Raw genomic sequence first — 57,671 nt, 5'->3', positions numbered from 1 at the left:
ACGCAGTCGTACCAGACTGACCAGGTCGGCTTAACATGGGCGGGGACCTCATACAGTTCGAACATGCGCTTATCCCAACTGATGACGTCGGGTTGCAGTTCCCATTCCCAGATCCCAATGCCGCCAGCTTCGTTTGCCAGCGTGATGCGTTCCATCAGCCGCTTGTTAACCCATTCGGTATGTTTGAGATCGTTGATGTCTTCAATTTGCGCGATAAAGTAAAGCGGTGTGCCATCAGGATGGCGGACCAGCGAGACGGCCAGCAGCGCCCAGACGACCTCGCCCGCCCGGGTGTAATAGCGTTTCTCCATTGAATAACTATTAATGTCGCCGCTCACCAGCATGGCGAGTTGTTCCAGATCGTTATTCAGGTCCTCTGGCCAGGTGAGTTGCTGAAAGGTCAGCGCGCGTAACTCATCCTGGTTATAGCCGAGAAACTGGCATAACGCTTTGTTGGCCTGCAGCCATTGTCCTTCTGTACCGACCAGCGCCATGCCGATCGCCGAATACTCCATCGCGTTGCGAAAACGCTCTTCGCTTTCTGTAATGTGCTTACGTTCGGCGCGAAAAGCATACATCACCATGGTCATGATGTTTGCGGGTAAGAGAATCATTAAAAACGGTAGCCACGGCAGGTTGTTCATCACATGCACTTTGGGGGTGACCAGCAGTAACGGGTCGGCCGCCATCATCAGTGATACCATCATGACAGTAGCGAGGAAGATGAGAAAGGCCTCCATCCGTGGCAACCGCACGGCGCTCCACATCAGCAATACGATCACTAACGTAAAGGGCCACGGAACATACTTCATGGCGAACCAGCTCAGAACCAGGGTGACGATTAGCGTCAGCAATGTTTCAAGGAGCAGGCGTGGGTTACGGTGGCGCAACAAGTAGTGTGGTTTGAACAATAATCCCAACGGTACCAGCGCCAGAGCGCCGATGGACTCCGACAGCACCCAAATCAGAAACGCTTTCAACGGCGTTTCATGCGGCGACATAATCCACACCAGAATACCGCCCAACAGCGGCGGGATAACCGCACTGCCAAAGGCGAGACGTATCCAGTCATTGAGATTCTGCAACGGATTGTACCAGGGTAACAGCTTACGCAGCAGCATTGCGCCGACCGCGGCTTCAATGATGTTGATCGCCGTGTAGGTAAAATTCAGCGCGCTGGGCGGAAACAGGACCAGCGATGCGCCAATGCTCCCTAACGAACAGGCGAGCGCAATTCCCGGCCACATCCGTCCGGCGTGACGGTAAAAGGCCACCATCATGATCGACGTCGGGAACCAGAGCGGGGCGAGCTGGGTACCAAACTGGGATAATTCCAGTGAGAAAAGGGTAAAAATAAAAGCCGTCAGTCCTAAACTGACGAAGCGCAGCAGAGGATGCGGCAAGGTAACTAAAACATGTTGGGATGGTTTACTCATTACCCTGTATCCGAGTGGCCGGAACGTCGCGGAACGCCCGGACGCATCGTAGTATTCTCTGTTTATGCTAGTACAAACAATTTACAATTTATATCCCGGTTGCGCATAATTTGACATTATAGGGCGATTAATTACTGCGAAATCGGGTTAATTCCGCGGGTTGCTCCAAATCTGAACAAATAAATTTGCGACAGGGAAACATTGGGCGCTAAATACACTCCCTGCTATCTCGACTGGTATCGCACGCGCGAAATCCCTATAATTGCCGCGTTTGACGCCCATGCGGCGTCGTCCTTCCTAACCAGGTTATTCAGGTCGCTAAATTTATGACTGATCAGTCCCATCAGTGCGTCATTATCGGTATTGCTGGCGCATCGGCTTCCGGCAAGAGTCTTATTGCCAGTACCCTTTATCGCGAGTTGCGTGAACAAGTCGGTGACGAACATATCGGCGTTATTCCCGAAGACAGCTATTACAAAGATCAAAGCCATCTGTCGATGGAAGAACGCGTTAAAACCAACTACGACCATCCGAATGCGATGGATCACAGCCTCCTGTTTCAGCACCTGCAGGCCCTCAAACGGGGTTCGGCGATTGAGTTGCCGGTTTATAGCTACGTTGAACATACCCGCATGAAAGAGACGGTTCGCGTTGAGCCGAAAAAAGTCATCATTCTTGAAGGGATTTTGTTGCTGACCGACGCGCGTTTGCGCGAAGAGATGAACTTCTCTATTTTTGTCGATACCCCGCTGGATATCTGCCTGATGCGCCGTATCAAGCGTGATGTTAACGAACGCGGTCGTTCGATGGATTCCGTCATGGCGCAGTATCAGAAGACCGTGCGTCCGATGTTCCTGCAATTTATTGAACCGTCTAAACAGTACGCCGATATTATCGTGCCGCGCGGTGGGAAAAATCGCATCGCCATTGATATTCTGAAAGCGAAAATCAGTCAGTTCTTTGAATAAGCCCGGCGAATTGTGTACCGTTCAGTGATAACCTGGTTTGCCCTTAATGCACAATGCGTTAAGCGCCCGATGCACGAAAGGAGAAAGTGCCATGCGTCTGTGTGACCGAGATATTGAAGCCTGGCTTGATGAAGGCCGTTTGTCGATCAACCCGCGTCCGCCCGTTGAGCGCATTAATGGCGCAACCGTGGATGTGCGCCTGGGCAATAAATTTCGTACATTTAGTGGACATACCGCTGCCTTTATCGATTTAAGCGGACCGAAAGCGGAAGTAAGCGCTGCGCTGGATCGCGTAATGAGCGATGAGATCGTCCTGGCGGAAGGGGATGCATTTTACTTGCATCCGGGCGAACTGGCGCTGGCAGTGACTTATGAGTCGGTAACCCTGCCGGCGGACCTGGTGGGGTGGCTGGACGGGCGCTCTTCGCTGGCGCGCCTTGGTCTGATGGTTCACGTGACCGCGCACCGTATCGATCCGGGCTGGTCTGGCTGTATCGTGCTGGAATTCTATAATTCCGGTAAATTACCGCTGGCTCTGCGCCCGGGGATGCTGATCGGCGCGTTGAGTTTCGAGCCGCTATCGGGGCCTGCGCTTCGACCTTACAACCGTCGTGAAGATGCGAAGTATCGCGATCAGCAGGGCGCTGTCGCCAGCCGGATTGATAAAGACTGAGTCTAATCCATTGAGGATAGCATGAGACGATTTCTGACGACGCTGATGATTTTGCTGGTCGTGTTGGTGGCCGGCTTCTCCGCGTTAGTATTGTTAGTCAATCCGAATGATTTCCGCGCCTATATGGTGCAACAGGTGGCTGCGCGAAGCGGTTATCAACTGCAACTGGACGGCCCACTGCGCTGGCACGTCTGGCCGCAGCTCAGCATCCTCTCCGGGCGCATGGTGTTAACCGCGGAAGGGGCCAGTGAACCGCTGGTTCGTGCGGATAATATGCGCCTGGATGTCGCACTGTGGCCGCTGCTGAGTCATCAGCTCAGTGTCAAACAGGTGATGCTCAAAGGCGCGGTGATTCAGCTAACGCCGCAAACGGAAGCGGTACGCCGCGAAAACGCCCCGGTGGCCCCGAAAGACAACACGTTGCCGGATGTTGCCGAAGATCGCGGTTGGTCGTTTGATGTCGCCAGTCTGCGTGTGGCGGACAGCGTACTGGTCTTTCAGCATGAAGATGATGAACAGGTAACCGTTCGCGATATTCGTCTACAGATGGAACAGGATGCGCAGCATCGCGGCTCCTTCGAATTTTCAGGCCGCGTGAATCGCGACCAGCGCGACCTTACCCTTGCTTTCAACGGCACCGTTGACGCGTCCGATTATCCGCATAACTTAACCGTGGGCATTCAACAGTTAAGCTGGCAGTTGCAGGGCGCCGATCTGCCGAAACAGGGCATCCAGGGTCAGGGACAACTGCAGGCGCAGTGGCAGGAAGAGAAGAAAGCGCTCACCTTCAGCCAACTCAACGTGACGGCGAACGACAGCGCCCTGACCGGAAACGTGCAGGTGACGCTGAAGGAACAACCCGCGTGGCTCGTCAATCTGCAATTTGCCCGCCTGAATCTGGATAACCTGTTAGCGCCGCCCGAAAATGCCAGCAGCGCCAACGGTGCGGCGACGCAGGGGGGAAGTCAGCCGCCGCTGGCGCGTCCGGTGATTTCAAGTCGTGTGGATGAACCCGCCTATCAGGGCCTGAAAGGCTTTAGTGCCGATATCGCGCTGAAAGCGGATACCGTGACCTGGCGGGGGATGAATTTTACCGACGTCAGCAGCCGTATGACCAATCAGTCCGACGTGCTGACGATCGCCGAACTGCAAGGCAAACTCGATGGCGGGATGATATCGCTGCCGGGGACGCTGGATACGCGTGCGCAAACCCCGCAAATGGTGTTCCAGCCGCGTCTGGACGACGTCGAAATCGGTACGATCCTCAAGGCATTCAACTACCCGATTGCCCTGACCGGCAAGATGTCGCTGGCGGGGGATTTCTCCGGTGCGGATATCGATGCTCAGTCATTCCGCCACAGCTGGCAGGGGAAAGCTCATGTTGACATGCGCGACACGCGGATGGACGGCATGAACTTCCAGCAGTTGATTCAGCAGGCCGTGGAACGCAGCGGCGGCGATGTACAGTCGATGCAAAGCGTTGATAACGCAACGCGTCTGGCCCGCTTTGTAACGGACCTGACGCTGGATCACGGTAAACTGACGCTGGATAACATGGAAGGCGAGTCCGCGATGCTGTCCCTGACGGGGCAGGGAACGCTCGACCTGGTCGGGCAAACCTGCGACACGCAGTTTAACGTGCGGGTGCTGGACGGCTGGAAAGGTGAAAGCAAGCTGATCGATTTCCTGAAGGCGACTCCGGTTCCGCTGCGGGTTTACGGCAACTGGCAGGCGCTGAATTACAATCTGCAGGTGGATCAGTTACTGCGTAAGCATATGCAGGATGAAGCGAAGCGTCGTCTGAATGACTGGGCGGAACGCAATAAAGATTCCCGCAACGGCAAAGATGTGAAGAAGCTGCTGGATAAACTCTGATTCGGCAGGGTGTGTGTGCCGGATGGCGACGCTCCGTGTCCTATCCGGCCTGGAAGCTGATAATGATCATATGCCGGGCGGCGCGTTCGTCACCCGGCATCGTTTCATGTTAAACCTCGTAATCCATCTCGTCTTCATTGCGTAACGGCACAATTTGAACCTTCTGTACGCGATGGCTTTCCACCTGCAACGTTTTGAGCAGGAAATCGCCCACCTGAACTTCTTCTCCCGGCTTTGGCACGCGCTGCAATTCTTCCATCAGCAGACCCGCAATGGTGTGATACTCCCGTTTTTCATCGAGCGGCAGCGGGACATATTGCACCAGATCTTCCAGCGGCATGTGGCCGTTAACGGTCCATGAGCCGTCCGGATTTTTCTGGATGTCATGGCGGGCATCAATCTCTTCCGCCTCGTTCGGCAGATTACCAGCGATGGTTTCCGTGACGTCACTGAGCGTCACAATCCCTTCTACCGAACCAAATTCATCCACAACAAAGGCGAAGTGCGTCCGCGCATTGCGGAACTGCTCCAGCGCCGGAAGCAGCGGCAGCGTCTCCGGGAACACCAGCGGCTGACGAATCAATACCCGCAGGTTGAGCGGTTCACCGCGCAGCGACTGCTGCAGCAGGTCAATGACGTGCACCACGCCCAGCAGATCTTCTTCATCGTGACCACCGGTCACCACCAGGCGCGTATGCTGATTTTTTTCCAGCAGCGAGCGAATTTCTTCTTCCGGCGCGGTGAGGTCAATATGCTCGATGTCGTGGCGCGAGGTCATAATGCTGCTGACCGTACGCTGATTGAGATTGAGCACCCGCTCAATCATCCGACGCTCTTGCGGGTTGAAAATCTGGCTGTCGTCATGGTCAACCAGCAGCGAGGCGGTTTCCGCATCCAGTTCGGCCTCTTCTTTCTGTCCGCTCAGCAGACGCATGACCGCCTCGGTCGTCCGTTGGCGCAGGGTATGATTGGCCGACAGGAAACGACGACGATTAAAGATAGCCAACTGGTTCAGCGCTTCGATCATCACCGAGAAGCCAATGGCGGCGTACAGATACCCTTTCGGGATCCGGAAGCCGAAGCCTTCCGCCACCAGGCTGAAGCCGATCATCAGCAGGAAGCTGAGACAGAGGATGACAATGGTTGGGTGACTGTTCACAAAGCGGGTGAGTGACTTACTCGCCAGGAGCATCAGGCTGATGGCAATAATCACCGCCGCCATCATCACCGCCAGGTGATCCACCATACCGACGGCGGTGATCACGGAGTCGAGCGAGAAGATGGCATCCAGCACCACAATTTGCGCCACCACGCCCCAGAATTTCGCCCCTTTACGCTGAGTGGGGTTGTCGCTGTCTTTCCCTTCGAGCCGTTCGTTCAGCTCCATTGTGGCTTTAAACAGCAGGAAGAAGCCTCCAAACAGCATGATCAAATCGCGGGCGCTAAAGCTCAGCCCCTGCACGCTAAACAGCGGTTTGGTCAGCGTGACCAGCCACGAGATCGATGCCAGCAGCAGCAGGCGCATCAGCATTGCCAGGATAAGCCCGGTCACGCGCGCACGGTCGCGCTGCGCAGGCGGCAGTTTTTCTGCGAGGATGGCAATAAAGACTAAGTTATCAATGCCGAGGACTAATTCGATCACGACCAGCGTGACCAGTCCGGCCCAGATTGACGGATCGGCGATCCATTCCATAGTAAACGTAATACCTTTCGTTATATGACAATTGTCACAATTCGATCATGGATAAAGCGGGCGGAAAATGCAATGGCGAGAAGGGGTTTCTCTCGTCTTCACCTTGCTGATTGCGCTGAAAATAACCATAAAGTTTCTGCCGGGAATAATTAAATATGGCACAAAGCTATTTAGGAAATATCGCAGGATGAATGGAGGAAATAGATTCTGTCAACATCAAGTAATTCCTAAAAACAGGCCAATATATCGCTTAATATTAATCTTAAAAACAGAGAATAGCAGGCTTGTTACCTTGCCTGCAATTACGTTAGCTGTAACAATTCTTCCAGCGTTAATGATGGAAGCGAAAATATATTACGTGGGATCCCGGTTCATTAATGGCTGACATTCAGAATGCCTTAACGCTTTCTCAGTTACGACAAAAGCGCGAAATGACAAGGCTTACAAAAACATAATCTAATCAGTGTATTGGTAGCTAAAAAGCCAGGGGCGGTAGCGTGCCTGAATGCCTGATGACGAGTCTGCATTATTCTGTCAATAGCTTACGGATGAATTCAATTTTTTTAGGACTGATGCCAGTTAAATTTCTTTTCAATTAACTGCAATGTAAATGTGTACGGCGAAGTTGCTATTTAAATTGCACAGGATAATTACTCTGCCAAAGTGATAAATAATCAATGATGAAATCCAAAATGAAATTGATGCCATTATTGGTGTCGGTAACCTTGATAAGCGGTTGCACAGTACTTCCGGGCAGCAATATGTCTACGATGGGCAAAGACGTGATTAAACAGCAAGACGCTGATTTTGATCTCGACCGGATGGTTAACGTGTATCCACTCACGCCGCGACTGGTAGAACAATTACGCCCGCGCCCGAATGTTGCCCAGCCGAATATGTCGCTGGACCAGGAGCTCGCCAGCTATCAGTACCGCGTTGGCGCGGGGGACGTGCTGAGCGTGACCGTCTGGGATCACCCGGAACTCACCACGCCAGCGGGGCAATACCGTAGCTCCAGCGATACCGGCAACTGGGTTCAGCCCGATGGCACGATGTTTTATCCCTACATCGGCAAGGTCAGCGTGGTCGGAAAAACGTTGGCAGAGATCCGCAGTGATATTACCGGGCGCTTAGCGAAGTACATTGCTGACCCGCAGGTGGACGTTAATATCGCCGCTTTCCGTTCGCAAAAAGCCTACATCTCCGGGCAGGTGAATAAATCCGGGCAGCAGGCGATCACCAACGTGCCGTTGACCGTACTGGACGCCATTAACGCCGCCGGCGGCCTGACGGAAGTGGCTGACTGGCGCAACGTGGTGCTGACACACGAGGGCAAAGAACAACGTATTTCGCTGCAGGCGCTGATGCAAAACGGCGATCTCAGCCAGAACCGTCTGCTCTATCCGGGCGATATTCTCTATGTGCCGCGCAATGACGACCTGAAAGTGTTCGTGATGGGGGAAGTGAAAAAACAGAGCACCCTCAAAATGGACTTCAGCGGCATGACGCTGACCGAAGCACTGGGTAACGCCGAAGGTATCGATCTGACCACCTCCAACGCCAGCGGCATCTTCGTGATCCGTCCGCTGAAAGGCAAAGGCCCGGGCGGCAAGATTGCCAACATCTATCAGCTCGATATGTCTGATGCGACCTCTCTGGTCATGGCGACGGAATTCCGTCTGCAACCGTATGACGTGGTGTATGTCACCACTGCACCGGTCGCGCGCTGGAACCGTCTGATCAATCAGTTGCTGCCGACCATCAGCGGTGTCCGTTACATGACGGATACGGCCAGCGACCTTCATAACTGGTAATCGTCATGTTTAACAAAATATTAGTGGTTTGCGTGGGGAACATTTGCCGTTCCCCGACGGCAGAACGCCTGCTTAAACAGTATCACCCGCAGATAACGGTGGAATCCGCCGGTCTGGGCGCGTTGGTGGGAAAAGGCGCTGACGCCTCGGCGATGAGTGTCGCAGCCGGCCATGCACTTTCTCTCGAAGGACACTGCGCACGGCAGGTCACCGGACGACTGTGCCGTGGCTATGACCTGATCCTGGCGATGGAAAAAAGACATATCGCCTCTCTGCACGAACTGGCGCCCGAGATGCGTGGCAAGGTCATGCTTTTCGGTCACTGGGACGATGAGCGCGAAATTCCCGACCCGTATCGCAAAAGCCGTGAGGCGTTTGAAGCGGTGTATGCATTACTTGAACGGTCTGCTCGCCAGTGGGCGCAGGCATTGAACGCAGAGCAGGTAAAATAATGACAGAAAAAGTAAAACAGTCTGCCGCTCCGGTAACGGGCAATGATGAGATCGATATCGGTCGTCTGGTGGGAACCGTCATTGAAGCGCGCTGGTGGGTGCTGGGCATTACGGCGGTTTTTGCGCTGTGCGCGGTGATTTATACGCTCTTCGCTACGCCTATCTACAGTGCGGATGCGCTGGTACAGATTGAACAAAACACCGGCAACTCGCTGGTGCAGGATATCGGCTCTGCGTTATCCAACAAGCCGCCCGCCTCGGAAGCGGAAATTCAGCTAATCCAGTCGCGTCTGGTTTTAGGCAAAACGGTGGACGATCTGGATCTGGATATTTCGGTCACCAAAAACACCTTCCCGCTGTTTGGCGCGGGCTGGGAACGGCTGATGGGGCGGCAGAATGAATCGGCAAAAGTCACCACCTTTACCCTGCCGAAAGGGATGAACGAGCAGATCTTCACCCTCAAGGTGCTGAACGATAAAAGCTATGAGCTCAGCAGCGACGGTGGTTTCAGCGCGCGTGGCCAACTCGGTCAAACCCTGAGTAAGGATGGCGTTACGCTGATGGTCAGTGAAATTCATGCCCGCCCGGATACTGAGTTTACCGTCACCAAATTCTCCACGCTGGGGATGATCAATAACCTGCAAAACAACCTGACGGTGGCGGAAAACGGTAAAGATACCGGTGTGCTCAGCCTGAGCTTTACCGGTGAGGATCGCGAACAGATCCGCGACATCCTCAACAGTATTACCCGCAACTACCTGGAACAGAACGTTGAGCGTAAATCAGAAGAGGCGGCGAAGAGTCTGGCCTTCCTGGCGAAACAGTTGCCGGAGGTGCGAAATCGTCTGGACGTGGCGGAAAATAAACTGAATGCCTTCCGTCAGGATAAAGATTCCGTCGATTTACCGCTGGAAGCCAAAGCGGTACTGGACTCGATGGTTAACATCGATGCGCAGCTCAACGAACTGACCTTTAAAGAAGCGGAAATTTCTAAGCTCTTCACCAAAGCGCACCCGGCGTACCGCACGCTGCTGGAAAAACGTCAGGCGCTGGAGGATGAAAAAGCCAAACTGAACGGACGCGTGACGGCGATGCCGAAAACGCAGCAGGAGATTGTGCGCCTGACGCGTGACGTTGAGTCGGGTCAGCAGGTCTACATGCAGCTGCTGAACAAACAGCAGGAGCTGAAGATCACCGAGGCCAGCACCGTGGGTGACGTACGTATCGTTGACCCGGCGATTGCTCAGCCCGGCGTGCTGAAGCCGAAGAAAGCGCTGATCATTCTCGGCAGCATCATTCTGGGCCTGATGCTCTCCATCGTTGGCGTGCTGTTGCGTTCACTGCTCAACCGCGGTATCGAAAGCCCGCAGGTGCTGGAAGAGAATGGCATCAGCGTGTACGCCAGCATCCCGCTGTCGGAATGGCAGAAAGCGCGGGATAGCGTCAAGACCATTAAGGGCGTTAAGCGTTACAAGCAGAGTCAACTGCTCGCAGTAGGCAACCCGACCGATCTGGCGATTGAAGCCGTGCGCAGCCTGCGCACCAGCCTCCACTTCGCCATGATGCAGGCGCAAAACAATGTCCTGATGCTTACCGGGGTGAGTCCGTCTATCGGGAAGACCTTTGTCTGCGCCAACCTTGCGGCGGTGATCAGCCAGACCAACAAGCGTGTGCTGCTGATCGACTGCGATATGCGTAAAGGCTATACCCACGAACTGCTCGGCACCAACAACGTCAACGGTCTGTCCGAGATTCTGGTCGGCAAAGGGGATATCGCCTCCTGTGCGAAACCGACGTCCATTCCTAATTTTGATCTCGTACCGCGCGGGCAGGTACCGCCAAACCCGTCTGAACTGCTAATGAGCGAGCGCTTTGGTGAGCTGTTGCGTTGGGCGAGTAGCCACTATGACCTGGTGCTGATCGATACGCCGCCAATCCTGGCTGTCACCGACGCCGCGATTGTCGGACGTCACGCAGGCACGACCCTGATGGTCGCCCGCTATGCCGTCAACACCCTGAAAGAGGTGGAAACCAGCCTGGGCCGCTTTGAGCAAAACGGCATTCAGGTGAAAGGGGTGATCCTCAACTCCATCTTCCGTCGCGCCACCGGGTATCAGGATTACGGGTACTACGAGTACGAATACAAGTCAGACACAAAATAAAAAATCGTGAGTGGCCTGCTAATTCAGCAGGCCTGATAAGCGAAGCGCCATCAGGCATAGCTGCCGGATGGCGGCGTAAACGCCTTATCTGGCTTACACGTTGGGCCATCCGGCAAGACTTCCTGGGAAATGAAGATGAAAACAGACAAGCCATTGATTTCCATTTATATGCCAACCTGGAACCGGCAGCAGCTCGCCATTCGGGCGATTAAATCGGTGTTGCGCCAGGACTATCCCCATTGGGAGATGATCATTGTTGATGATTGCTCTTCCTCTTATGAACAGCTACAGCAGTTTGTTGAGGGATTAAACGACCCGCGCGTACGTTATACCCATAATGCGATCAACTCTGGCGCCTGCGCGGTGCGTAATCAAGCCATCGTCCAGGCGCAAGGACATTACATCACCGGCATTGATGATGATGATGAGTGGACGCCCAACCGTCTGAGCGTGTTCCTTGCACATAAACATCAACTGGTGACGCACGCATTTTTGTACGCCAACGATTATGTCTGCGAAGGCGAAGTTTACTCGCAGCCGGCGAGCCTGCCGCTGTATCCGAAATCTCCTTACTCGCGGCACCTGTTCTATAAACGCAACATCATTGGCAATCAGGTCTTTACCTGGGCGTGGCGGTTTAAAGAGTGCCTGTTCGATACCGAACTGAAAGCCGCGCAGGATTACGACATCTTTCTGCGGATGGTGGTGGAGTATGGCGAACCGTGGAAGGTGGAGGAGGCGACGCAGATCCTGCACATTAATCATGGCGAAATGCAGATCACCTCATCGCCGAAGAAATTCTCTGGTTACTTCCATTTTTACCGCAAGCACAAAGATAAATTTGACCGCGCCAGCAAGAAATATCAGCTGTTTACGCTCTATCAGATCCGCAACAAACGCATGACCTGGCGCACGCTGCTGACGCTGTTTTCACTGCGCAACGGCAAGCGTCTGGCTGACGGACTGCGAGGACGTTAAGCATGCTGGAAGATATCCGCGCGAACAGCTGGAGCCTGCGCCCGTGCTGCATGGTGCTGGCTTACCGGGTCGCCCATTTCTGCTCCGTCTGGCGCAAAAAAAACGTGCTGAACAATGTGTGGGCTGCGCCGGTGCTGGTGCTGTATCGGCTGGTAACCGAATGTCTGTTCGGCTATGAAATTCAGGCGGCGGCTACCATCGGACGACGCTTCACCATTCATCACGGTTATGCCGTAGTGATCAACAAAAACGTGGTAGCCGGTGACGATTTCACGGTTCGTCATGGTGTCACTCTCGGCAATCGCGGGGCGGAGAGCCTGGCCTGTCCGGTGATTGGCAACGGCGTGGAACTGGGTGCCAACGTGATCGTGCTGGGTGACATCCGCATCGGAAATAACGTGACGATTGGCGCAGGCAGCGTGGTGCTCGACAGCATCCCGGACAATGCGCTGGTGGTGGGCGAGAAGGCCCGGGTTAAGGTAATTAAATGAATATTCTGCAATTTAATGTGCGACTGGCGGAAGGCGGTGCGGCTGGGGTGGCATTAGATCTGCATCAGCGCGCGCTGCAAAAAGGGCTGGCTTCGCAATTTATATACGGCTATGGCAAAGGCGGGAAAAAGAGCGTCAGCCATAGCCACTATTCCCATGTCATCAAACAGACGCCGCGTCTGACGTCAGTGGCTAATATCGCCCTGTTTCGTCTGTTCAATCGCGATCTGTTTGGCAATCTGAACAATCTCTACCGTACCGTGACCCGCACGTCAGGCCCGCTGGTGCTGCATTTTCACGTCCTGCACAGCTACTGGCTGAATCTGGCTGACGTCGTGGCGTTCTGCGAAAAGGTGAAAAACCACAAGCCGGACGTCACGCTGGTCTGGACGCTACACGATCACTGGAGCGTCACCGGGCGCTGCGCCTTTACCGACGGCTGCGAGGGGTGGAAAACCGGCTGCCAGAAATGCCCGACGCTTAATAATTACCCGCCGGTGAAAGTTGACCGCGCGCATAACCTGGTCGACGGAAAACGCCAGCTATTCCGCCAGATGCTGGCGCTGGGCTGCCAGTTTATCTCTCCAAGCCAACACGTTGCCGATGCGTTTAACAGCCTGTACGGCGCAGGGCGCTGCCGCATTATCAACAATGGTATTGATGTGGCGACTGAAGCGATTCTGGCGGAGTTGTCTCCGGTCAATGAGACGCAGGGGAAACCGAAAATTGCGATTGTGGCTCATGACCTGCGCTACGACGGGAAAACCAATCAGCGTCTGGTACGCGACATGATGGCGTTGGGCGATAAGGTTGAACTGCATACCTTTGGCAAATTCTCGCCGTTTGACGGGGCAAACGTGGTAAATCACGGCTTTGAAACCGACAAACGCAAGCTGATGAGCGCGCTCAACCAAATGGACGCGCTGGTGTTCAGCTCCCGCGTGGACAACTACCCGCTGATTTTATGTGAAGCGTTGTCAATCGGCGTGCCGGTGATCGCCACCCACAGCGACGCGGCGCAAGAGGTGCTGCACAAGTCGGGCGGAAAAACGTTTGCCGCTGAAGAGGTGCTGCAACTGGTGCAGATGGGCAAAACCCGGATCGCCCAAACCGTTTTTGGCACGTCGCTCAGTGAATTTCGCGATCGCAGCCGTGCGGCATACAGTGGTCAACAGATGCTGGAGGAATATGTCTCGTTCTATCAGAATCTGTAGCTATCTGCTGCTACCGCTGATCTACCTGCTGGTCAACGTCAAAATTGCCCAACTGGGCGAAAGTTTCCCTATCACCATCGTCACTTTTTTACCCGTTTTGTTGCTGCTGTTCGTTGAGCGAATCAGCATTAAGAAGCTGATGATTGCGTTAGGAATTGGGGCAGGGCTTACGGCATTTAACTATCTGTTCGGTCAGTCGCTGGACGCCAGCAAGTACGTCACCTCGACGATGCTGTTTGTCTATATCGTGATCATTATCGGCATGGTCTGGAGCATTCGCTTCAAAACCATTTCACCGCATAACTACCGTAAGATCTTGCGCTTTTTCTATCTGGTGGTGGCGCTGGTGGTGATGCTGGCGGCGGCGGAAATGGCGCAAATTATCCTGACCGGTGGCAGCAGCCTGATGGAAGGAATTTCGAAGTATCTTATTTACAGTAATAGCTATGTACTGAACTTTATTAAATTTGGCGGCAAGCGAACCACCGCGCTCTATTTCGAACCGGCATTTTTTGCTCTGGCGTTAATCTCAATTTGGCTCAGCATCAAACAGTTTGGTATCAAAACGCCTAAAACCGATGCTATGATTCTGGCAGGGATAATATTATCAGGATCGTTTTCAGGGGTAATGACATTTATCCTGTTTTACCTGCTGGAATGGGCGTTTCAGTATCTGAATAAGGATGCGATAAAGAAAAAACTACCGCTGGCGATAATCTCATTAGCCGTGTTTTTAGTAGGGGTGATATTCGCATTTCCCTATATCTCCACGCGTCTGGGTGATTTAGGTACGGAAGGGTCGTCTTCTTATTATCGCATTGTCGGTCCGTTAGTGATGGTCGGTTATTCTTTAACCCATATTGATGGCGTAGTCAGATTTGGCTCACTTTATGAATATGTCGCATCATTCGGAATCTTTAACGGTGCAGATGTCGGGAAAACAATAGACAATGGTTTGTATCTGCTGATTATTTATTTTTCCTGGTTCGCCGTGTTAATGACGCTGTGGTACATGTGGAAAATCTTAAAAATGACGTTAAACGCATTTGGCGATAATCGGAATTTTCGGGTGCAACTTTATCTTTTTACACCGGTGTCACTGTTTTTTACCGGCTCGATATTTAGCCCGGAATATGCATTTTTAATTGTGTGTCCGTTTATTTTGCGCAAGGCGCTGAATATTACAAAAGTATGATGAGGCTAATCCTATGCTGCTCAGTATTATCACCGTCGCGTTTCGCAATCTGGACGGCATCGCCAAAACCCATGCGTCTCTGGCGCATCTGGCAAAGGCGAACGACATCAGCTTTGAGTGGATCGTGGTGGATGGCGGCTCAAATGACGGTACGCAAGAATTTCTGGAAAACCTCTGCGGTAACTATCAGTTACGCTTTGTCAGTGAGCCGGACAACGGCATCTATGATGCGATGAACAAGGGCATTGAAATGGCGCGTGGCAAGTTCGCGCTGTTTCTCAACTCCGGCGATATTTTCCATCCAGATGTCGCCCACGTTGTGCGTCAGTTACAGACACAAAAAGATGACGTGATGATTACCGGTGATGCGCTGCTCGATTTTGGCGATGGCCATAAAACAAAACGTAGCGCGAAACCCGGCTGGTATATCTACCACAGTCTGCCGGCAAGCCATCAGGCCATCTTTTTCCCACTGGCGGGACTAAAAATCTGGCACTACGACCTGCAATATAAAGTGTCATCCGATTATGCGCTGGCCGCCAGATTGTATAAAGAAGGCTATGACTTTAAAAAACTGGACGGTCTGGTGTCTGAATTTTCAATGGGTGGCGTGTCAACGACGAATAATCTGGAATTATGCGAAGACGCCAAAAAAGTGCAGCGTCAGATATTACGCGTGCCGGGTTTTTGGGCTGAATTATCGAAGCTATTACGCTTACGTACAACGGGTAAAACGAAAGCCTTATATAACAAAGTCTGAAATATAAGGATTAATGATGCAGGACTTACGAGGTTTCTCCGTACCGAAAGGATTTCGCGGCGGAAATGTCATTAAAGTGCAATTGTGGTGGGCGATACAGGCAACATTATTTTCCTGGTCGCCGCAGGTGTTGTATCGCTGGCGCGCTTTTTTGCTCCGTCTGTTTGGCGCAAAAATAGGAAAAAACGTAGTGATTCGACCGTCGGTAAAAATTACCTATCCATGGAAATTAACCATTGGCGATTATGCCTGGGTGGGGGATGACGTCAATTTATATACGCTCGGCGATATTACGATTGGTGCCCATGCGGTGGTTTCGCAGAAAAGTTATTTGTGTACCGGCAGTCACGATCATACCAGTGCGCATTTTGATATTAACGCCATCCCGATTGTGATTGGTGATAAATGCTGGCTGGCAACGGATGTGTTCGTGGCGCCAGGCGTAACGATAGGCGATGGCACTGTCGTCGGTGCGCGCAGCAGTGTTTTTAAATCGCTACCGGCAAACACGGTTTGCCGTGGTAATCCCGCAGTTGTGATACGCGAACGCGTTGAAAAGTAATCCGTTTCCCCGTCATGTCTCGGGCTGTAGCGGTGTTGGCTTTCCTCGCTTACTCAGTCACTTACTTCAGTAAGCGTCTGGACAAGCTGCGTCGCCGCCTTGCTACAACCCGAACGGGTTAGGGGATAATAAAGAGGTAATAAAATGTCTAAAGTCGCTCTCATTACCGGTGTAACCGGGCAGGATGGTTCTTACCTGGCAGAACTTCTGCTGGAAAAAGGTTATGAAGTTCACGGTATTAAGCGTCGTGCGTCTTCATTTAACACCGAGCGCGTGGATCACATCTATCAGGATCCTCATGCGAGCAACCCGAAATTCCATCTGCACTACGGTGACCTGACGGACTCCTCAAACCTGACGCGCATCCTGCAGGAAGTGCAGCCGGATGAGGTCTACAACCTGGGCGCCATGAGCCACGTGGCGGTCTCCTTCGAATCGCCGGAATACACCGCCGATGTTGATGCGATGGGAACGCTGCGCCTGCTGGAAGCCATCCGCTTCCTTGGTCTGGAAAAGAAAACCCGTTTCTATCAGGCATCGACCTCTGAGCTGTACGGTCTGGTGCAGGAAATCCCGCAAAAAGAGACCACACCGTTCTACCCACGCTCGCCGTATGCGGTCGCCAAACTGTATGCCTACTGGATCACCGTCAACTACCGTGAATCCTATGGTATCTATGCCTGTAACGGCATTCTGTTTAACCACGAATCGCCGCGTCGTGGCGAAACCTTCGTCACCCGTAAAATCACCCGCGCGATTGCCAACATCGCTCAGGGTCTGGAGTCCTGCCTGTACCTCGGCAACATGGATTCCCTGCGTGACTGGGGCCATGCGAAAGACTACGTCAAAATGCAGTGGATGATGCTGCAACAGGAACAGCCGGAAGACTTTGTGATCGCCACCGGCGTGCAGTACTCCGTGCGTCAGTTCGTCGAAATGGCGGCGGCTCAACTGGGGATCAAACTGCGCTTTGAAGGCGAAGGCGTGGAAGAGAAAGGGATTGTGGTTTCTGTCACCGGTCATGACGCGCCAGGCGTGAAACCGGGTGATGTGATGGTGGCCGTTGATCCGCGCTACTTCCGTCCGGCGGAAGTGGAAACCCTGCTGGGCGACCCGACCAAAGCGCATGAGAAGCTGGGCTGGAAACCGGAAATTACGTTGCAGGAGATGGTCTCCGAGATGGTCGCCAAAGACCTGGAAGCGGCGAAGAAACACTCCCTGCTGAAATCTCACGGCTACGAGGTCGCCATCGCGCTGGAGTCCTGAGAATGAGCAAACAACGTATCTTTATTGCCGGTCATCGCGGAATGGTGGGTTCCGCGATTGCCCGACAGCTTGAACAGCGCGGCGATGTGGAACTGGTGCTGCGTACGCGCGATGAGCTGAACCTGCTGGACAGCAAAGCGGTGCTGGATTTCTTTGCCACTGAGCGGATCGATCAGGTTTATCTGGCGGCGGCGAAGGTAGGCGGCATTGTCGCGAATAACACGTATCCGGCAGATTTCATCTTTGAGAACATGATGATGGAAAGCAACATCATTCACGCCGCGCATCTGCACAACGTGAATAAGCTGCTGTTCCTTGGTTCATCCTGTATCTATCCCAAACTGGCAAAACAGCCGATGGCGGAGAGTGAACTGCTGCAGGGCACGCTGGAACCAACCAACGAGCCGTACGCCATTGCCAAGATTGCCGGCATCAAATTGTGCGAGTCATACAACCGCCAGTACGGGCGCGACTATCGTTCCGTGATGCCGACCAACCTGTATGGTCCGCATGACAACTTCCATCCGAGCAATTCGCACGTGATCCCGGCGCTGCTGCGTCGTTTCCACGACGCGACCGTGCAGAGTACGCCGGACGTGGTGGTGTGGGGAAGCGGGACGCCGATGCGTGAGTTCCTGCACGTTGATGATATGGCCGCCGCCAGCATCCACGTGATGGAACTGGACCGCGAAGTCTGGCAGGAGAACACCCAGCCGATGTTGTCGCACATTAACGTCGGTACGGGCGTGGATTGCACCATTCGCGAACTGGCGCAGACCGTCGCTCAGGTTGTGGGCTACAAAGGCCGCGTGGTGTTTGACGCCACGAAGCCGGACGGTACGCCGCGAAAACTGCTGGATGTGACCCGTTTGCATCAGTTGGGCTGGTATCACGAGATCTCACTGGACGCTGGCCTTGCCAGCACATACCAGTGGTTCCTTGAGAATCAGCATCGGTTCCGGGGGTAAACATGTTTTTACGTCAGGAAGATTTTGCCACCGTTGTGCGTTCCACGCCGCTTGTCTCCATCGATTTGATCGTGGAAAACGCGCAGGGGGAATTTCTGCTGGGTAAACGACTGAACCGACCCGCGCAGGGCTTTTGGTTCGTGCCCGGCGGCCGGGTGCAAAAAGATGAGCCGCTGAGCGCGGCCTTCGAACGCCTGACCGAAGCCGAACTGGGGCAACGTTTGCCGCTATCCGCCGGGGAATTTTATGGCGTCTGGCAGCATTTCTATGACGACAACTTTTCCGGTGAAGACTTCTCAACGCATTACATCGTGCTCGGTTTCCGTCTGCGGGTGCAGACGCGCGATTTGGCTCTGCCTGACGCGCAGCACGACGCTTACCGCTGGCTGACGCCCGAGGCGTTGCTGGCGAGCAACAACGTCCACGATAACAGTCGGGCGTATTTTTTGCCGGAATGTCAGGCTAAGGCGCCGGGATTATGAGGATCCTCGTTTATGGCATCAACTACTCACCGGAGTTAACCGGCATCGGTAAATACACCGGTGAAATGGTGGAGTGGATGGCGCGTGAAGGCCATGACGTGCGGGTTATCACCGCGCCGCCGTATTACCCGCAGTGGAAAGTGGGCGAGCGTTATTCAGCCTGGCGCTATCGCCGGGAAGAGGGTGACGCCACCGTCTGGCGCTGCCCGCTGTATGTGCCAAAGCAGCCGTCAACACTGAAACGGTTACTGCATCTGGGCAGCTTTGCCCTCAGCAGCTTTTTCCCGCTGATGGCGCAGCGTCGCTGGAAGCCGGATCGCATTATCGGCGTGGTGCCTACGCTGTTTTGCTCGCCGGGAATGCGTCTGCTGGCGAAACTCTCTGGCGCCCGCACGTTGCTGCACATTCAGGACTATGAAGTCGATGCGATGCTGGGCCTCGGTCTGGCGGGCAACGGTAAAACCGGCAAAGTGGCGCAACTGGCGACCGCTTTCGAGCGCAGCGGTCTGCATAACGTCGACAATGTCTCCACCATCTCCCGCTCAATGATGAATAAAGCCCAGGCGAAAGGGGTGGCGGCAGAAAAAGTGATCTTCTTCCCTAACTGGTCAGAAGTCGCCCGTTTTCAGAACGTTAACGATGATGAGGTTATCAGCCTCCGCCAACAGCTCGGTTTGCCGGATGACAAAAAAATCATTCTTTACTCCGGCAATATCGGCGAGAAGCAGGGGCTGGAAAACGTGATTGCGGCGGCGGAACAACTGCGTGAGCAGCCGCTGATTTTCGCCATCGTCGGGCAGGGCGGCGGCAAAGCGCGTCTGGAGAAAATGGCCCGCGAGCGCGGTCTGCACAACGTTCTGTTTTTCCCGCTGCAGCCGTACGAGGCGCTGCCTGCGCTATTGAAGATGGGCGATTGCCATCTGGTGGTGCAAAAACGCGGGGCGGCGGATGCCGTTCTGCCCTCCAAACTGACCAATATTCTGGCGGTGGGTGGCAATGCGGTGATTACCGCAGAACCGGAGACGGAACTCGGTCAGCTTTGCGACCGCTACGCCGGCATCGCGGTGTGCGTTGAGCCGGAATCGGTCGATGCGCTGGTGGCAGGGGTAACCATGGCGCTCGCCATGCCAAAAAACAACACGGTGGCACGTGAATATGCCGAACGCACGCTCGATAAAGAGAATGTGCTACGCCAATTTATGAATGATATTTCCCCAAAATAATTCGAGTTGCAGGAAGGCGGCGACGCAGTGAATCCCCAGGAGCTTACATAAGTAAGTGACTGGGGTGAACGAGGAAAGACAACGCACCTGCAACGTGAAGAATGAAGGGGATTCGGGGATTAATTATGAGTCAGACAACACTCTATCCGGTTGTAATGGCCGGTGGCTCCGGTAGCCGCTTATGGCCGCTTTCCCGTGTTCTTTATCCTAAGCAGTTCCTGTGCCTGAAAGGCGATCTCACCATGCTGCAAACGACCATTTGTCGTCTTAACGGCGTGGAGTGTGAAAGCCCGGTCGTGATCTGCAACGAGCAGCACCGTTTTATCGTCGCGGAGCAATTGCGTCAGCTTAACAAACTGACTGAAAACATTATTCTCGAACCGGCGGGACGCAATACCGCGCCGGCCATTGCGTTAGCAGCGCTGGCGGCAAAACGGCACAGTCCGGACTGCGACCCGCTGATGCTGGTGCTGGCGGCAGACCACGTGATTGCCAACGAAGAGGCCTTCCGTGACGCGGTACGACACGCGATGCCGTACGCCGAAGCCGGAAAGCTGGTCACGTTTGGTATCGTTCCGGATCTGCCGGAAACGGGCTACGGCTATATCCGTCGCGGCGATGTCTCGCCAGGTGAAAACGATGCCGTGGCGTTTGACGTTGCGCAGTTTGTGGAAAAACCAAATCTGGAAACGGCGCAGGCCTATGTCGCCAGCGGTGATTATTACTGGAACAGCGGGATGTTCCTGTTCCGCGCCGGACGCTATCTGGAAGAGCTGAAAAAATACCGTCCCGATATCCTGGAAGCCTGTGAAAACGCGATGAGCGCGGTCGATCCGGATCTCGATTTCATCCGTGTGGATGAGGCATCGTTCCTGGCGTGTCCGGAAGAATCCGTCGATTACGCGGTGATGGAGCGCACGGCGGATGCGGTGGTGATGCCGATGGATGCGGGCTGGAGTGATGTTGGCTCCTGGTCCTCGCTGTGGGAAATCAGCGCTCATACCGCCGAGGGAAACGTCCATCACGGCGACGTCATCAGCCATAAAACCGAAAACAGCTACGTCTATGCCGAATCGGGACTGGTGACCACCGTCGGCGTGAAAGACCTGGTGGTGGTGCAGACCAAAGACGCTGTATTGATCGCCGATCGTAATGCGGTACAGGATGTGAAAAAAGTGGTTGAGCAAATCAAAGCCGATGGCCGTCACGAACACCATATTCACCGCGAAGTGTACCGTCCGTGGGGGAAATATGACTCCATCGACGCCGGTGACCGCTATCAGGTCAAACGCATCACCGTGAAACCAGGGGAAGGGCTGTCGGTACAGATGCACCACCACCGCGCCGAACACTGGGTGGTGGTGGCCGGTACTGCCAAAGTCACCATTGACGGTGAGATCAAATTGCTCGGTGAAAACGAGTCTGTCTACATTCCGCTGGGAGCCACCCACTGTCTGGAAAATCCCGGGAAAATTCCGCTCGATCTGATTGAAGTGCGCTCGGGTTCTTACCTCGAAGAGGATGATGTGGTGCGGTTTGAGGATCGCTACGGCCGGGTCTAACGCCTTTATTGCGCCCGGTGGCGCTGCGCTTACCGGGCCTATGTTTTGTTGCGTGTAGGCCTGATAAGGCGCGTAGCGTCGCCATCAGGCGAAGACTGCCGGATGGCGCGTTGCTTATCCGGCCTACGAAGCTACGGAACTGTGCTTACCGGGCCTGTGATTCTGTAGGTCGGATAAGCGCAGCGCCATCCGACAAAGATAAAAAAACATTTTTTTGGCCATAGATGGGTCAGGGACAACTGTTGCCTGAAGAAGGGTAAAAACATGACGAAATTAACCTGTTTCAAAGCCTACGATATTCGCGGCAGGCTGGGCGAAGAGCTGAATGAAGAGATTGCGTGGCGGATTGGTCGCGCTTACGGCGAATTTCTGAAGCCGAAAACGATTGTGCTGGGCGGCGACGTGCGTCTGACCAGTGAGGCGCTGAAGCTGGCGCTGGCGAAAGGGTTGCAGGATGCGGGCGTTGACGTGCTGGACATCGGCCTGTCGGGTACCGAAGAGATCTATTTTGCCACCTTTCACCTCGGCGTGGACGGCGGGATTGAAGTGACCGCCAGCCATAATCCGATGGATTACAACGGGATGAAACTGGTGCGCGAAGGCGCGCGTCCTATCAGCGGCGACACCGGTCTGCGCGACGTGCAGCGTCTGGCCGAGGCCAACGACTTCCCGCCGGTGAACGACGCGACGCGCGGAAGCTATAAACACATCACGCTGCGTGACGCCTATATCGATCATCTGTTCGGCTACATCAACGTCAAAAATCTCACCCCGCTGAAGCTGGTGATCAACTCCGGTAACGGCGCGGCAGGCCCGGTGGTGGATGCCATTGAAGCGCGTTTTAAGGCACAAGGCGTGCCGGTGGAATTTATCAAAGTGCACAACACCCCGGACGGCAACTTCCCGAACGGCATTCCTAACCCGTTGCTGCCGGAGTGCCGCGCCGACACCCGTAATGCGGTGATCGAACACGGCGCGGATATGGGCATCGCGTTTGACGGCGATTTCGACCGCTGCTTCCTGTTCAATGAGAAAGGCCAGTTTATCGAGGGCTACTACATTGTCGGCCTGCTGGCGGAAGCGTTTCTCGAGAAACAGCCGGGCGCCAAAATCATTCACGACCCGCGTCTGTCCTGGAACACGGTGGATGTGGTGACGGCTGCAGGCGGCACGCCAGTGATGTCGAAAACCGGCCATGCCTTTATCAAGGAACGGATGCGCCACGAAGACGCCATCTACGGCGGCGAGATGAGCGCCCACCACTATTTCCGTGATTTTGCTTACTGCGACAGCGGAATGATCCCGTGGCTGCTGGTGGCGGAACTGGTGTGTCTGAAGGGACAGTCGCTGGGGGAACTGGTACGCGACCGGATGGCGGCATTCCCGGCGAGCGGCGAAATCAACAGCACGCTGGACGAACCGGCGGCGGCACTATCGCGGGTGGAACAACACTTCGCCCGCGAGGCGCTGGCGGTGGACAGAACCGACGGCATCAGCATGTCGTTCGTCGACTGGCGTTTCAACCTGCGCTCCTCCAACACCGAACCGGTGGTGCGCCTGAACGTGGAGTCACGCGGTGATATTCCGCTGATGGAAGCGCGAACGCGCACTCTGCTGGCGTTACTGAATCAGTAAGGTCAGATCTTCCCTTACCCGCCAGCGGGTAGGGGGCTAATAACAGGAACAACGATGACAAATCTAAAAAAGCGCGAACGGGCCAAAACCAATGCATCGTTAATCTCTATGGTGCAACGCTTTTCAGATATCACCATCATGTTTGGCGGGCTGTGGGTTGTCTGCGAAATCAGCGGATTGCCTTTCCTGTATATGCACCTGTTGGTGGCGCTGATCACGTTGGTTGTTTTTCAGATGCTGGGTGGCATAACCGATTTCTATCGCTCATGGCGCGGCGTCAAAATTTCCACTGAACTGACTCTCCTGCTGCAAAACTGGACGCTGAGCCTCGTCTTCAGCGCCGGTCTGGTCGCGTTTAATGCCGATTTTGATAACCGTCTCGCCATCTGGCTGGCGTGGTATCTGCTGACCAGCGTCGGGCTTGTCTTTTGTCGATCATTTATTCGCTACGGCGCAGGCTGGCTGCGCCATCGTGGCTATAACACGCGCCGGGTGGCGGTCGCGGGCGATCTGCCTGCCGGGCAGTCGTTGCTCGACAGCTTTCGCAATGAACCGTGGCTGGGATTTGAAGTGGTCGGCATCTATCACGACCCGAAACCGGGTGGCGTGACGTCAGACTGGGCAGGGAACTTAGATCAGCTGGTTGAAGATGCCAAAGCCTCACGCATTCATAACGTTTATATCGCCATGTCGATGTGCGACGGTGCGCGGGTGAAAAAACTGGTGCGCGAACTGGCGGATACCACCTGTTCGGTGATCCTCATTCCGGACGTGTTTACCTTTAACATTCTGCATTCCCGCATCGAAGAGGTGAGCGGCGTGCCGGTGGTACCGCTGTATGACACGCCGCTGTCGGGTATCAACCGCCTGCTTAAGCGTGCGGAAGATATCGTGCTGGCGTCGCTGATCCTGCTGCTGATCTCCCCGGTGCTGTGCTGCATTGCGCTGGCGGTGAAGCTGAGTTCGCCGGGGCCGATCATCTTCCGTCAGACCCGTTATGGCATGGACGGTAAACCGATCAAAGTATGGAAATTCCGCTCAATGAAGGTGATGGAAAACGACAAGGTCGTCACACAGGCGACGCAGAACGATCCGCGCGTTACCCGAGTGGGGAATTTCCTGCGTCGTACCTCGCTGGATGAACTGCCGCAGTTTATTAATGTGCTGACCGGTGGGATGTCTATCGTCGGGCCGCGCCCGCATGCGGTGGCGCATAACGAACAGTATCGTCAACTGATTGAAGGCTACATGCTGCGTCATAAGGTCAAGCCGGGGATCACCGGTTGGGCGCAAATCAACGGCTGGCGTGGTGAGACCGACACGCTGGAGAAAATGGAAAAACGCGTGGAGTACGATCTGGAGTACATCCGCGAGTGGAGCGTGTGGTTCGACATCAAGATCGTTTTTCTGACGGTGTTCAAGGGCTTTGTTAACAAAGCGGCGTACTGAGGAACGGTCATGAGCTTACGTGAAAAAACCATCAGCGGCGCGAAGTGGTCGGCTATTGCCACGGTGATCATTATCAGTCTTGGGCTTATCCAGATGACGGTATTGGCGCGGATCGTCGATAACCACCAGTTCGGCCTGCTGACCGTATCGCTGGTGATCATTGCGCTGGCCGATACATTGTCTGACTTCGGTATTGCCAACTCTATTATTCAGCGCAAGGAGATAAGCCATCTTGAGCTGACCACGCTGTACTGGCTGAACGTCGGGTTGGGAATCATCGTCTGTGTGGCGGTCTTCCTGCTTAGCGATGTGATTGGCAATGTGCTGCATAACCCGGATCTGGCGCCGCTGATTAAAACGCTGTCGCTGGCGTTTGTGGTGATCCCGCACGGGCAGCAGTTTCGCGCGCTGATGCAGAAAGAGCTGGAGTTCAACAAGATTGGGATGATTGAAACCAGTTCCGTACTGGCGGGCTTTACGTTTACCGTTGTCAGCGCGCATTTCTGGCCGCTGGCCATGACCGCCATTCTTGGCTACCTGGTAAACAGCGCGGTGCGCACGCTGTTGTTTGGCTATTTTGGTCGCAAGATTTACCGTCCAGGTCTGCACTTTTCGTTGGCGTCCGTCTCGTCCAATTTGCGCTTTGGCGCGTGGCTGACAGCGGACAGCATCATCAACTACGTCAATACCAACCTTTCCACGCTGGTGCTGGCGCGCATTCTCGGGGCCGGCGTCGCAGGGGGCTATAACCTGGCGTACAACGTGGCGGTGGTGCCGCCGATGAAGCTTAACCCCATCATCACCCGCGTGCTGTTTCCGGCGTTTGCCAAAATTCAGGACGACACCCAGAAGCTGCGCGTGAATTTCTACAAGCTGCTTTCCGTGGTGGGGATCATTAACTTCCCGGCGCTGCTTGGCCTGATGGTGGTTGCCAATAATTTTGTGCCACTGGTCTTTGGCGAGAAGTGGAACAGCATTATTCCTGTGCTGCAACTGCTGTGCGTGGTGGGGCTGCTGCGCTCGGTCGGCAATCCGATTGGCTCGCTGTTGATGGCGAAAGCGCGCGTGGACATCAGCTTTAAATTCAATGTCTTTAAAACGTTCCTGTTCATCCCGGCGATTATTGTCGGCGGGCAGATGGCGGGCGCAATTGGCGTGACGCTGGGCTTCCTGCTGGTGCAAATCATCAACACGATTCTGAGCTACTTCGTCATGATCAAACCGGTGCTGGGCTCCAGCTATCGTCAGTACATTCTGAGTCTGTGGCTGCCGTTCTATCTCTCATTGCCGACGCTGGCAGTGAGTTATGGGCTGGGTATTGCGCTGCAGGGACATCTGTCACTGAGCGTGCTGTTGGCGACGCAAATTGTCGCCGGTGCGCTGGCGTTCGCGGTGATGCTTGTACTTTCGCGACACCCACTTGTCGTGGAGATGAAGCGCCAGTTTTGTCGCAGCGAAAAAATGAAAACCTTGCTTCGTGCAGGATAAGTTTTGCCGGATGGCGACGGTTACACGTCTTATCCGGCCTACGAAGTCAATGACCTGTAGGCCGGATAAGGCAACAGCCACCATCCGGCAACGATTTTAAGAGGGTGAAATGAAATTATTGATTCTGGGCAACCATACCTGCGGCAACCGTGGCGACAGTGCGATTTTACGCGGTCTGCTGGACGCCATTCATCGCCTCGAACCTGACGCGGAAGTGGATGTCATGAGCCGCTACCCGGTGAGTTCGTCCTGGCTTTTGAATCGCCCGGTGATGGGCGATCCGCTTTTTTTACAGATGAAACAGCACAACAGCGCGGCAGGCGTGGTCGGGCGAGTGAAAAAAGTCCTCCGTCGTCGCTATCAGCACCAGGTGCTGCTTTCCCGCGTTACCGATACCGGCAAGTTGCGAAACATCGCGATTGCTCAGGGTTTTACCGATTTCGTGCGTTTGCTTTCGGGTTATGACGCTATCGTTCAGGTGGGCGGTTCGTTCTTCGTCGATCTGTATGGTGTTCCGCAATTTGAACACGCGCTGTGTACCTTTATGGCGAAAAAACCGCTGTACATGGTCGGCCACAGCGTCGGTCCGTTCCAAGATCCGCAATTTAATCAACTGGCTAACTATGTTTTCGGCCACTGTGATGCGCTGATCCTGCGGGAGTCGGTCAGCCTGGAACTCATGAAACGCAGTGAAATCACCCGCGAAAAAGTGGAACACGGCGTGGATACCGCGTGGCTGGTGGATCATCATGAAGCGGACTTTGAGCCGGGGTACGCGGTGCGCCACTGGCTGGATGTGGCGGCGCAGCAGAAAACGGTGGCGATTACCCTGCGCGAACTGGCGCCGTTTGATAAACGGCTGGGTACCACGCAGGAGGCTTATGAGAAGGCCTTCGCCGGTGTGGTAAACCGCATCCTGGATGAGGGATACCAGGTCATTGCGTTGTCCACCTGTACCGGCATCGACAGCTATAACAAAGATGACCGCATGGTGGCGCTGAATCTGCGCCAGTACGTCAGCGATCCGACGCGTTACCACGTGGTGATGGATGAACTGAATGACCTGGAGATGGGCAAGATCCTCGGCGCATGCGAGCTGACGGTCGGCACACGACTGCATTCCGCCATTATCTCGATGAACTTCGCGACGCCTGCTATCGCGATTAATTACGAGCACAAATCGGCGGGCATCATGCAGCAACTGGGGATGCCGGAGATGGCGATAGATATCCGTCATCTGCTGGATGGCAGTCTGCAGGCGATGGTGGCGGATACCCTCGGACAGCTACCGCAGATCAATGATCGTCTTGCGCAGGCGGTGCGTCGCGAGCGCGAACAGGGATACCGCATGGTGGAGTCAGTGTTAACGCGCATCGGGGAGGGGAAATGAAGGTCAGCTTTTTTTTACTGAAATTTCCGCTGTCGTCGGAAACCTTCGTCCTCAACCAGATTATCGCGTTTATCGACATGGGTTTTGACGTTGAGATCGTCGCCCTGCAAAAAGGCGACACGCAAAATACGCATGCCGCCTGGGAAAAATATGGCCTGGCGGCCAGAACGCGCTGGTTGCAGGACGAGCCGCAGGGCCGTCTGGCAAAGCTGCGCACTCGGGCGGTGAAAACGCTGCCGGGACTGCACCGGGCGGCGACGTGGAAATCGCTTAACTTTTCTCGCTACGGCGATGAATCGCGCAATCTTATCCTCTCGTCGATCTGTGCACAGGTCAGTCAACCCCTGCGCGCGGACGTCTTTATCGCCCACTTTGGCCCGGCGGGCGTGACGGCGGCGAAGCTGCGCGAGCTGGGCGTTATTCAGGGCAAGATTGCGACGATTTTTCACGGTATTGATATTTCCAGTCGGGAAGTGCTTAACCATTACACCCCGGAGTACCAGCAACTGTTCCGTCGTGGCGACCTGATGCTGCCGATTAGCGATCTCTGGGCCGGACGGCTGAGAAGCATGGGCTGTCCGCCGGAGAAGATTGCCGTTTCGCGGATGGGCGTGGATATGACGCGCTTTACGCACCGGCCAGTGAAAGCCCCCGGTACGCCGCTGGAGATGATCTCTGTTGCGCGGCTGACTGAGAAAAAAGGGCTGCATGTGGCGATAGAGGCCTGCCGCCAGTTGAAGGAGCAGGGCGTGGCGTTTCGTTATCGCATTCTGGGCATGGGGCCCTGGGAACGGCGATTGCGCACGCTGATTGAGCAGTATCAACTCGATGATGTGATTGATATGCCGGGATTTAAGCCCAGCCATGAAGTGAAAGCAATGCTGGATAATGCGGATGTCTTTCTGTTGCCGTCGATTACCGGCACGGATGGCGACATGGAAGGGATCCCGGTGGCGCTGATGGAAGCGATGGCGGTGGGGATCCCGGTGGTCTCTACCGTTCACAGCGGGATCCCGGAACTGGTGGATGCCGGAGAATCCGGCTGGCTGGTCCCGGAAAACGACGCCCGTGCGCTGGCGCAACAGCTCGCGTCGTTCAGTCAACTTGACCACCAGACGCTGGAACCGATCATCCAGCGCGCGCGTGAAAAAGTTGAACATGACTTTAACCAGCAGGTGATCAATCGTCAGTTGGCCAGCCTGCTGCAAACGATGTAAACCGAGGTTGTATGCCAGAGAAAACACTCTCCCGACGTACCTTCCTGGCGGCAAGCTCCGCGCTTGCCGTACTTCCTGTCCTCCATTCACCTTTTGCCCGCGCCGTTGCGTCCCACAAAACCGTCAATATTCAGGATTACAATGCGAAAGACTGGATTGCCTCCTTTAAACAGGCATTCAGCGACGCAGAGACCGTGGTGGTGCCAGCGGGACTGGTGTGTGAGAACATCAATACCGGTATTTTTATCCCACCGGGAAAAACGCTGCATGTTCAGGGCCGCCTGAGCGGTAATGGGCGCGGTCGCTTTGTGCTGCAGGAGGGATGCCAGGTCACTGGTGAGAAGGGCGGCAGCCTGCACAATATTACGCTGGATGTCCGCGGTTCCGACTGCGCGATTACCGATCTTACGATGAGTGGTTTCGGACCGGTGACGCAAATTTATATCGGCGGGAAAAAGCCGCGCGTGATGCGCAATCTGGTCATCGATAATCTCACCGTGACCCAGGCCAACTATGCGATTCTGCGCCAGGGATTCCACAATCAGGTTGATGGCGCGCGTATTACCCACTGCCGTTTCAGCGATTTGCAGGGTGACGCCATCGAATGGAATGTCGCCATTAACGATCGCAATATCCTGATTTCCGACCACGTCATTGAACGGATCAACTGTACCAACGGCAAGATTAACTGGGGGATTGGTATTGGGCTCGCGGGGAGTACCTACGACAACACCTATCCCGAACAGCAGACGGTCAAAAACTTTGTGGTTGCCAACATTACCGGATCTGATTGTCGGCAGCTGGTGCATGTCGAGAACGGCAAACATTTTGTGATTCGCAATGTGAAAGCGAAGAACATCACCCCGGATTTCAGCAAAAAGGCAGGCATCGACAACGCGACGGTCGCCATTTACGGCTGTGATAATTTCGTGATTGATAATGTCGATATGGTCAACAGTGCCGGGATGCTTATTGGCTATGGCGTGGTCAAAGGGAAATATCTCTCCATCCCACAAAATTTCAAACTCAATAATATCTCCCTTGATAACACGCAGCTTGAATATACATTGCGCGGGATTCAGATTTCCTCGGGTAACGCCACCTCCTTCGTTGCACTGACCAACATCGAGATGAAACGGGCGACGCTGGAGTTGCATAATCAGCCGCAGCACCTCTTTTTGCGCAATATCAGAGTGATGCAGGCGTCGACAACCGGCCCGGCGCTGAAGATGCACTTTGACCTGCGCAAAGATGTGCGCGGTAAGTTTATGGCGAAAGACGACACGCTGCTGTCGCTGGCAAACGTACACGCGGTGAATGAGAAAGGGCAAAGCTCAGTGGATATCGACCGCATAAACCATCATGTGGTGAATGTGGATGCGATCAACTTCCGGTTACCGGAGGGGAGGGGGTGAATTTGCGACCATTCCTGGCGAAACCGGTCCATACTTAAGATTATGGCTACTGCAATTTATCAGCGACCGGCGTAGCATCAGTGACAAAGCAGCGATGATTTCCTCTAACTAATTCATGCTGGCTAAAACGAGTCAAAAGGCTATAATTCAGCAACCATTTTACAGGTGGATGAAATAATGAGTAATTTGAAAGCAGTTATACCGGTAGCGGGTCTGGGTATGCACATGTTGCCTGCCACCAAGGCAATTCCCAAAGAGATGCTGCCGATCGTCGACAAACCAATGATTCAATATATCGTTGACGAAATCGTAGCTGCAGGGATCAAAGAAATCCTCCTGGTCACTCACGCGTCTAAAAACGCCGTTGAGAACCATTTCGACACCTCCTATGAACTGGAATCACTCCTTGAGCAGCGCGTGAAGCGTCAACTGCTGGCGGAAGTGCAGTCCATTTGTCCTCCGGGCGTGACCATCATGAACGTCCGTCAGGCGCAGCCGCTGGGACTGGGCCACTCCATTCTTTGCGCGCGCCCGGCGATTGGCGATAACCCTTTTGTGGTGGTATTGCCTGATATCGTTATTGATACCGCCAGTGCCGACCCGCTGCGTTATAACCTTGCTGCGATGGTTGCGCGTTTTGAAGAAACCGGACGTAGCCAGGTGCTGGCGAAACGTATGCCGGGTGACCTTTCCGAGTACTCCGTTATCCAGACGAAAGATCCGCTGGATAATGAAGGCAAGGTGAGCCGCATCGTCGAATTTATTGAGAAACCGGATCAGCCGCAGACGCTGGATTCTGATCTCATGGCCGTTGGGCGTTATGTCCTCTCAGCAGATATCTGGGCCGAACTGGAAAGAACCGAACCGGGGGCCTGGGGGCGTATCCAGTTGACCGATGCGATTGCAGAACTGGCGAAAAAACAGTCTGTTGACGCGATGCTGATGACGGGCGACAGCTACGACTGTGGAAAAAAATTGGGCTACATGCAGGCGTTTGTGAAGTACGGATTGCGTAACCTGAAAGAAGGGCCGAAGTTCCGCAAAGGGATCGAGAAGTTGCTTAGCGAGTAAGCTTAAAAATTAAACGGTCCGGCAGGTCGTAATAACAAATAACGGTAGTCAACATTCGACGCGGTGATGCAGATATGCCCGGAATGTTGCTACCGTTTTTTCATTCTAAAAAAACCTCATAATTTCATTGAGTTAACTACAAAATTTAGCACTGCTTTTTATAATATTTCTTCTTGTTTCTGACATCAATTGGTAAGACAATTAGTGTTCGAGTTTAGGAGCTTTGCCGTAGAGAAAGCAGAGCTTAACACGTCTGTGAGAGTACGCAGTGCACTGGTAGCTGTAAAGCCAGGGGCGGTAGCGTGTCTAAATAAATACATCGGTACTACTGCATATCACATCATTGTTGGCTATTTAAGCCCTGCATGTTAAGCGAAAGAGTCAGCAATTAAATCTATTAAAGTTACGTCTCAGGAATGGTAAAATGAGTTTTAATCTTGAAAATTATAAAATAGGAATTATTGGGCTGGGTTATGTTGGTTTACCTTTAGCTGTTGAATTTGGCAAAAAAATAAAGACCCTTGGTTTTGATATCAACGAGAAACGAATTAAAGAATTATCAGCAGGTAACGACTTTACGTTGGAATGTAGTTCTGAAGAACTGGCGCAAGCTCACTATCTTCAATATTCATGTGATTATAAAGAATTAGCAACATGTAATGTATTCATCGTAACAGTTCCAACTCCAATTGATGAATATAAACAACCTGATTTAACGCCTCTCGTTAAAGCCTCGGAAACGCTCGGAAAAATAATCAAAAAAGATGATATTATCATCTACGAATCAACTGTATACCCAGGTGCAACAGAAGAAGTATGTATCCCTGTAATTGAGAAGATCTCTGGTCTGGAATTTAATAGGGACTTTTTTGCAGGTTACAGTCCAGAACGTATCAACCCTGGTGATAAAGAACACCGCGTGACAACCATCAAAAAAGTGACGTCTGGTTCAACATCTGAAATCGCTGAAATTGTCGATAAATTATATGGGACCATCATCACTGCTGGAACACATAAAGCATCTTCGATACGTGTTGCTGAAGCTGCAAAAGTGATTGAAAATACTCAGCGCGATTTAAATATTGCGTTAATTAATGAACTTGCAATGATTTTTAACAAGCTGGGTATTGATACAGAAGAAGTATTAAAAGCCGCAGGTACCAAATGGAACTTCCTCCCATTCCGGCCTGGCTTAGTTGGCGGACACTGCATCGGTGTAGATCCTTATTATTTAACTCATAAAGCACAAGCGATAGGTTACCATCCTGAAGTCATCCTGGCAGGCCGTAGAATTAATGATGGGATGAGTCGGTATGTGGCATCACAACTTATTAAAGCAATGCTCAAGAAAAAATTACAGATTGAAGGTGCTAATGTTTTAATCATGGGGCTTACTTTTAAAGAAAACTGCCCAGACCTTCGTAACACAAAAGTTGTAGATATCTTCGCCGAATTGAAAGAATACAATGTGGCCGTTGATATTTATGATCCATGGGTTAATGTTGAAGAAGCCTACCATGAGTATGGGATAAATGTATTAAACACATTACCTAATAAGAAATATGACGGCGTGATCTTCGCTGTTGCTCACTCTCAATTTAAAGACATGAGTAAAGACGACGTTAAAGGACTAATTAGAGATGATGGCGTTGTTTATGATTTGAAATACATCATTGATCCTAACATAGTTGATATTCGTCTTTAATAAAAATTGATGCTACATATCAGTGAGGATATTCTGTGAAATATAAACAAGTTGAAGGCGCTTTGTCTTCTAAACCTGAAACCTGGCTAATTACAGGTGTTGCAGGATTTATCGGTTCAAACTTATTAGAAGCTTTATTAAAACTTAATCAAAAAGTAATTGGCTTAGATAACTTTGCAACGGGACATCAAGCAAACCTTGATGAGGTCAAAGAGTCTGTTTCAACTGAACAATGGTCTGCTTTTACCTTTGTGGAAGGAGACATACGTGATCCAGAAACGTGTGTGGAGGTCGTTAAAGGAGTAGATAATGTCCTTCATCAGGCGGCATTAGGTTCTGTACCTCGTTCAATTAAAGATCCAATCACTACAAATAATACCAATATATCGGGTTTCATTAATATGTTGGTTGCTGCTAAAGATGCCAATGTCAAAAGCTTCACTTATGCTGCAAGTAGTTCAACATATGGTGATCATCCTGCATTACCTAAAATTGAAGAAAATATAGGCAATCCGTTATCTCCATACGCAGTGACAAAGTATGTAAATGAATTATATGCGCAAGTATTTGCCAGAACCTACGGTTTCAAATCAATTGGATTAAGATACTTTAATGTATTTGGAAAACGTCAGGATCCTAATGGTGCATATGCTGCAGTGATACCTAAGTGGACTGCTGCGATGATCAATGATGAACCGTTATTTATCAATGGTGATGGCGAAACAAGCCGAGACTTTTGTTTTATTGAGAATGTTGTGCAAATGAATATTCTTGCTGCGCAGTCTGATGTGTCTGCAAGAGATCAGGTTTATAACGTTGCAGTTGGCGACCGTACGACGCTCAATCAATTATTCACTGCGTTAAAAAATGCACTTAATGAAAATGGTGTTTTGTACAACAAAGAGCCAGTATATAAAGATTTTCGTGCTGGTGATGTTCGCCATTCTCAAGCTGATATTACTAAAGCCAAAACCAGGCTTGGATACGAGCCTCAGTTCAACATATCGGAAGGTATTCTTAAGGCGATGCCGTGGTATGTAAACTCTCTGGGCAGTAAAAAATAGCCATGAAAATTCTTATTACAGGTGGTGCTGGTTTTATTGGATCTGCTGTTATTCGATACATCATTAATCATACCAATGATAGTGTCGTAAATGTCGATAAATTGACTTACGCAGGAAACCTTCAATCACTCGAAGATGTAGAAAAAAATTCACGTTATAAATTTGAATTGGCAGATATTTGTGATAGCGCAAGGATGCAAGAGATATTTTCCACTCATCAACCAGATGCTGTTATGCATTTGGCTGCTGAGAGTCATGTCGATAGGTCAATTAATGGTCCGACTGAGTTTATACAGACCAATATCATAGGTACTTTTAACTTACTTGAAGTAGCTAAGTCTTACTGGCTACAGCTTGCTGAAAGCAAAAAAGAACAATTTATTTTTCATCATGTCTCTACGGATGAGGTCTATGGTGATCTACCTCATCCGGATGAACTAGATGAAGGTTCACCTTTGCCTTTATTTACAGAAAAAAAAGGTTATGCGCCAAGCAGTCCTTATTCAGCCTCAAAGGCATCTAGCGACCATTTAGTTCGTGCATGGTATAGAACCTGGGGGTTACCTGTAGTAGTAACTAATTGTTCCAATAATTATGGTCCTTATCATTTCCCTGAAAAATTAATTCCATTGACGATCCTTAACGCGTTGCAGGGTCAGTCGTTGCCGGTTTATGGTAAAGGAGACCAAATTCGTGACTGGTTATATGTAGAGGACCATGCCAGGGCACTTCATCTCGTTATCACCAGTAAATGCGTCGGAGAGACGTATAATATAGGTGGCTATAATGAAATGAGAAATATTGATGTTGTCCTGAATGTATGCGAAATATTAGATGAAGTCCAACCACGAAGAGAAGGATCTTACAAAAATCTAATCAATTTTGTAAAAGACAGACCTGGTCATGACCGTCGTTATGCCATTGATGCTACGAAAATTACACAAGATTTAGGTTGGCAGCCTACTGAGACATTTGAGTCTGGTATTAGAAAAACAGTTCTATGGTATCTACAAAATACAGCATGGGTTGAGTCAGTAAAAAATGGTAATTATAAAAAATGGCTCACGCAGCAGTATGGAGAATTGAAATGAAAGGAATAATCCTCGCTGGTGGCTCTGGAACAAGACTTTATCCCATCACGAAGGGGATATCAAAACAGTTGATGCCTGTTTATGATAAACCTATGATTTATTATCCGCTTTCTGTATTAATGCTAGCGGGTATCAAGGATATATTGATTATAACAACACCTGAAGATCTCAATAATTTTCAGCGATTACTAGGCAATGGCAATTGTTTTGGCATTAATCTTTCATATCAAGTACAACTAAAACCTGAGGGGTTGGCACAGGCATTCATCATTGGGGAAAAATTTATAGGTAATGATGCAGTCTGCCTGGCACTTGGTGATAATATTTTTTATGGACAAAACTTTAGTCCAAAGCTTAAAGAAGCTGCACAATTAATCGATGGTGCAACTGTATTTGGATATCAAGTCAAAGATCCTGAACGGTTTGGTGTTGTTGAGTTTGACTCTAATAAAAAAGCGCTTTCAATAGAAGAAAAACCGGTAAAACCAAAGTCAAATTATGCTGTTACAGGTCTTTACTTTTATGACAATAATGTTGTTAACATAGCCAAAACAATTAAACCCTCAGAACGTGGCGAATTAGAAATTACTAGCATCAATGAAGTATATCTTCGCAATGGAAAATTGAATGTTGAGTTATTGGGACGTGGTTTTACCTGGCTTGATACGGGAACTCACCAAAGTCTACTTGAAGCTTCTCATTTTGTGGAAACTATCGAACAACATCAAGGCTTCAAAATTGCATGCCTTGAAGAAATTGCTTTGTATAATGGATGGCTAACCAAAGATGATGTATTCAAAATAGGCAATGAGTACCTGAAAAATGGTTATGGTCAATATCTTCTCTCTTTGGTCAAGGACAAATAATGGAAAAGCCAATCTTTGTAACGCAGCCCAATTTACCTCCGCTGGAAGAGTTTATACCATATCTGGAAACTATTTGGCAGAACAAGCAATTTACAAATAATGGTCCAATGCATCAAGAATTAGAAAAAAAACTGTGTGAGTTTCTTGGTGTAGAATATATCAGTCTTTTCAATAATGGAACGATTGCGCTTATAACTGCAGTACAGGCTCTGGATATTAAAGAAGAAGTAATTACTACACCATATTCATTTGTAGCAACTGCACATTCTTTAGTATTAAATGGACTTAAACCTGTATTTGTCGATATTGATCCAAAAACCTTAAATATTGATCCGGCAAAAATTGAAGAGGCCATTACATCTAAAACACAGGCAATAATGCCGGTGCATTGTTATGGGAATCCTTGCAATACACAGGCTATTGCCGATATTGCACAGAAATATAATTTAAAAGTTATTTATGATGCTGCGCATGCCTTTGGCGTTGAAGATGATGATGGAAGCGTTCTTCGCCATGGAGATTTAAGTGTTCTAAGTTTCCATGCAACTAAAGTATTTAGTACTTTTGAAGGCGGCGCTATTGTATGTAATAGCCGAGAAATGAAAGAAAAAATTGATAGATTAAAAAACTTTGGCTATATCGATGAAACAAATATCAATACTATTGGCTCTAATGGAAAAATGAGCGAAGTTAATGCTGCTTTTGGCCTGTTACAATTAAAACATATGGATACTTTCCTGCGTGGTCGAATGAACGCGGATTTATTTTATCGGGAGGAACTTAAAGATATCGCTGGTATCAGTATAGTAATGCCCTGTGGCCAGAAAATATCGAACTTTTCATATTTTCCTATATTAATTGAGCCTGATTTCCCATTATCTCGAGATGAACTATTCAATTACTTGAAGAAGCATAATATTTTTGCAAGACGCTATTTTTATCCTATCATTCCAGATTTCCAAGCTTATTTGAATATAGGTGAAGTCTGTGATGTGAAGAACGCCCGTGAGATGGCGTCTAAAGTACTTTGCCTACCGATGCATGCTGACTTGAACTCTGAAACTTTAAAATATATAGTAAGTACGATTAAGGATATAAAATGATTGCCATAATGCAGCCTTATTTATTTCCTTATCTAGGGTATTTTCAACTGATCATGGCATCAGACACATTTGTACTCTTTGATGATGTTAATTATATTAAAAAAGGGTACATTAACAGAAATAACATATTATTAAATGGCGCTGCATATAGATTTACTGTTCCTGTACAGAATGTATCGCAGAATAAAAAAATAAATGAACATTATTTTTCTAATGACACTGATGCCATATTAAAAACCTTTAGTATGGCATATCTGAAGGCTCCATATTTTGCGGATGTATTTCCTATAGTAGAGAGAGCTTTAAAAAGTAGCGAGAGAAAGGTTAGTTCTGTTTGTTTCGATTCAATTAACGATATATTGAATTATCTTGGAATAGAGAAAAAAATAGTCTTTTCAAGCGATATTGCTTATGACAGATGTGCTAGTGCTACTGATAAACTAATTGAGATAACAAAGGCATTAGGAAGTAATTACTACATTAATGCAATTGGTGGACAAAATCTTTACGAGTACGATTATTTTAAAAGTAAAGATGTTACACTCGCATTTATTCAGATGAGCGATATTGTGTATTCACAAGAAGGAAAGAATGTAGAATTCATTCCTAACCTATCAATTCTTGATGCGTTAATGTGGTCTTCCCCAAAAGATGTTTTGGAAATGCTGAGCAAATATACTCTGATAACAAAGGAGTATAATAATGGTGAATGACACGATAAGATTTTTATGTGAAGTCATCGAAGGTGATTTAAATCTGAAATGCTCAATTCTTAATAACTATCACAAAACTGATGATTATATAAACAAATTAGTTGAGCACGCCACTATAATTTCAATCAGAGAGAACGACCAAATTGTTGGTGCTATCTGTTTCTATTGCAACAATCAAAAAGATCTGATTGCGTATGTCAGCATGATTGCAGTTCATACTGATTATAGAGGGAAAGGGATTGGCGATGAGCTTTTAAGTTTTGCAATGGCTAATTGCAGAAGAAAGGGGTTTACGCATTGTAAGTTGGAAGTAAATAAAAAAAATGTGAAAGCATTAGCCCTTTACCATAAAAATGGTTTTTCAATATTATCAGAATCTGAAAATGTATATTTGATGCAGAAAAATATAAATAGGATTTGAATATTGTGTCATTTAAAAAAAATATTATCATTAGTTATGCTGCACAAATATATGTAAGCGCTGTAGGGATCTTAATACTCCCTCTCTATATTAAGTATATGGGGGCTGAAGCATATGGATTAATTGGCTTTTTTACAATGCTTCAGGCTCTGTTTAATCTCTTAGACATGGGATTAACGCCAACAATTGGTCGCGAAACAGCCCGCTATCATGGAGGATCCATTAATTCTCTTGATTATCGTAGACTGCTTCGTGCACTGAATATTATATTTATTATTATAGCCATTTTTGGCTGTGTCCTTATTATTTCACTATCGGATGTTATTGCTGCTAGATGGTTGCATGTTAAGACTCTTTCTATTAGTGAAGTAAAACAATGTATTGAAATTATGTCTATATGTGTTGCCCTCAGATGGATGGGAGGACTTTATCGTGGAATACTAATAGGGTCGGAAAAACTTGATCGATTAGGTATTTTTAATATTATCATAACAACTTTAAGATTTATTGGCGTTTTTATTGCCATGAAAATATATGGCTTTACCCCAGATGTCTTCTTCTATTATCAAGGGGGAGTTGCAATCATAGAGTTTAGTATTTTATATATACTAGGATCAAATTTGATACCATCATCTAAGAATATAGGGTGGTCGTTCAAACCAGTTAAGCCACTATTAAAGTTTTCTCTTATGATTGCATTTACATCATCTGTCTGGGTTTGTATAACACAGAGTGATAAATTAATTTTATCTGGTCTATTGAGTTTAAGTGATTATGGACATTATACACTAGCTGTTCTGGTTGCAAGTGGTATTGTACTGTTGAATGGACCAGTGAGTTCCGCCTTGCTACCTAGGTTGGCAAGATTATATGCCGAAGGTGGAATTAATAAACTCATTTTTCTCTATGATAAAACAACGATGTTAGTTAGTACTGTTGCAGGTTCTGCTAGTGTCGTTATAGCTTTCTGGGCAAAGGAGTTAGTTTATATTTGGACTGGTGATTTAACTTTGTCTGCTCAAGTTGCTCCTATTTTGACTTTATATTCTATTGGCAATGGATTGCTTGTTGTTTCCGCTTTTCCATACTATCTCCAATATGCTATAGGAAACTTAAAATTACATTTTATTGGTAATTGCATAATGCTTATTATATTATTACCTTCTGTTGTTTATTTATCAATAAAATTTGGTGGAATTGGTGCTGGAATAGCGTGGGTTACTTCAAATGCTTTTTATCTTTTTGTATGGTGTGCTTACAGTCATAGAAAAATAATACCAGGAAAACATATTCGCTGGTTGTTTTTTAATGTTGCTATCGTTTATCTTTTGGCCGTGATGATTAATTTAATTATCTCAATATTAAATTTATCAAAGTTAACACGAATCGAAATGACAGGCGCGCTTTTTGCTATTAGCATGTTGACTTTAATCGTCGCAAGCATTCCTATCTTAATTTATAGTAAAAAAAACAATGAATATGAACATAAAGCAATATGACAGTCAGCCTGTAAAAGTATCAGTGTGTGTAATAACTTACAATCACGTGAGTTATATCGGGCAATGTCTCGAAAGCATTTTAAATCAAAAAACAAATTTTACATTTGAAATTATCGTGGCGGATGATGCTTCGACAGATGGTACTATTGAGATTATTAGAAAATATGCTACAAAGCATCCTGATATCGTCAAGCCGGTATTTCATGATAAAAACGTTGGTGTATATCAGAACTACAAAGATGCGCATTCTAAAGCTACTGGCACATATGTAGCGCATTGCGATGGTGATGATTATTGGTATGAAAATAAGCTTGAAAAGCAAATTTTAATTATGGACTCCGATAATTCAATAGTGCAAAGTTGGACGGGAGCAAATATAGTTGATGATTCTGGATGTATTACGGGGTTATTTCCATCGAGATGGGCACGAAAAGTCTATCCAGACGAAGTTTCTGCCTCTGACATAGCATTAAGCTATGCGTTGGTAGGACAGCATTCTACTCAAATCTATAGAAGAGAATCGCAACCTAAAATTGATAAAACTGAGTTTCTAGATTATTGGGTTGCGTTTAACCTTGCATTAAAAGGGAAATCCCGCTATTTAATAAATGAGAACTTGAGCGCATATAGATGTACATCATCACCATCCTTAACGCGACATAGTGGCTCAAAAAAAGTAGCTGTTGATTTGTTAAGCGAGCATCTTTTTTGTATTTCAAAAAATTATCCTGAGTACTCTCGCGAAGCGAAATCGAATTTATTAACACGTTATTTTTTTTCTAAGCTTAAAAAACATGATACTCGCTGCCTTCAGTTTTATTTGAAGAAGATGAAGCTTTCGAAAATATCTCTAAAATATCTGGCGTCATCCTCTTTTTACTTTTTAATGCAGAAAATAAGATGAAGTATATATATTTGACCCCTCGAATTTTTATCATTTTGATAGCATCATTTTATTTGATAATAAATACGATACTTTATATCATGAGAACCATTTCTTCTGACTGGTGGGTTGGTGATTATGCCGTTTATGCAGATACTTCAGAATCTGTGAATACATTTGCTTTTTTAACATTCTTGGTTTATTTCTTTGTTTTTTTTATGTTGTGTTTTATTTTATATAAAAAAAATAGAACTAAAATAATTAGACAAAATACAGGGCTTATATTTTACTTTGCAATAATGCTCTTTATATTTCAGATTTTTTCAGCCGTATATTTTGATGCTGGAAAGGCCTCTTCGACAGGTGTGACATCTAATTTTATATTTTATCTGTTATTCATATTTTCATTTGATGCTTTTTATTACGTTTATGCTGTAATTGAAAGAAATAAAATTAAATTACTTGTGGTGACCACTTTATTTATAGTATCTAATGTTGTGAGAGGTTGGGCAGGTTTTGTTATACCGCTTTTTTTAATCTATTTAATAAGAAAAGGCCGTTTTAAGATTTCAAGTCTTCTGATCATGTCTTTTGCAGCAGTGCTTCTCGTTCCTGCATTATTAACTTTAAGAGCTTATTATCGTGGTGGCACAGGTCTTGATATGTCTAATATATCAGGGGATGGCAATTTTAACATTGCAGAATATATTATATTTTCTTTCAAGTTATTAATAAGTAGATTTGATCTTTATTCTCATTATATAGGTGTATCATGGATTAGAGATTCAAAGTCACTAGCATCTTTGTGTATGCCCTTTCAGGAATCAATTTTCTATAAACCAATACAAAGTATTTTTTATGACAACAAGTGTATATCATTAGGTAGTTATTTGCCTTCTTTTTTGTACGATTTTTTTATTGGTAAGGGGACATCTTTTTCAATCGGAAGTTCTTTTTTTGCATTACCCTTCGATTTTATGATTATATACAGTCTCTCATATTTGTTTACAATTCTCCTGACTTTTTGGGTATCCAGGTGGTTTATCAGGAGCGATGAGATGACAATCATTCTACTTTTTTTAGTATCGTTCTTATTATTTCAAGGTTGGATGTATCAGTTTGTCTATAATTTTCTTGGTTTCTTAATTTGTGGTTTCTGTTTCATGATAACAATTAAATATCCTAAGCGTTTAATCTAGCCATTATTTAAAAGAGATTAATTCATATGTGCGGTATAGCTGGTTTTATGTGTTCGCCTGATATAAACAGGATCTATGAGACGCCTGATATTGTTGTATCGATGTTAGATACACTGAAACGAAGAGGCCCAGATGGTTCCGGCTATTATATTAATGACGAGCCTAAAGTCATTCTCTGCCATACTCGGCTGGCAATTGTTGATCTATCAGACGCTGGTCAACAACCGATGCATTCTCAATGCGGTCGCTATGTAATAGCATTTAATGGTGAAATATATAATCATCTCGAATTGAGACAGCTATTAGCAAATAATAGCGAAATATCCTGGCGAGGTCATTCTGATACTGAAACGCTTCTGGCGTGTTTTAGTGAATGGGGAATTGATAAGACATTGCAGTCATGTGTTGGGATGTTTGCAATTGCATTATGGGATAAAAAAGAGAACAGACTGACATTAGCGCGTGATAGAGTTGGAGAAAAACCATTATATTGGGGGTGGCAAAATGATGTCCTTCTATTTGGATCAGAACTAAAAGCGTTGAAGGTACATCCATCATTTAATGCTGAAATAAGTAGAGATGCACTTTGCTTGCTATTAAGACATAACTATATCCCTGCACCACATACAATATATCAGGGTATCCACAAGCTACAACCTGGCCACTATCTGAGTGTCGAATTATCTGGTAATGAGAGAAAAGAAACGCTTCATCAGTATTGGTCATATGAGAAGGTAGTACAAGAAGGCTTAGCGAATCCTTTCTCTGGTTCCCCAGATCAAGCAGTTAAACATCTTGAGTCATTAATCGCTCAGAGCATTAATGGACAATTAATCTCTGATGTTCCTCTTGGTGCTTTTCTCAGTGGTGGAATTGATAGTAGTCTTATTGTATCCATCATGCAGTCTTTATCATCAACGCCAGTGAAAACATTTTCTATAGGATTTGATGATAAAAAGTATGATGAAGCTATCTTTGCTTCTGAAGTTGCCAGTCATTTAGGTACAGAGCATACAGAAATGTACGTTAGTGACAAAGATATACTGGATGTTATTCCTCTATTGCCTGAAGTGTATTGTGAACCTTTTGCTGACAGTTCCCAGTTGCCAACATATTTGGTCAGCAAAATGGCCCGACAACATGTTACCGTAGCGTTGAGTGGTGACGCAGGAGATGAATTATTTGGTGGGTATACACCTTATCGCTTTACGCCAAAGTATTGGAACTATGCGCGTAATATACCATTGCCGATTAGGAAATTAGCTTCCAGGTATATTGATATGCTGCCGGTAAACCCAAAGGTAAAAAAATTGATAGAGTGCATGGCAGCACAGAATCCACAACTTTTTTACAGGAATATCATCAGCCATTGGCTTAATCCTGAGGAGGTGGTTAAAGGCTCGAATGAACCATCAACAGCATTTAATCATTCAACTTCGTTTTCTGATAATGGTGGATATGTTGACTGGATGATGTCAGTAGATGCACAGGTCTATATGGCAGATGATATTTTAGTCAAAGTTGACAGGGCTGCTATGTACAATAGCCTTGAAACACGAGTACCATTATTGGATCACCGGGTTATCGAATTTGCATGGCAACTACCAACTACATTAAAAATCAGGGATGGTGTTGGTAAATGGCCGCTACGAGAAATACTCTATAAGCGAGTACCGAAATCTATGATTGAACGGCCTAAGAAAGGATTTTCTGTTCCGTTAGCCTCATGGTTGCGCGGACCATTGCGTGATTGGGCCGAGCATCTGATTTCGTATCATCGTCTCGAAGATGAAGGATACTTTAATGCTGCTGCAGTGAGAAGTTGCTGGAGTCAGCATATTCAAGGCAAGGCTGATTATTCAAGAAAGTTATGGAGCATACTTATGTTCCAATCATGGTTAGAAAAACAAAAATGAAAGTCGTTCATATTATCATTGATTTGAATGTTGGTGGAGCGGAACTCATGCTTCAGCGTCTTATCAAGCATACCGCTGATAGTTGTGTTGAACATATTGTCATTTCACTTACTGATATTGGTACGCTCGGCGAGGCAATTCTCAAAAGTGGGGTGGAGGTAAAGTGTTTAAACATTAATTCCCCAATCAAATATATCAATGGTTTATGGAGGCTCTATAAACTATTTAATAAAATTAAGCCAGACGTTGTTCATACCTGGATGTACCATAGTGATCTTATCGGTGGTATTTCTGCAAAAATTGCGGGTGTTAAAAAAATAATTTGGTGTGTTAGAAGTACTGATATCAGTAAAGGAGGAAGTAAGCTCACACTTCTGATCAGATGGTTATGTGCTAAAATTTCATCGTTTATTCCTGATACCATTATTTATGCAGCTAACGCTTCGAGAGAAGTTCATGAACAGTGTGGTTATGATAAACATAAATCATTGGTCATCTCCAATGGATTTGATTTAACTAAGCTGTCGCCAGATAGATTTTCCAGAAGTAATTTAAGAAAAGAGATCGGCTTAGCAGAAGATGATCTTGTGATAAGTTCAGTTGGCCGCTTCAGTCCAGTAAAAGACCATTCGACATTTATATCAGCAGCTCTTCTACTTGCAGAAGAGTTCAGTAATATTCGTTTTTTATTAGTAGGTCGTGATTTAACCTCACAGAATAAAATGATAATGTCACAGATTAGTACGAGTAGCCACTTTGATAAATTTCTCCTCCTTGGAGAACGTAGTGATGTTCCTGCCTGCTTGTATGCTTCTGATATTTTTTGTCTCCATTCAGTGACTGAGGGCTTCCCTAATGTATTAGGAGAAGCAATGGCAATGGGGATTCCAGCCGTGACTACCAATGTTGGTGACGCTGCTTTTTTACTTGACAGAGAAAATTTTGTTGTTCCTGCTGGAAACTCATATTTATTAGCACAGAAACTGCGAGAAATTATTCTGTTAACACGTGAAGAGCGCATTAAATTAGGACATATGTTACGGCTGCGAGTTGAAAGTAATTTTTCTATGGATACTGTAGCCAATAAATATTTATCTGTTTATGAAAATTAAATGAAAAAGATTGCTTTTATAATTAATAATGTTGATTTTTTAATATCTCATCGATTTCCAATCTTACTCGAAGCTTTGAAAGATGGGTTTCAGGTTCATGTGATTGCTCCTGGTTCTAGCAATAATGAGGTTTTAAAAAGACATAATATAATAGGTCATGATCTCTTTCTTTCCAGAGGTGGCAATAATCCATTTTATGACTTATTTACTTTGCTTCAGCTCATAAAACTTCTCAAATTTCTTAAACCTGACCTTGTCCATCTTGTCACGATTAAGCCAACACTTTACGGCGGAATTGCTGCCAGGATTGCAAAGGTACCTCATGTCGTTGCAGCCGTCTCTGGGTTGGGAACCGTTTTCCTGAGCAGAGGGATCATCAGTGGCTTACGTCGTTTACTTGTTACAAATTTATACCGTTCTGCTCTGAAGCATAAGAAGATAAGAGTTATTTTTCAGAACCCTGACGACCGAAAGTTACTTGTGAGTGCTGGCATATTAAAAGTGTCTGATTCCTGTTTGATTAGAGGTTCAGGCGTTGATTTACGTGAGTATCCTTATCTACCAGAAAATGTTTTCGGTAAGACCGTAGTAATGGCGTCCAGATTACTAAGAGATAAAGGTGTTTATGAATTTATTGAAGCTGCGCGTTTGCTCAAACAAAGGAACGTTGAAGCTGATATAAGAATTATAGGTTCGCCAGATATTTGTAATCCAACAAGTATCACTGAGGCTGAAATAGACAAATGGACATCAGAAAATATTGTCGAATTCTGCGGTTTCCGAAGCGATATTGCTGAGCAGTATTCTAGGGCTAATGTAGTCTGTTTACCCTCATATCGCGAAGGATTACCTAAATGTCTGGTCGAAGCAGCAGCGTGCGGAAGGGCTGTTGTTACCACGGATGTCCCTGGTTGCAGAGATGCGATAGAGGCGAATGTTACTGGGATGCTGGTTGCGGTTCGCGACCCAGTATCACTAGCTGACGCGATTGAGTATCTGTTAAAAAATCCAGATGAAAGAATAAGAATGGGGAAAGCGGGGAGATTGTTAGCTGAAAATGAGTACTCTATCGAACATATAGTGAATCAGCATTTATCCATCTACAATGAATTAATTCAGTCCTGACGTTTAATGCTAGTGTCATGTGCGATTATCTTTTTTGCATCCTATCTGGCACTTGATGCTACCCATCTCGCCCTAAGCTAAGTTAACATCTGTAATACATTCAAGCCGCGCATACGTCGCGCGGTGACCACACCTGACAGGAGTATGTAATGTCCAAGCAACAGATCGGCGTCGTCGGCATGGCAGTGATGGGGCGCAACCTGGCGCTCAACATCGAGAGCCGTGGTTATACCGTCTCCGTGTTCAACCGCTCCCGTGAAAAGACCGAAGAAGTGATTGCCGAGAACCCTGGCAAGAAACTGGTGCCTTACTACACGGTGAAAGAGTTTGTTGAATCCCTCGAAACGCCTCGTCGTATCCTGTTAATGGTGAAAGCAGGCGCGGGTACCGATGCTGCCATTGATTCTCTGAAACCGTATCTGGATAAAGGCGATATCATCATTGATGGTGGTAATACTTTCTTCCAGGACACCATTCGTCGTAACCGCGAACTTTCTGCTGAAGGTTTCAACTTCATTGGCACCGGTGTTTCCGGTGGTGAGGAAGGTGCGCTGAAAGGACCGTCTATCATGCCTGGCGGGCAGAAAGAAGCCTACGAACTGGTAGCGCCGATTCTGACGAAGATCGCTGCAGTCGCTGAAGATGGCGAACCTTGCGTGACCTATATCGGTGCTGATGGCGCAGGCCATTACGTGAAAATGGTTCACAACGGTATTGAATATGGCGATATGCAGCTCATCGCTGAAGCCTATTCTCTGCTGAAAGGCGGTCTGAATCTCTCTAATGAAGAGCTGGCCAGCACCTTTACTGAATGGAACAATGGCGAGCTCAGCAGCTACCTGATTGATATCACTAAAGACATCTTCACTAAAAAAGATGAAGAGGGTAAATACCTCGTTGATGTCATTCTGGATGAAGCGGCAAACAAAGGTACCGGTAAGTGGACAAGCCAAAGTTCTCTGGATCTCGGCGAACCGCTGTCTTTGATCACTGAATCGGTCTTTGCGCGTTACATCTCCTCACTGAAAGACCAGCGTGTGGCTGCTTCTAAGGTCCTGACCGGTCCGAAAGCACAGCCTGCGGGTGATAAAGTTGAGTTTATTGAGAAAGTGCGCCGTGCGCTGTACCTTGGTAAAATCGTTTCCTACGCGCAAGGCTTCTCGCAGCTGCGTGCGGCGTCCGACGAGTACAACTGGGATCTGAATTACGGTGAAATCGCGAAGATTTTCCGTGCTGGTTGCATTATTCGTGCGCAGTTCCTGCAGAAGATCACGGACGCCTACGCGAAAAATGCAGGCATTGCCAATCTGCTGTTAGATCCGTACTTCAAGAACATCGCTGATGAATACCAGCAGGCGCTGCGTGATGTTGTTGCCTACGCTGTTCAGAATGGTATCCCGGTACCGACTTTCTCTGCGGCCGTTGCCTACTACGACAGCTATCGTGCGGAAGTATTGCCAGCTAACCTGATCCAGGCACAACGTGATTACTTCGGTGCGCATACCTATAAACGTACTGATAAAGAAGGCATTTTCCATACCGAATGGATGGATTAATTACATTGTTTGTCAGAAGCCCGGTCTAAAGACCGGGCTTTTTTTTTATCCTGATTCTTATTGCATAATCTTCATTGCTTAATATTAACTTAATATTGTCCCTTTAGGATGATAAAGATAATCCTAATTGTATTAGGCTTCGTTGACACATTATTCGCTCAGACGCTAAAACAATAATAACGTGTCAGGATGTGAATACATCATGATGTCTAATTAAGTTAATTCTGAGAGCATGCAATGAAAATCACCATCTCCGGTACCGGGTATGTCGGACTGTCCAACGGTCTGCTAATCGCACAGCATCATGATGTGGTTGCATTAGACATCATCCCCTCCCGTGTTGAAATGTTGAATGATCGGATATCTCCGATTGTCGATAAAGAAATTCAGCAGTTCTTAACGTCGGAGAAAATTAATTTCAAAGCCACACTGGATAAGCATGATGCTTACCGAAACACAGATTATGTTATTATTGCGACGCCGACCGATTATGATCCGAAGACCAATTACTTCAATACTTCAAGCGTAGAATCCGTCATTCAGGATGTAATAGCGATTAATCCAAATGCGGTGATGATAATTAAGTCTACCGTCCCGGTTGGGTTTACCGCTGCGATGGGTAAAAAATTTAAAACCCAAAATATTATATTTTCCCCTGAATTTTTACGTGAAGGTAAGGCGCTCTATGACAACTTGTATCCGTCGCGTATTGTCATCGGCGAGCGCTCTGAACGAGCAGAGCGGTTTGCCGCTTTGCTTCAGGAAGGGGCGGTGAAGCAAGATATCCCTACGCTGTTTACGGATTCTACCGAAGCGGAAGCGATAAAACTTTTTGCCAACACCTATCTGGCGATGCGCGTGGCCTATTTTAACGAACTCGATAGTTACGCTGAAAGTTTAGGTTTAAATACCCGCCAGATCATCGAGGGGGTTTGTCTGGATCCGCGTATTGGCAATCACTATAACAATCCTTCTTTTGGCTACGGCGGTTATTGTCTGCCAAAAGATACCAAGCAGCTTCTGGCTAATTATCAATCAGTCCCGAATAATATTATTTCAGCAATTGTTGATGCCAACCGCACTCGCAAGGACTTTATCGCTGATGCCATTCTCGCCAGAAAACCAAAGGTCGTGGGGATCTATCGTCTGATCATGAAAAGCGGCTCGGATAACTTCCGCGCATCTTCCATTCAGGGGATCATGAAGCGCATTAAGGCCAAAGGTGTGGAAGTGGTGATTTATGAACCTGTGATGCAGGACGAGATGTTTTTCAACTCGCGAATCGAACGTGATTTGACGCAGTTTAAACAACAGGCTGATGTCATTATCTCGAACCGCATGGCTGAAGAGCTCAAAGATGTCGCCGAAAAAGTCTATACCCGCGATCTCTTTGGCAGTGATTGATTAGTCAACTGAGGGGAAGGGAGTCCCTGATAATGGGTTAAAAACCTACCAGAATTTTCGCAATCCTACCAATTTTCCTATGGCATAAATCACGTTTCCCGATAAACTGTCACGAGATTTAACCTTTCATAGTTAGGGTAGTGATGACAGTGGAAAATAACAACCTATCTGGGCGTAGCAACGAACCGGAACAGATTGATTTAATTGACTTAATGGTTCAATTATGGCGCGGTAAAGTGACAATAATCATCTGCATTATTGTGGCCATCGCTCTGGCCGTAGGTTACCTGGCGGTAGCGAAAGAGAAATGGACCTCGACGGCGATAATCACTCAGCCTGATGCGGGTCAGTTAGCGACGTATACTAATGCCATGAATATCCTTTATGGTCAGAATGCGCCAAAGATTAATGATGTTCAGTCCGGAATTGTTGGACGGTTTAGTTCGGCTTTTTCTGCGCTCTCAGAAACGTTAAATAATCAGTTGAACCCTGAAAAATTGACAATTGATTCTTCGGTTAAAGGGCAACCTTTACCATTGAAAGTATCATACTCGGCAGATAATGCAGAGACTGCCCAAAAAACGTTGGCACAATACATTCAACAAATTGACGAAGCCGTTTCTAAAGAAATCAACGCCGACCTTGAGATGAGCATTAAAACCCGTGTATCTGACTTAGAACATTCACTTGAAGCTCAGGAAAAGGTTGCAAAAGAGCAAAAATCGTTGCGTATCGCGCAAATTAATCAGGCGCTGAAAATTGCAGAGCAATCCAATATCAAACTGCCTCAGATCCAGCAAGCCGATCAAGTCTCCCAGGACACAATGTTTATGTTGGGAAGTGAAGCCTTGTCTTCCATGGTCAATAACGAAGCAACACGCCCATTAACGTTTTCTGATGATTACTATCTGACGCGACAAAATCTGTTGGCGGTCAACTCGCTTAAGATTGATCCGGATAGCATTCATGCTTACCGTTATGTAATGAAACCGACGTTGCCTGTTTATCGCGATAGCCCGAAAAAAGCGATTACTCTGATACTGGCGACACTGCTTGGTGGAATGATTGGTGCCGGCGTAGTGCTGGGACGTAATGCGCTGCGTAACTACAAACCCAAAGCGCAGTAATATTACCCTTCAAAAAAAAACCGGGCCAGTTGTGAACTGGCCCGGTTTTTTTACGCCTTAAGATTACTGATGACGTTTGCGCAGATTCTCAATGACCGTCGTCAGGTCGAGATCCTGATCCTGCAGCAGGACCAACAGGTGATACATCAAATCCGACGCCTCGTTGGTCAGTTCGAAGCGGTCATGCACCGTGGCCGCCAGCGCGGTTTCGACACCTTCTTCACCCACTTTCTGCGCGATGCGCTTGGTGCCGCTGGCATACAGTTTCGCGGTATAGGAACTTGCCGGGTCAGCCGTTTTGCGCCCGGCTAACAGTTGCTCAAGCTGATACAAGAACAGCCACTGATGACTGGTTTCGCCAAAGCAGCTACTGGTGCCTTTGTGACAGGTGGGCCCGATGGGATCCACCAGTACCAGCAAGGTATCGTTATCACAGTCTGGTGCAATGCTGACCACGTTCAGAAAGTTGCCCGACGTCTCGCCTTTGGTCCACAGACGCTGTTTGGTGCGCGAGAAGAAGGTGACTTTGCCGGTTGCCAGGGTTTTATCCAGCGCGTCTGGGTTCATATATCCCAGCATCAACACTTCACCGGACACCGCGTGCTGTACGACGACTGGCATCAGTCCGTCGGTTTTTTCCCAGTCCAGTTGGCTGCGTTGTTGCTCTGTTAACATATCCTGATCTCCACGCCCTGTGCTGCCAGGTACGCTTTTAATTCACCAATATTGATTATCTGTTTGTGGAAGACGGAGGCGGCAAGCGCACCGTCGACATCGGCATCGCGGAAAGCCTCGAGGAAGTGTTCCATGGTGCCCGCGCCACCGGAGGCGATCAGCGGTACGCGGCAAACATCACGTACCTTTTTCAACTGTTCAAGGTCGTAACCGTTACGCACGCCGTCCTGGTTCATCATGTTGAGGACGATTTCTCCGGCACCGCGCTTTTGCACTTCCTGTACCCAGTCGAGGGTTTCCCAGGTGGTGACGCGGGTGCGGCTTTCGTCGCCGGTATATTGATTGACATGATACTTGCCGGTTTCAGCGTCGTACCAGGTATCAATCCCCACCACAATACACTGTACGCCAAAACGGTCAGCCAGACGGGTAATCAGCGTTGGGTCAGCCAGTGCCGGCGAGTTGATGGAGATTTTGTCTGCGCCAAACGAGAGAATTTTGGCCGCGTCGTCAACTGACTTAATCCCGCCCGCCACGCAGAATGGAATGTCGATCACTTCCGCAACGCGTGAAACCCAGCTTTTATCGACCACACGACCGTCGCTGGACGCGGTGATATCGTAAAACACCAGTTCATCGGCACCTTCATCGGCGTAGCGTTTCGCCAGCGGGACGATGTCGCCGATGATTTCGTGATTACGGAACTGCACGCCTTTCACGACCTGACCATCGCGAACGTCGAGGCAAGGGATTATACGTTTTGCCAGCATTGGATCGCCTCCTTAACGGTGAATTTGCCTTCCAGCAACGCACGCCCGACGATCACGCCGCGCACGCCGGTTTCGCGCAGTGCGGCGATGTCGTTGATATCACCGATCCCGCCAGAGGACTGGAAAGCCACCTGTGGATATTTTTCGCATACCTCTTCATACAAAGAGACGTTTGAGCCCGCCAGCGTGCCGTCGCGAGAAATATCCGTGCAGAGTACATGTTTCAGGCCCACTGGCAGATAGGTTTCGACCAGTTCTTCGAGCGACACGCCGGAGTTCTCCTGCCAGCCGCTCACCGCCACCTGTTTGTTTCCCTGCTCATCAATACGCACATCCAGCGCGAGGACCAGTGCGTCGGCGCCAAAACGCGTGAACCAGCCTTTCACCATTTCTGGCGACTTTACCGCCGTGGAGCCAACCACCACGCGGGCGACACCCGCCGCCAGCAGGGCCGCAACGTCGTCTTCAGTGCGTACGCCGCCGCCGACCTGGACCGGCACGTTCACGCCAGCCACCAGGGTTTTAATCAGCGGGATCTGCCGTTTCGCCGGATCTTTCGCGCCGGTTAAGTCAACCAGGTGTAACACCTCGGCCCCCTGGGCGGCATAATCCTGCAGGCGTGGCAGCGGGTCGGTGCCGTAATCGCGCTGTTGTGCATAATCGCCCTGATGGAGACGCACGACGGTGCCGTCGATTAAATCTAAAGCCGGAATAATCATCACATCTCCAGAAAGTTTTTCAGCAACTGTGCGCCAGCGGCACCCGAACGCTCCGGGTGGAACTGCACACCGAAGAAGTTATCTTTTTGTACGGCGGCGGTGAACGGCTCGCCGTAGTGGCACTGGGCGATGGTCCACGGATTGACCGGCATTGCATAGCTGTGCACAAAGTAGAAATACGCGCCGTCCTCAATGCCCTGAAAAAGACGATTCCCGGCCTGCGGATAAACGCGGTTCCAGCCCATATGTGGCAGCGGTAAACCGAAATCGGTCATCTTCGGTACGTCCTGATCGACAATACCCAACAGGTCGACGCCGTTCGTCTCCTCACTTCGCCGCCCCAGAATTTGCATTCCGAGGCAGATGCCGAGCACCGGTTGGGTGCAGGCTTTAATCAGATCGATCAGTTCGCGCTCGCGTAACTGGTCCATTGCCGCCTGCGCCGTGCCGACGCCTGGCAGAAACAGTTTATCCGCGCGTAAGACCACATCCGGGTCACGACTGACTGTCGGATCATAACCGTGACGTGCGACGGCGGATTTCACCGAGTTCAGGTTGGCGCAGCCGGTGTCGAGGATCACCACGTTCATCACAGCACTCCTTTGGAAGAGGGAAGGGTCTCACCCTCAACGCGAATGGCCTGGCGCAGCGTACGGCCGAAGGCTTTGAACAGGCTTTCCACACGGTGATGGTCGTTTTTGCCTTTGGTCTTCAGGTGCAGCGTCACACCCATGGTGTAGGAGAGTGAACGGAAAAAGTGTTCGATCATCTCGGTACTCAGATCGCCGACGCGCTGATAGGTGAACTCGGCGCGGTATTCGAGGTGCGGGCGCCCGGAGATATCCAGCGCGCAGCGCGCCAGGCATTCGTCCATCGGCAACACAAAGCCAAAACGGTTGATGCCGCGCTTATCGCCGAGCGCCAGTTTCAACGCCTCGCCCAGCGCCAGACCGGTGTCTTCCACGGTGTGGTGATCGTCGATATAGAGATCGCCTTTGACGGTAATCTCCATGCGGAACCCACCGTGTGTCGCAATTTGATCGAGCATATGGTCGAAGAAGCCGACGCCGGTGTTAATTTTGCTGCCGCCTTCACGGTCCAGCCACACTTTGACGTCAATCTGCGTCTCTTTGGTGACGCGCTCAACGTGGGCGTAGCGGTCGCGTTTCGTCAGTTGCTCGCCAATCGCCGTCCAGTTCAGCGTCTCGCGATGGTAACGCAGCCCGGTAATCCCCATATTTTCAGCCAACTGGATATCGGTAGCGCGATCGCCAATGACGTAGCTGTTGGCGCTGTCCATCGCCTGCTCAGCGAGATAGCGTTCGACAAGCTTCACTTTCGGCTTCCGGCAGTCGCACTCCTCAGCGGGCAGGTGCGGGCAGATCAGCACGTCATCAAACCGCACGCCCTGCGAGGTCAGGATTTGCATCATCAGATTATGCGGGCCGTCGAAATCCGCCTGCGGGAAGCTCTGCGTTCCCAGACCGTCCTGATTCGTGATCATCACCAGCTTAAAGCCCGCTTTTTGCAACTTCAGCAGCACCGGCACGACGTCCGGCTCGAAGGCCAGTTTGTCAAAACGATCCACCTGGAAATCGCTCGGCGGCTCGGAAATCAGGGTTCCATCACGATCGATAAAGAGATACTTCTGGCTCATACTTGCTCCGCACGTAAAGCGTCAATGACGCGCTGGCTTTCTTCACGGGTACCAACAGTAATACGCAGACAGCCGCTTAAAGACGGTTGCTTGTTCTGGTCTCGTAAGATAATGCCCTGATCCCACAAAGATTTAAATACGCTACTGGAGGCGGTGAAGCGCGCCAGAATGTAGTTGGTTTCGGAGTCAAAAACCTGTTCAACGCAGGCAATCTCTTTAAGCGCTTTCACCAGGTATTGACGCTCAAGCAGGATCTGCGCCACGCGTTCGCGCATGGCAGTGATGCCCTGCGGGCTTAGCGCCTGTTCGGCAATGTCGGCAACGGGGGTAGAAAGCGGGTAGGGAGCGATCACTTTCAACAGCAGGTTAATCACCTCCTCATTCGCCAGCGTAAAGCCGCAGCGCAGACCGGCGAGGGCAAACGCCTTGGACAACGTGCGCAGAATGACGAGATTAGGATATTCAGCAAGCCAACCCGCCAGCGTTGCCTGCGGGCAAAACTCGATATAGGCCTCGTCGGCGACCACAATGGCTTTGCCGCGCGTCAGTTCCAACAACGTCCGCAGATCCTGCGGATGAATCAGCTGGCCGGTGGGGTTATTGGGACTGCACACGTAAACGACCTTTACGCCATCCAGATTGTCTGAAATGGCCTGCATATCCAGCTGCCAGTCGGCGAGCGCCGGTACAGTACGGCATTCGACGCCAATGGTTTCGGCGCTGACGCTATACATCCCATAGGTGGGTGGGCAGAAGAGAATCGCGTCTTTCCCCGGTTCACAGAAGGCGCGGATAAGCAGTTCAATTCCTTCATCTGCGCCACGACTGACCAGCACTTGCTCCGGTTTGACCCCGGCGTACTGCGCATAATTTTCAATCACCGCTTTCGGCTGGCACTCCGGGTAGCGGTTCAGCGTTTGCCGGGTGAGTTGATATTCAACCGCCGTCGGGAATTCGTTGGCATTGAGCCAGACGTCGCCGTTGCCGCCCAGACGACGAGCAGATTGATACGGCGTCAGATTGCGGACGTTTTCACGGGCTAAGTCGGTGACGCTGAACGTGTTTTCAGTGCTCATGCTTGCTCCTTCAGGGCGTTAACGCGCAGGGTGACGGCATTTTTGTGAGCGGTCAGGCGTTCCGCCGCCGCCAGTGTCTCGATGGTTGAAGCCAGCGCGGAGAATCCCGCTTTAGACAGTTCCTGAACCGTCATGCGCTTCTGAAAATCCGCCAGCCCGAGGCTGGAACAGGTGGCGGTATAGCCGTAGGTCGGCAGCACGTGGTTAGTCCCGGAAGCGTAATCGCCCGCTGATTCCGGCGACCAGTCGCCGAGGAATACCGAACCGGCGCTGGTGATGTCATCAACCATGTCGCGGGCATTACGGGTTTGAATAATCAGGTGCTCAGGACCATAGAGGTTAGAGATGGCAACGCACTGCGCTAAATCTTTCGTCACGATTAATCGACTGGCGCTGAGCGCCTGACGCGCCGTTTCTGCACGCGGGAGTTCAGCCAGTTGACGTTCAACCGCTTCGGCAACGCGACGGGCGATATCGGTATCCGGGGTCAGCAGAATGACCTGGGAATCCGGACCGTGTTCGGCTTGCGAAAGCAGGTCGGAGGCGACGAAATCCGGCGTGGCGCCGCTGTCGGCAATCACCAATACTTCGGACGGTCCGGCTGGCATGTCAATCGCTGCGCCGTCGAGACGCTGACTGACCTGACGCTTCGCTTCGGTCACAAACGCGTTTCCAGGGCCAAAAATTTTGTCCACTTTCGGCACGGATTCGCTGCCAAACGCTAGGGCGGCAATGGCCTGTGCGCCGCCAACGTTAAAGACTTCCTGCACACCGCACAGCTGCGCCGCGTAGAGAATTTCATCGGCAATCGGCGGCGGGGAACACAGCACCACCTTCTTACAGCCCGCAATGCGCGCCGGCGTGGCGAGCATCAGTACGGTAGAAAAGAGCGGGGCGGATCCGCCGGGAATATACAAACCGACGGACGCCACCGGACGTGTCACCTGCTGGCAGCGTACGCCTGGCTGGGTTTCCACATCAACGGTCGGTAATTTCTGCGCGTTGTGGAAGGTTTCAATGTTTTGCACCGCGACAGCCATCGCTTGCTTGAGATCGTCGCTCAGTCGTGCGCTGGCGGCGGCTATCTCTTCCGCGGTCACCTTCAGCGCCGCAACCTCGGTTTTATCAAACTTCGCGCTGTACTCGCGCAGGGCGTCATCGCCACGGGCTTTGACGTTATCCAGAATCTCGCTCACGGTGCGGGTGATGCTGTCAGACGCGGAAATCGCCGGGCGCATCAGTAATTCACGCTGCTGCTCAGAGGAACACGTGTTCCAGTTAATGATTGTGCTAAAGCTCATGTCACTTTCCTTTTTATGCCGGATGACGCCTTGCTTATCCGGCCTACAGGACCCGTAGGCCCGGTAAGCGAATGCGCCACCGGGCGCCGTCGCGCGCAATTATTCCATCATTTTCTCAATCGGCAGCACCAGAATTGAGCTGGCGCCGAGCGCTTTCAGTTTTTCCATCGTCTCCCAGAACAGGGTTTCACTGCTGACCATGTGCATCGCCACGCGCTGCTGATCGCCAGCCAGCGGCAGAATAGTTGGGCGCTCGGCACCTGGCAGCAGCGCGATGACCTCTTCCAGACGCTCGCTTGGCGCGTGCATCATGATGTATTTCGATTCGCGAGCCTGGATAACCCCCTGAATACGGGTCAGCAGCTTATCGACCAGTTGCTGCTTGGCGTCGGTCATCTCACCGTCACGCTGGATCAGACAGGCTTTAGAACGGTAAATCACTTCCACTTCGCGCAGACCGTTGGCTTCCAGTGTCGCACCGGTCGAAACCAGATCGCAGATGGCATCGGCGAGGCCCGCGCGCGGAGCCACTTCCACAGAACCGTTCAGCAAACAGGATTTAAAGGAAACGCCTTTCTGATCGAGATAACGTTTGAGCAGGTGGGGATAAGAGGTGGCGATGCGTTTGCCATCCAGCGCGGCGGGGCCATCCCAGGTTTCATCGACCGGCGTTGCCAGGGAAAGGCGGCAACCGCCGAAATCGAGGCGACGCAGCGTAAAGTAGCGCGGGTCTTCGCCCTGGGCACGGCGGTTCAGCAGTTCTTCTTCCAGAACGTTCTCGCCGATGATGCCCAGGTCAACGACGCCGTCCATCACCAGACCGGGGATATCGTCGTCACGCACACGCAGAATATCAATCGGCATATTCTCTGCCATCGCAATCAGACGCTGGGTGTGTAAGTTAATTTTAATCCCGCAGCGGGCAAGTAATTCACGTGAGTCATCGCTCAAACGACCTGATTTCTGAATAGCTATGCGTAAACGGCTGTTGTCTAACATTCTCTTTTCCTCTTTATCCTGTCTGAACCTGTCTGAATTTCGCGCCAAAAAAAAAGCCCCCGGAAGAAATCTTCCGGGGGCTTTCTCATGCGTTCATGCACCACTGGAAGATCTGAATGTCTCCCAGCACACATCGCCTGAAAGACTAGTCAGGATGATGGTGATGATGGTGGTGTTTAAATTGAACGCGTGTCATAAAATTCTCGATGAATGCTTATTCATTTGATGCCTTTTAACCTAAACCACTTTAA

51 protein-coding genes and 1 other annotated feature (1 of these 52 only partly in view) are annotated in these 57,671 nt (G+C 49.5%); of the genes, 40 read left to right on the top strand and 11 right to left on the bottom strand.

Features of this window, described 5'->3' with window-relative positions; all coding sequences use genetic code 11:
* On the bottom strand, positions 1-1,436 hold the start of the coding sequence (locus tag AL479_RS00595; RefSeq protein ID WP_061074665.1) for a diguanylate cyclase. The gene continues 1,894 nt to the left of window position 1, outside the view; the window shows 1,436 of its 3,330 coding nt (coding positions 1-1,436); its start codon is at positions 1,434-1,436; the stop codon falls past the left edge of the window.
* 326 nt (positions 1,437-1,762) lie between these two features.
* Between AL479_RS00595 and udk the strand changes: the two genes are divergently transcribed.
* The 3 genes from udk to asmA all read left to right on the top strand — a co-directional run bounded on the left by udk (position 1,763) and on the right by asmA (position 4,952).
* Entirely contained in the window at positions 1,763-2,404 is a 642-nt protein-coding gene (gene udk, locus AL479_RS00590) for a uridine kinase (RefSeq protein WP_042318055.1), read from the top strand.
* A 91-nt stretch (positions 2,405-2,495) separates the two neighbouring features.
* Positions 2,496-3,077, top strand: a complete 582-nt coding sequence (gene dcd / locus AL479_RS00585; RefSeq protein WP_043000174.1) for a dCTP deaminase — start codon at positions 2,496-2,498, stop codon at positions 3,075-3,077.
* Between the two features lie 21 nt (positions 3,078-3,098).
* Positions 3,099-4,952 carry an outer membrane assembly protein AsmA gene (asmA, locus tag AL479_RS00580; RefSeq protein ID WP_061074664.1) on the top strand — a complete coding sequence of 618 codons (1,854 nt, stop codon included), beginning with the start codon at positions 3,099-3,101 and terminating at the stop codon, positions 4,950-4,952.
* A gap of 109 nt (positions 4,953-5,061) precedes the next feature.
* On the opposite strand, the gene AL479_RS00575 is transcribed toward asmA, so the two are convergent.
* Complete coding sequence (locus tag AL479_RS00575; protein ID WP_061074663.1) at positions 5,062-6,645, bottom strand: TerC family protein; 1,584 nt, start codon at positions 6,643-6,645, stop codon at positions 5,062-5,064.
* Between the two features lie 677 nt (positions 6,646-7,322).
* Here AL479_RS00575 and AL479_RS00560 point away from each other — a divergent pair.
* The 37 genes from AL479_RS00560 to wzzB all read left to right on the top strand — a co-directional run bounded on the left by AL479_RS00560 (position 7,323) and on the right by wzzB (position 50,223).
* Complete coding sequence (locus AL479_RS00560) at positions 7,323-8,459, top strand: polysaccharide export protein (RefSeq protein WP_061074661.1); 1,137 nt, start codon at positions 7,323-7,325, stop codon at positions 8,457-8,459.
* 5 nt (positions 8,460-8,464) lie between these two features.
* On the top strand, positions 8,465-8,911 hold the full coding sequence (gene wzb / locus AL479_RS00555) for a low molecular weight protein-tyrosine-phosphatase Wzb (protein WP_061074660.1): 447 nt from the start codon (positions 8,465-8,467) through the stop codon (positions 8,909-8,911).
* Positions 8,911-11,073, top strand: coding sequence for a tyrosine-protein kinase Wzc (wzc, locus tag AL479_RS00550; protein WP_061074659.1), 2,163 nt, complete (start codon positions 8,911-8,913; stop codon positions 11,071-11,073). The genes wzb and wzc overlap by 1 nt, the downstream gene beginning before the upstream one ends.
* 135 nt (positions 11,074-11,208) lie before the next feature.
* Positions 11,209-12,051 (top strand): colanic acid biosynthesis glycosyltransferase WcaA, encoded by an 843-nt coding sequence (gene wcaA, locus AL479_RS00545; protein WP_061074658.1) that lies wholly within the window; start codon positions 11,209-11,211, stop codon positions 12,049-12,051.
* A 2-nt stretch (positions 12,052-12,053) separates the two neighbouring features.
* A complete protein-coding gene (gene wcaB, locus AL479_RS00540; RefSeq protein WP_061074657.1) occupies positions 12,054-12,542 on the top strand; it encodes a colanic acid biosynthesis acetyltransferase WcaB in 489 nt (162 codons plus the stop codon).
* The gene (gene wcaC / locus AL479_RS00535) at positions 12,539-13,756 is read left to right on the top strand and encodes a colanic acid biosynthesis glycosyltransferase WcaC (protein WP_061074656.1); all 1,218 of its coding nucleotides are present in this window, start codon (positions 12,539-12,541) and stop codon (positions 13,754-13,756) included. Before wcaB ends, wcaC begins: the two co-directional genes overlap by 4 nt.
* Positions 13,731-14,951 (top strand): colanic acid polymerase WcaD, encoded by a 1,221-nt coding sequence (gene wcaD, locus AL479_RS00530; protein ID WP_061074655.1) that lies wholly within the window; start codon positions 13,731-13,733, stop codon positions 14,949-14,951. The genes wcaC and wcaD overlap by 26 nt, the downstream gene beginning before the upstream one ends.
* Before the next feature lie 13 nt (positions 14,952-14,964).
* Entirely contained in the window at positions 14,965-15,711 is a 747-nt protein-coding gene (wcaE, locus tag AL479_RS00525) for a colanic acid biosynthesis glycosyltransferase WcaE (RefSeq protein WP_061074654.1), read from the top strand.
* Between the two features lie 16 nt (positions 15,712-15,727).
* Positions 15,728-16,273 (top strand): colanic acid biosynthesis acetyltransferase WcaF, encoded by a 546-nt coding sequence (gene wcaF, locus AL479_RS00520; RefSeq protein WP_061074653.1) that lies wholly within the window; start codon positions 15,728-15,730, stop codon positions 16,271-16,273.
* A 144-nt stretch (positions 16,274-16,417) separates the two neighbouring features.
* Positions 16,418-17,539 carry a GDP-mannose 4,6-dehydratase gene (gene gmd / locus AL479_RS00515; RefSeq protein WP_061074652.1) on the top strand — a complete coding sequence of 374 codons (1,122 nt, stop codon included), beginning with the start codon at positions 16,418-16,420 and terminating at the stop codon, positions 17,537-17,539.
* A gap of 2 nt (positions 17,540-17,541) precedes the next feature.
* Positions 17,542-18,507, top strand: a complete 966-nt coding sequence (gene fcl, locus AL479_RS00510; protein WP_061074651.1) for a GDP-L-fucose synthase — start codon at positions 17,542-17,544, stop codon at positions 18,505-18,507.
* Positions 18,508-18,509: 2 nt separating this feature from the next.
* Positions 18,510-18,989, top strand: coding sequence for a GDP-mannose mannosyl hydrolase (locus AL479_RS00505; protein WP_061074650.1), 480 nt, complete (start codon positions 18,510-18,512; stop codon positions 18,987-18,989).
* Complete coding sequence (wcaI, locus tag AL479_RS00500; RefSeq protein ID WP_061074649.1) at positions 18,986-20,212, top strand: colanic acid biosynthesis fucosyltransferase WcaI; 1,227 nt, start codon at positions 18,986-18,988, stop codon at positions 20,210-20,212. Before AL479_RS00505 ends, wcaI begins: the two co-directional genes overlap by 4 nt.
* A gap of 125 nt (positions 20,213-20,337) precedes the next feature.
* Positions 20,338-21,774, top strand: coding sequence for a mannose-1-phosphate guanyltransferase (gene cpsB, locus AL479_RS00495; RefSeq protein ID WP_061074648.1), 1,437 nt, complete (start codon positions 20,338-20,340; stop codon positions 21,772-21,774).
* A 264-nt stretch (positions 21,775-22,038) separates the two neighbouring features.
* Entirely contained in the window at positions 22,039-23,409 is a 1,371-nt protein-coding gene (gene cpsG / locus AL479_RS00490) for a colanic acid biosynthesis phosphomannomutase CpsG (protein ID WP_061074647.1), read from the top strand.
* Between the two features lie 54 nt (positions 23,410-23,463).
* The gene (gene wcaJ / locus AL479_RS00485; RefSeq protein ID WP_061074646.1) at positions 23,464-24,858 is read left to right on the top strand and encodes an undecaprenyl-phosphate glucose phosphotransferase; all 1,395 of its coding nucleotides are present in this window, start codon (positions 23,464-23,466) and stop codon (positions 24,856-24,858) included.
* Positions 24,859-24,867: 9 nt separating this feature from the next.
* Complete coding sequence (gene wzxC, locus AL479_RS00480; protein ID WP_061074645.1) at positions 24,868-26,346, top strand: colanic acid undecaprenyl disphosphate flippase WzxC; 1,479 nt, start codon at positions 24,868-24,870, stop codon at positions 26,344-26,346.
* Between the two features lie 109 nt (positions 26,347-26,455).
* Positions 26,456-27,736 (top strand): colanic acid biosynthesis pyruvyl transferase WcaK, encoded by a 1,281-nt coding sequence (gene wcaK, locus AL479_RS00475; RefSeq protein ID WP_061074644.1) that lies wholly within the window; start codon positions 26,456-26,458, stop codon positions 27,734-27,736.
* Entirely contained in the window at positions 27,733-28,953 is a 1,221-nt protein-coding gene (wcaL, locus tag AL479_RS00470) for a colanic acid biosynthesis glycosyltransferase WcaL (protein ID WP_061074643.1), read from the top strand. The genes wcaK and wcaL overlap by 4 nt, the downstream gene beginning before the upstream one ends.
* A gap of 11 nt (positions 28,954-28,964) precedes the next feature.
* Positions 28,965-30,368, top strand: coding sequence for a colanic acid biosynthesis protein WcaM (wcaM, locus tag AL479_RS00465; RefSeq protein ID WP_061074642.1), 1,404 nt, complete (start codon positions 28,965-28,967; stop codon positions 30,366-30,368).
* Between the two features lie 177 nt (positions 30,369-30,545).
* Positions 30,546-31,439 (top strand): UTP--glucose-1-phosphate uridylyltransferase GalF, encoded by an 894-nt coding sequence (gene galF, locus AL479_RS00460; protein ID WP_061074641.1) that lies wholly within the window; start codon positions 30,546-30,548, stop codon positions 31,437-31,439.
* 424 nt (positions 31,440-31,863) lie between these two features.
* The gene (tviB, locus tag AL479_RS00455; RefSeq protein WP_061074640.1) at positions 31,864-33,144 is read left to right on the top strand and encodes a Vi polysaccharide biosynthesis UDP-N-acetylglucosamine C-6 dehydrogenase TviB; all 1,281 of its coding nucleotides are present in this window, start codon (positions 31,864-31,866) and stop codon (positions 33,142-33,144) included.
* A 35-nt stretch (positions 33,145-33,179) separates the two neighbouring features.
* Positions 33,180-34,208: an NAD-dependent epimerase/dehydratase family protein gene (locus tag AL479_RS00450; RefSeq protein ID WP_061074639.1), complete on the top strand. Its 1,029-nt coding sequence runs from the start codon at positions 33,180-33,182 to the stop codon at positions 34,206-34,208.
* Positions 34,209-34,210: 2 nt separating this feature from the next.
* Positions 34,211-35,299 carry a dTDP-glucose 4,6-dehydratase gene (rfbB, locus tag AL479_RS00445; protein WP_061074638.1) on the top strand — a complete coding sequence of 363 codons (1,089 nt, stop codon included), beginning with the start codon at positions 34,211-34,213 and terminating at the stop codon, positions 35,297-35,299.
* Positions 35,296-36,165, top strand: a complete 870-nt coding sequence (rfbA, locus tag AL479_RS00440) for a glucose-1-phosphate thymidylyltransferase RfbA (RefSeq protein ID WP_061074637.1) — start codon at positions 35,296-35,298, stop codon at positions 36,163-36,165. The genes rfbB and rfbA overlap by 4 nt, the downstream gene beginning before the upstream one ends.
* The gene (locus AL479_RS00435; RefSeq protein ID WP_192575245.1) at positions 36,165-37,268 is read left to right on the top strand and encodes a DegT/DnrJ/EryC1/StrS family aminotransferase; all 1,104 of its coding nucleotides are present in this window, start codon (positions 36,165-36,167) and stop codon (positions 37,266-37,268) included. The genes rfbA and AL479_RS00435 overlap by 1 nt, the downstream gene beginning before the upstream one ends.
* Complete coding sequence (locus AL479_RS00430; protein ID WP_061074635.1) at positions 37,265-37,981, top strand: WbqC family protein; 717 nt, start codon at positions 37,265-37,267, stop codon at positions 37,979-37,981. Before AL479_RS00435 ends, AL479_RS00430 begins: the two co-directional genes overlap by 4 nt.
* A complete protein-coding gene (locus tag AL479_RS00425; RefSeq protein ID WP_061074634.1) occupies positions 37,971-38,402 on the top strand; it encodes a GNAT family N-acetyltransferase in 432 nt (143 codons plus the stop codon). The genes AL479_RS00430 and AL479_RS00425 overlap by 11 nt, the downstream gene beginning before the upstream one ends.
* A gap of 5 nt (positions 38,403-38,407) precedes the next feature.
* Positions 38,408-39,901, top strand: coding sequence for a lipopolysaccharide biosynthesis protein (locus tag AL479_RS00420; RefSeq protein ID WP_061077901.1), 1,494 nt, complete (start codon positions 38,408-38,410; stop codon positions 39,899-39,901).
* Complete coding sequence (locus AL479_RS00415) at positions 39,876-40,805, top strand: glycosyltransferase (protein WP_081093626.1); 930 nt, start codon at positions 39,876-39,878, stop codon at positions 40,803-40,805. Before AL479_RS00420 ends, AL479_RS00415 begins: the two co-directional genes overlap by 26 nt.
* A gap of 80 nt (positions 40,806-40,885) precedes the next feature.
* Positions 40,886-41,983 carry an oligosaccharide repeat unit polymerase gene (gene wzy, locus AL479_RS00410; RefSeq protein WP_146109655.1) on the top strand — a complete coding sequence of 366 codons (1,098 nt, stop codon included), beginning with the start codon at positions 40,886-40,888 and terminating at the stop codon, positions 41,981-41,983.
* 26 nt (positions 41,984-42,009) lie between these two features.
* Positions 42,010-43,899 (top strand): asparagine synthase (glutamine-hydrolyzing), encoded by a 1,890-nt coding sequence (asnB, locus tag AL479_RS00405; protein WP_061074632.1) that lies wholly within the window; start codon positions 42,010-42,012, stop codon positions 43,897-43,899.
* Positions 43,854-45,011, top strand: coding sequence for a glycosyltransferase family 4 protein (locus AL479_RS00400; RefSeq protein ID WP_081093625.1), 1,158 nt, complete (start codon positions 43,854-43,856; stop codon positions 45,009-45,011). The genes asnB and AL479_RS00400 overlap by 46 nt, the downstream gene beginning before the upstream one ends.
* Positions 45,012-46,136, top strand: a complete 1,125-nt coding sequence (locus AL479_RS00395; protein ID WP_061074630.1) for a glycosyltransferase family 4 protein — start codon at positions 45,012-45,014, stop codon at positions 46,134-46,136.
* Between the two features lie 149 nt (positions 46,137-46,285).
* A complete protein-coding gene (gene gndA, locus AL479_RS00390; protein ID WP_061074629.1) occupies positions 46,286-47,692 on the top strand; it encodes an NADP-dependent phosphogluconate dehydrogenase in 1,407 nt (468 codons plus the stop codon).
* 237 nt (positions 47,693-47,929) lie between these two features.
* On the top strand, positions 47,930-49,096 hold the full coding sequence (gene ugd / locus AL479_RS00385) for a UDP-glucose 6-dehydrogenase (RefSeq protein WP_061074628.1): 1,167 nt from the start codon (positions 47,930-47,932) through the stop codon (positions 49,094-49,096).
* Positions 49,097-49,239: 143 nt separating this feature from the next.
* Positions 49,240-50,223, top strand: coding sequence for an LPS O-antigen chain length determinant protein WzzB (gene wzzB / locus AL479_RS00380; protein WP_061074627.1), 984 nt, complete (start codon positions 49,240-49,242; stop codon positions 50,221-50,223).
* A 63-nt stretch (positions 50,224-50,286) separates the two neighbouring features.
* On the opposite strand, the gene hisIE is transcribed toward wzzB, so the two are convergent.
* The 9 genes from hisIE to hisL all read right to left on the bottom strand — a co-directional run bounded on the left by hisIE (position 50,287) and on the right by hisL (position 57,616).
* The gene (gene hisIE, locus AL479_RS00375; protein ID WP_042318146.1) at positions 50,287-50,898 is read right to left on the bottom strand and encodes a bifunctional phosphoribosyl-AMP cyclohydrolase/phosphoribosyl-ATP diphosphatase HisIE; all 612 of its coding nucleotides are present in this window, start codon (positions 50,896-50,898) and stop codon (positions 50,287-50,289) included.
* Entirely contained in the window at positions 50,892-51,668 is a 777-nt protein-coding gene (gene hisF, locus AL479_RS00370) for an imidazole glycerol phosphate synthase subunit HisF (RefSeq protein WP_061074626.1), read from the bottom strand. The genes hisIE and hisF overlap by 7 nt, the downstream gene beginning before the upstream one ends.
* Positions 51,650-52,387 (bottom strand): 1-(5-phosphoribosyl)-5-[(5-phosphoribosylamino)methylideneamino]imidazole-4-carboxamide isomerase, encoded by a 738-nt coding sequence (gene hisA / locus AL479_RS00365; protein WP_061074625.1) that lies wholly within the window; start codon positions 52,385-52,387, stop codon positions 51,650-51,652. Before hisA ends, hisF begins: the two co-directional genes overlap by 19 nt.
* Positions 52,387-52,977, bottom strand: a complete 591-nt coding sequence (hisH, locus tag AL479_RS00360) for an imidazole glycerol phosphate synthase subunit HisH (RefSeq protein WP_061074624.1) — start codon at positions 52,975-52,977, stop codon at positions 52,387-52,389. The genes hisA and hisH overlap by 1 nt, the downstream gene beginning before the upstream one ends.
* Complete coding sequence (gene hisB, locus AL479_RS00355) at positions 52,977-54,044, bottom strand: bifunctional histidinol-phosphatase/imidazoleglycerol-phosphate dehydratase HisB (RefSeq protein WP_061074623.1); 1,068 nt, start codon at positions 54,042-54,044, stop codon at positions 52,977-52,979. The genes hisH and hisB overlap by 1 nt, the downstream gene beginning before the upstream one ends.
* A complete protein-coding gene (gene hisC, locus AL479_RS00350) occupies positions 54,041-55,120 on the bottom strand; it encodes a histidinol-phosphate transaminase (protein WP_061074622.1) in 1,080 nt (359 codons plus the stop codon). The genes hisB and hisC overlap by 4 nt, the downstream gene beginning before the upstream one ends.
* On the bottom strand, positions 55,117-56,421 hold the full coding sequence (gene hisD, locus AL479_RS00345; protein ID WP_061074621.1) for a histidinol dehydrogenase: 1,305 nt from the start codon (positions 56,419-56,421) through the stop codon (positions 55,117-55,119). The genes hisC and hisD overlap by 4 nt, the downstream gene beginning before the upstream one ends.
* A gap of 99 nt (positions 56,422-56,520) precedes the next feature.
* Positions 56,521-57,420 (bottom strand): ATP phosphoribosyltransferase, encoded by a 900-nt coding sequence (gene hisG, locus AL479_RS00340; RefSeq protein WP_061074620.1) that lies wholly within the window; start codon positions 57,418-57,420, stop codon positions 56,521-56,523.
* Between the two features lie 47 nt (positions 57,421-57,467).
* Positions 57,468-57,590: a sequence feature (His leader region), on the bottom strand.
* Entirely contained in the window at positions 57,566-57,616 is a 51-nt protein-coding gene (hisL, locus tag AL479_RS00335; RefSeq protein WP_001364200.1) for a his operon leader peptide, read from the bottom strand. It overlaps the preceding feature by 25 nt.
* Between the last annotated feature and the right edge of the window lie 55 nt (positions 57,617-57,671).

Origin of the sequence: Citrobacter amalonaticus (assembly GCF_001559075.2) — a bacterium.
Taxonomy (GTDB): Bacteria; Pseudomonadota; Gammaproteobacteria; order Enterobacterales; family Enterobacteriaceae; genus Citrobacter_A; species Citrobacter_A amalonaticus_F.
Note: the sequence above shows the minus strand (reverse complement) of the source record. Positions and strands in the feature narration are given on the sequence as shown.

Excerpts from the sequence above, each read along its gene's own strand:
- udk (WP_042318055.1), top strand. The coding sequence starts at position 1,763 with ATGACTGATCAGTCCCATCAGTGCGTCATTATCGGTATTGCTGGCGCA.
- dcd (WP_043000174.1), top strand. The coding sequence starts at position 2,496 with ATGCGTCTGTGTGACCGAGATATTGAAGCCTGGCTTGATGAAGGCCGT.
- asmA (WP_061074664.1), top strand. The coding sequence starts at position 3,099 with ATGAGACGATTTCTGACGACGCTGATGATTTTGCTGGTCGTGTTGGTG.
- AL479_RS00575 (WP_061074663.1), bottom strand. The coding sequence starts at position 6,645 with ATGGAATGGATCGCCGATCCGTCAATCTGGGCCGGACTGGTCACGCTG.
- AL479_RS00560 (WP_061074661.1), top strand. The coding sequence starts at position 7,323 with ATGATGAAATCCAAAATGAAATTGATGCCATTATTGGTGTCGGTAACC.
- wzb (WP_061074660.1), top strand. The coding sequence starts at position 8,465 with ATGTTTAACAAAATATTAGTGGTTTGCGTGGGGAACATTTGCCGTTCC.
- wzc (WP_061074659.1), top strand. The coding sequence starts at position 8,911 with ATGACAGAAAAAGTAAAACAGTCTGCCGCTCCGGTAACGGGCAATGAT.
- wcaA (WP_061074658.1), top strand. The coding sequence starts at position 11,209 with ATGAAAACAGACAAGCCATTGATTTCCATTTATATGCCAACCTGGAAC.
- wcaB (WP_061074657.1), top strand. The coding sequence starts at position 12,054 with ATGCTGGAAGATATCCGCGCGAACAGCTGGAGCCTGCGCCCGTGCTGC.
- wcaC (WP_061074656.1), top strand. The coding sequence starts at position 12,539 with ATGAATATTCTGCAATTTAATGTGCGACTGGCGGAAGGCGGTGCGGCT.
- wcaD (WP_061074655.1), top strand. The coding sequence starts at position 13,731 with ATGTCTCGTTCTATCAGAATCTGTAGCTATCTGCTGCTACCGCTGATC.
- wcaE (WP_061074654.1), top strand. The coding sequence starts at position 14,965 with ATGCTGCTCAGTATTATCACCGTCGCGTTTCGCAATCTGGACGGCATC.
- wcaF (WP_061074653.1), top strand. The coding sequence starts at position 15,728 with ATGCAGGACTTACGAGGTTTCTCCGTACCGAAAGGATTTCGCGGCGGA.
- gmd (WP_061074652.1), top strand. The coding sequence starts at position 16,418 with ATGTCTAAAGTCGCTCTCATTACCGGTGTAACCGGGCAGGATGGTTCT.
- fcl (WP_061074651.1), top strand. The coding sequence starts at position 17,542 with ATGAGCAAACAACGTATCTTTATTGCCGGTCATCGCGGAATGGTGGGT.
- AL479_RS00505 (WP_061074650.1), top strand. The coding sequence starts at position 18,510 with ATGTTTTTACGTCAGGAAGATTTTGCCACCGTTGTGCGTTCCACGCCG.
- wcaI (WP_061074649.1), top strand. The coding sequence starts at position 18,986 with ATGAGGATCCTCGTTTATGGCATCAACTACTCACCGGAGTTAACCGGC.
- cpsB (WP_061074648.1), top strand. The coding sequence starts at position 20,338 with ATGAGTCAGACAACACTCTATCCGGTTGTAATGGCCGGTGGCTCCGGT.
- cpsG (WP_061074647.1), top strand. The coding sequence starts at position 22,039 with ATGACGAAATTAACCTGTTTCAAAGCCTACGATATTCGCGGCAGGCTG.
- wcaJ (WP_061074646.1), top strand. The coding sequence starts at position 23,464 with ATGACAAATCTAAAAAAGCGCGAACGGGCCAAAACCAATGCATCGTTA.
- wzxC (WP_061074645.1), top strand. The coding sequence starts at position 24,868 with ATGAGCTTACGTGAAAAAACCATCAGCGGCGCGAAGTGGTCGGCTATT.
- wcaK (WP_061074644.1), top strand. The coding sequence starts at position 26,456 with ATGAAATTATTGATTCTGGGCAACCATACCTGCGGCAACCGTGGCGAC.
- wcaL (WP_061074643.1), top strand. The coding sequence starts at position 27,733 with ATGAAGGTCAGCTTTTTTTTACTGAAATTTCCGCTGTCGTCGGAAACC.
- wcaM (WP_061074642.1), top strand. The coding sequence starts at position 28,965 with ATGCCAGAGAAAACACTCTCCCGACGTACCTTCCTGGCGGCAAGCTCC.
- galF (WP_061074641.1), top strand. The coding sequence starts at position 30,546 with ATGAGTAATTTGAAAGCAGTTATACCGGTAGCGGGTCTGGGTATGCAC.
- tviB (WP_061074640.1), top strand. The coding sequence starts at position 31,864 with ATGAGTTTTAATCTTGAAAATTATAAAATAGGAATTATTGGGCTGGGT.
- rfbB (WP_061074638.1), top strand. The coding sequence starts at position 34,211 with ATGAAAATTCTTATTACAGGTGGTGCTGGTTTTATTGGATCTGCTGTT.
- rfbA (WP_061074637.1), top strand. The coding sequence starts at position 35,296 with ATGAAAGGAATAATCCTCGCTGGTGGCTCTGGAACAAGACTTTATCCC.
- AL479_RS00435 (WP_192575245.1), top strand. The coding sequence starts at position 36,165 with ATGGAAAAGCCAATCTTTGTAACGCAGCCCAATTTACCTCCGCTGGAA.
- AL479_RS00430 (WP_061074635.1), top strand. The coding sequence starts at position 37,265 with ATGATTGCCATAATGCAGCCTTATTTATTTCCTTATCTAGGGTATTTT.
- AL479_RS00425 (WP_061074634.1), top strand. The coding sequence starts at position 37,971 with ATGGTGAATGACACGATAAGATTTTTATGTGAAGTCATCGAAGGTGAT.
- AL479_RS00415 (WP_081093626.1), top strand. The coding sequence starts at position 39,876 with ATGAATATGAACATAAAGCAATATGACAGTCAGCCTGTAAAAGTATCA.
- wzy (WP_146109655.1), top strand. The coding sequence starts at position 40,886 with ATGAGAACCATTTCTTCTGACTGGTGGGTTGGTGATTATGCCGTTTAT.
- asnB (WP_061074632.1), top strand. The coding sequence starts at position 42,010 with ATGTGCGGTATAGCTGGTTTTATGTGTTCGCCTGATATAAACAGGATC.
- AL479_RS00400 (WP_081093625.1), top strand. The coding sequence starts at position 43,854 with ATGGAGCATACTTATGTTCCAATCATGGTTAGAAAAACAAAAATGAAA.
- AL479_RS00395 (WP_061074630.1), top strand. The coding sequence starts at position 45,012 with ATGAAAAAGATTGCTTTTATAATTAATAATGTTGATTTTTTAATATCT.
- gndA (WP_061074629.1), top strand. The coding sequence starts at position 46,286 with ATGTCCAAGCAACAGATCGGCGTCGTCGGCATGGCAGTGATGGGGCGC.
- ugd (WP_061074628.1), top strand. The coding sequence starts at position 47,930 with ATGAAAATCACCATCTCCGGTACCGGGTATGTCGGACTGTCCAACGGT.
- wzzB (WP_061074627.1), top strand. The coding sequence starts at position 49,240 with ATGACAGTGGAAAATAACAACCTATCTGGGCGTAGCAACGAACCGGAA.
- hisIE (WP_042318146.1), bottom strand. The coding sequence starts at position 50,898 with ATGTTAACAGAGCAACAACGCAGCCAACTGGACTGGGAAAAAACCGAC.
- hisF (WP_061074626.1), bottom strand. The coding sequence starts at position 51,668 with ATGCTGGCAAAACGTATAATCCCTTGCCTCGACGTTCGCGATGGTCAG.
- hisA (WP_061074625.1), bottom strand. The coding sequence starts at position 52,387 with ATGATTATTCCGGCTTTAGATTTAATCGACGGCACCGTCGTGCGTCTC.
- hisH (WP_061074624.1), bottom strand. The coding sequence starts at position 52,977 with ATGAACGTGGTGATCCTCGACACCGGCTGCGCCAACCTGAACTCGGTG.
- hisB (WP_061074623.1), bottom strand. The coding sequence starts at position 54,044 with ATGAGCCAGAAGTATCTCTTTATCGATCGTGATGGAACCCTGATTTCC.
- hisC (WP_061074622.1), bottom strand. The coding sequence starts at position 55,120 with ATGAGCACTGAAAACACGTTCAGCGTCACCGACTTAGCCCGTGAAAAC.
- hisD (WP_061074621.1), bottom strand. The coding sequence starts at position 56,421 with ATGAGCTTTAGCACAATCATTAACTGGAACACGTGTTCCTCTGAGCAG.
- hisG (WP_061074620.1), bottom strand. The coding sequence starts at position 57,420 with ATGTTAGACAACAGCCGTTTACGCATAGCTATTCAGAAATCAGGTCGT.